This is a genomic window from Sphingomonas jatrophae, assembly GCF_900113315.1.
In the GTDB taxonomy this organism is placed as follows: domain Bacteria; phylum Pseudomonadota; class Alphaproteobacteria; order Sphingomonadales; family Sphingomonadaceae; genus Sphingomonas_P; species Sphingomonas_P jatrophae.
Window position 1 is genome coordinate 1,355,704 of sequence record NZ_FOZG01000001.1, and the last position, 55,740, is coordinate 1,411,443.

Here is a 55,740-nt window from a genome sequence, read left to right on the forward strand (position 1 = left end):
CGAAATCGCGGCGATCCAGTTCCGCGACGAGGAGCATCTGTTTCAGATCGCGCAGCGCATCGTCAGCAAGGTCGGCCGCCGCGTCGACCAGACGACGCCGCTGGCCGACGCACGTCTCTCCGACGGCAGCCGCGTCAACGTCATCGTGCCGCCCTTGTCGCTGCGCGGCACCGCCATCTCGATCCGTAAGTTCTCGGCCAAGCCGATCACGCTCGACATCATGGCGGGCTATGGCTCGATGAGCCCCAAGATGGCGACGGCGCTGAAGATCGCCGGGGCCAGCCGCTTCAACATCGTCATTTCGGGCGGCACCGGCTCGGGCAAGACGACGATGCTGAACGCCCTGTCCAAGATGATCGACCCGGGCGAGCGCGTCATCACCATCGAGGACGCGGCCGAGCTTCGCCTCCAGCAGCCGCACTGGCTGCCGCTGGAAACGCGCCCGCCGAACCTTGAGGGTCAGGGCGCGATCACCATCCGCGATCTCGTCGTCAACGCGCTGCGTATGCGTCCGGATCGCATCATCCTGGGCGAGATCCGCGGGCCCGAATGTTTCGACATGCTGGCCGCCATGAACACCGGCCACGACGGCTCCATGTGTACGCTCCACTCCAACAGCCCGCGCGAGGCGCTGGCGCGTATGGAGAACATGGTGATGATGTCGGACATCAAGGTGCCCAAGGAGGCGATCAGCCGCCAGATCGCCGACTCGGTCGATCTCATCATCCAGGTGAAGCGCCTGCGCGACGGTTCGCGCCGCGTCACCAACATCACCGAGGTGATCGGGATGGAGGGGCCGGTGATCGTCACGCAGGAGCTCTTCAAGTTCGAATATCTCGACGAGGATGCCGACGGCCGCATCAAGGGCGAATATCGCGCCATGGGCCTGCGCCCCTACACGCTGGAAAAGGCCAAGCAGTTCGGCTTCGACCAGCCGTTCCTCGAGGCGTGCCTCTGAGCGCCTCGTCAGGCGCCCGGACATGACCTTCCACCGTCGTCCTGAACTCGTTTCAGGATCCGCCGTGCGGCATGCACCGGCGGCCGCGGGTAACGCCCCACACCGTCATCCCGAACTTGTTTCGGGATCCACCGTGCGGCGAGAGCCGGCGGCCGAAGGTCAGGCCGCCCGGTGGATGCTGAAACAAGTTCAGCATGACGAGGCTGGAACAGAAGTGCTTGCGCTATCCACCCGCCCGCTGCTCACCCTCGGCCTCATCCTCCTCGCACTTCCGCAGCTTCTCCTCCTCCGCTTCCTCGGCTTCGGCCTACCCGCGCAGGCGTTCGCCGCCGCCGCGCTGACCCTCGTCACCGCGGGCAGCGTCCGCGCGCTTGCGCCAGCCGCCATTCCGCTCCGCCGTCTCGCGCTGCTCGGCGCCGTCGCGCTCACGCTCTGCCTGCTCGGCGGCGAGGGGCGGCTCTTCTACGCCAACCCCGATTGGCAGGTGCGCGATGCGGTGCTGCGCGATCTCGTCACCTATCCATGGCCATGGGCCTATGCGGGGCCGGAGCCGCTCGTCCTGCGCCTGCCCTCCGCCATGTATCTGCTGCCCGCCCTCGTCGGAAAGGCGGGCGGGTTCCACGCGGCGGAGATCGCGCTGCTGATCCAGAATGCGGCTCTGCTCACCGCTTTGCTCGCGCTCGGCTCCACCCTGTTCGCCACCCGCCGCGCGCGCGAACTGGCCGCGGTGATCGCGATCGGCCTGTCGGGGATGGACCTGATCGGTGCCGCGATCGCCGGCGTGCGCCTGTCGGGCCACCTCGAATGGTGGACGATCACGCAATATTCGTCGCACCTGACGATGCTCTTCTGGGTGCCCCAGCATGGGCTGGCGGGCTGGACCGCCGCCTTGCTCTATCTGCTCTGGCATCAGCGGCGGATCGCGCTGGTCGGGGCGCTCGCGCCGCTGCCGCTGCTGGCGTTGTGGTCACCGCTGGCGCTGATCGGCGTGCTGCCCTTCGCCGCCCATGCCGGGATCGCCACGCTGGCCCGGCGTGGGCTGCGGCCGATCGACATCGCCCTCCCCGCGCTCGCCTGCGCGGTCGCGTTGCCGGGCCTGCTCTATCTCGCCGCGGGCAGCAGCAGCGTCGGCTCGCGACCCGCCCCCCTGCCCTTCGCCGTGTGGGCGCTGTTCGTCGGACTCGAGGTGTTGCCCTTCCTGCTCGCGCTCGGCGCGACGCGCGCGGGCATGCGCTTCGGCGGCATCACCCTCGCGCTCGTCGCCGCCACCTTGCTCGTCGTGCCCTTCATCCAGATCGGCCAGTCCGCCGACTTCGCGATGCGCGCCTCGATGCCCGCACTGGCGATCCTGGCGGTGATGCTGGCCGATCTGCTCGCCCGTAACGGCGCCACCCGCGAGTATCGCCTGTGGCAGGGCATCGCCGCCTTCGCATTGGCGATCGGCTTCGTCACACCGCTCAACGAGCTTCGCCGCGCACTCACCTTCCCCACCGCGCCGCCGCCCTTGTGCAGCTATCTCGGCGTCGTGCCGGGGGGTGCCGACACCTATGTCGCGCCGCTCGCCCGCCTGCCCGACTGGATCCGCCCCACAGCACCCGCGATGATCGTGCCGCACGATCCGCCGCGCTGCTGGGCGCGCGACTGGCCGACGCCCTAGCTCTTCAGGCCGACACCCAGCGCCGTCAGCGCGACGAAGCAGGCCGCCACCACGATCCCCGACCACGGCATCCAGCCGACGCCGTGCGTCTCGCGCCGGCGCATCCGGCGGCGCTCCGCCAGGCTCGCGGCCAGCGCCACAGCGCCGCCCGCCGCCGCCACCGTCAGCCAGCCTGCTTGCAAGCGCCTCACTCCCCCGTCATCGTCGCGCGCGAACCAGATGGAGAGGACAGACGCGATGCGCCACCCCCTGATCGCCGCCTTGGCCGCGACGCTGATTACCGCGACAGCCCCCGCCCCTGCCCGCACCGCCGATCCGCTCGTCACGACGCTGAGCGACGGCCGCCGTGCCGAGGCGAACCGCACGCGCGATCGCTATCGCCATCCGATGGAGACGCTCCGCTTCTTCGGGGTCAAGCCTGGCCAGACGGTGGTCGAGTTCCAGCCCGGCGGCGGCTGGTATTCGGAGATCCTGGCTCCGCTGCAGAAGGGCCGCGGCCGCTATATCCCGCTCGTCTCCGCGGCAGGGGCGGACAAGGCCCGGACCTATTTCGCCGGCAAGGCCGACTGGTTCGGCCCGGTCGAGGTCGCCACGCTCGACGCCGCGGCAGGCACGTCGTCGCTGGCGCCCAACTCGGCCGATGTGATCCTCACCTTCCGCAACGTCCACAATCTGCTGATGGCGAACGATGCCGCCGCGGCCGGTGCCTTCCGCGCCTTCTTCGCTGCGCTGAAGCCGGGCGGCACGCTCGGCGTCGTCGACCATCGCCTGCCCGAGGAGATGGACACCGCGCGCGAGAAATCGAGCGGCTACGTCAAGCGCTCCACCATCCTCCGCCTCGCCACGGCGGCGGGGTTCAAGCTGGCCGGCGAGTCCCGCGTCAATGCCAACCCCAAGGACACGCACGATCATCCCCAAGGCGTCTGGACGCTGCCGCCCGTCCTGCGGCTGGGTGACAAGGACCGCGCCAAATATGTCGCGATCGGCGAAAGCGACCGCCTGACGCTCAGGTTCGTCAAGCCGCGCTGAGCCCCCACGCCTTGCGGGCTCAAGGCTCCACTGCTAGCCGCGCGCCACTCCCAGCAAAGGACTGTTCTTTATGGCCGATGAGCCCGCCTTCGCCCCCGATCAGGGCTTTCCGGCCAATGGCGAGGATACCAGCCCCGCCGTCGGCCTGATCACGCAATATGTGAAGGATCTGTCGTTCGAGAATCCGAACGCGCCGATGATCTTCCAGAGCCAGGCGCAGCCGCGCATCGATGTGCAGTTCAACATCGGTTCGTCGGTGATCGGCGACGGCGTCTACGAGGTAGTGCTGAAGATCGACGCCAAGGCGAGCGTCGACGATCAGGTCGCCTTCGTGGTGGACCTGTCCTACGCCGGGCTGTTCGGCGTGCGCAACGTGCCCGAGGATCAGCTCCAGCCCTTCCTGCTGGCCGAAGCGCCGCGGCTCATCTTCCCCTTCGCCCGCCGGGTCGTCGCCGACGTGACGCGCGACGGCAATTATCCGCCGCTCATGCTGGAGCCGATCGATTTCGGCGCGCTCTACATGGCGCAGGCGCAGGACCAGTTCGGCGCGCTCCAGGGTGAGCCGGCCGGCCAGGCCTGATCCTGTCCCGTTCGCGCTGAGCGTGTCGAAGGTCTGTCCTTCTCCGTGATCCAGAAGAAGACCAGTGTCGCGACACGCTCAGCACGAACCTCGTCCTAGGCGGATGACGGCATGAACCTCGTCCGCTCGCTCGGCTCGGTCGGCGGCCTGACACTCGTCAGCCGCGTCCTCGCGCTGCTGCGCGATTCGCTCCAGGCCACCTATGTCGGCGCGGGCTTCGCATCGGACGCGTTCCTCGTCGCCTTCCGCCTGCCGAACATGTTCCGCGCGCTGTTTGCGGAAGGCGCCTTCTCCGCCGCGTTCATCCCGATGTTCAACCGGAAGTCCGCGGAAGGCGGCGGCACGCCCGCGGGCCTCGCCTTTGCCGAACAGGCACTGTCGGTGCTGTTCCCGGTGCTGGTGATCTTCACCGCCCTGCTGATGATCGCCGCCTGGCCGGTCACCTGGGCGCTGTCGGGCGGCTTCAACGATCCCAGCCCGCAGCAATTCGCCTTCGCGGTGCTGCTGTCGCGCATCACCCTGCCCTATCTGTTCCTCATCTCGCTGGTCTCGCTGCTCGGCGGCATCCTCAACTCGCTCGATCGCTACTGGGTGAATGCCGCCGCGCCGATCCTGCTCAACATCGCGATGATCGTCGGCCTGTGGCTGTTCCATGGCTCGGACCCGTATGAGACGGCGCGCGTGCAGGCGATCGCCGTCACCGTCGGCGGCGCGCTCCAGCTCGGCTGGCTGGTGATCGCCTGCCGCAAGGCGGGGGTGGTGCTGCGCTTGCGCCTGCCGCGCATCGACGATGACGTGCGCCAGCTGCTCCGCCTGATCGTCCCCGCCGCAGCAGGTGCGGGCGCGGTGCAGGTCAACCTGCTCGTCTCGACCGCGCTGGCCGGCCGGCTGCTCGATCCCGGCGCCATCTCCTACATCTATTACGCGGATCGGCTGAACCAGCTGCCGCTCGGCCTGATCGGCATCGGCCTCGGCACGATTCTCCTGCCCACCATCTCGCGCCTGCTCGCCCGCGGTGAGGAGCGCCAGGCGATGGAGACGCAGAACAGGGGCATCGAGCTGGCGCTCCTGCTCACTTTGCCTGCCACCGTCGCCTTCATCGTCGCGGCGGAGCCGATCGTCCGCGGCCTGTTCCAGCACGGCGCCTTTACCGCGGAGGACAGCATCCGCTGCGGCTGGGCGCTGTCCGCCTTCTCGCTCGGCCTACCCGCCTACGTGCTGGTCAAGGTGCTGACGCCCGGCTTCTACGCGCGCGAGGATACAAAGACGCCGGTCCGCTATGCGACGATGTCGATCGGCGTGAACTTCGTCGGCAATCTCATCCTGATCCCGCTGATCGGCCATGTCGGTCCGCCGCTGGCGACCGCGGTGGCCAGCCTCGTCAATGTCGCCCTGCTCTATCGCACGCTCGGCAAGCGCGGCCACTTCACCGCCGATGCCAAGCTCCGCCACCGCCTGCCCCGCCTTGCGCTTGCCGCGCTGGCGATGGGGGTCGTGCTGTGGCTGCTCGATCCGCTGGCCGATCCTTATCTCACCGGATCGCTGCCCGTCCGCTTCGCCGCACTGGCCGTGCTGGTCGGCGGCGGCGTCGCCGTCTATGTCGCTGCCTGCTTCGCCATCGGCGCGTTCCGCCTGAGCGAACTGAAGGCATTGGTGGCACGTCGCCGCGCTTGACCGCGCCGCGCCCGTCCGCAACACGCGCGGGCATGACCCGCATCGTCTCCGGCATCCAGCCCACCGGCCAGCTCCACCTCGGCAATTATCTCGGCGCGATCCGCAACTGGGTGCGGATGCAGGATCAGTTCGATGGCGAGAAGCTGTTCTTCCTCGCCGATCTGCACGCCATCACCGTCCACAACGATCCCGCCGCGCTGAAGGCGAACATCCGCGAGATCGCCGCCGCGCTGTTCGCCGCGGGTGTTGATCCGGCGAAGGCGACCTTGTTCCGCCAGGCCGCCGTCCCTGCCCATGCCGAGCTGTGCTGGCTGCTCAACGGCACCGCCCGCATCGGCTGGCTGAACCGCATGACGCAGTTCAAGGAGAAATCCGGCAAGAACCGCGAGGGCGCGTCCGTCGGCTTGTTCGCCTATCCCGTCCTCCAGGCGGCCGACGTCCTGCTCTACCGCGCTACCCATGTGCCCGTGGGCGAGGATCAGAAGCAGCATCTGGAGCTGGCGCGCGACATCGCGACCAAGTTCAACACCGATTTCGCGACCGAGCTGTTCACCCTGCCCGAGCCGATCATCCCGCCCGCTGCCGCGCGCATCATGTCCCTGCGCGACGGATCGGCGAAGATGAGCAAGTCCGATCCCTCGGACATGAGCCGCGTCAACCTGTCCGACGATCCCGACGCGATCGCCGCCAAGCTGCGCAAGGCCAAGACCGATCCCGAGCCGCTGCCCGACGATCCTGCGCAGCTGGAGGGCCGGCCCGAGGCTCGCAACCTCGTCGCCATCTATGCCGCGCTGTCGGACGAGACGCAGGCGCAGGTGCTCGCCCGCTTTGCCGGCCAGGGCTTCGGTGCGTTCAAGCCCGCGCTGGCGGAGCTTGTGGTGGAGACGCTCCGCCCGATCGGCACGCGCCTGGCTGAGCTCCGCCGCGATCCCGCCGAGCTCGATCGCCTGCTCGCGCATGGCGCCGCCCGCGCGCGGGAGATCGCCGCACCGACGCTCGCCGGCGCCTACGCGGCCCTCGGCCTGGACTGAGATTTTGCGAGCGATTCCGTACAGTTGATCCCGCCGCGGGGTCATTGAAGCGGGCGGGCGCGCATCCCACATCGGGATCAGCCCGGCGCCCCCAATCGGGTGCGTCTTCAACCGCTTGGATAGATTGGCGGCCCGCTGCAACCGGCAGCGTTCGTCATCCGTTCAACGCCCGTTCAGTGCACTTGGCCGATAAGCCCTTCCGGGCTTACCATCCGGTGTCGCCCGCATGAGGTCCGCTTCCATGTCGCTTAGTCGCACGATCTTCACGCTCGCCGCGCCAGCGGCGCTGCTCGCGCTGTCCGCCTGCGCCACGCCCTTCAAGGCGGATGTCGCGCGCTTCCAGCAGATGCCGCCGCCTGCCGGGCAGAGCTTCACCGTCCAGGCGGTCAACCCGCGCAACCAGGGCGGGCTCGAGTTCCAGCAATATGCCGGCATCATCAGCCAGGCGCTCGTCGCGCAGGGCTATCAGCCCGCGGCCAATCCGCGTTCGGCCACCTTCGTCGTGAACGTCGATTACGGCGTCGATAACGGCAACGAGAAGGTCGTCTCCACGCCGGGCTTCGGCGGCTATGGCGGTCCGTGGGGTTATGGCGGTTTCGGCGGCTGGGGCGGGTATCGCCGCGGCGGCTTCGGCGGCTGGGGCTGGGGCTGGAATGACCCCTTCTTCTACGGCCCGCAGGTCGACAGCTATACCTACTATACCAGCTATCTCGACATGACGATCAACCGCACCGCGGATGGGCAGCGTCTGTTCGAGGGCAAAGCCAAGGCCCGCTCGCGCACCAACAGCCTGCCGACGCTCGTGCCGAACCTGGTCGAGGCGCTGTTCACCGGCTTCCCCGGCCGCAATGGCGAAGAGGTCCGCATCACCGTGGCGCCCCCGCCCCGCGGCTGAGACGACCCCGTCCGAACACAGCAACGCCGCCCGGTCCCGCGACCGGGCGGCGTTCTGCTTTGCCCGCCATGCCGGCGGGAGCCTTATCCCTCCAGCTGCCGGATCAGCAGCCGCACGTCCGCATCCAGTTCCGCATCGGCCGCGCGCAGCTTCTCGATCTGCTTCACCGCGTGGATCACCGTCGTATGATCGCGCCCGCCGAAACGACGGCCGATCTCGGGCAGCGAGCGCGGCGTCAGCTGCTTGGCCAGATACATCGCGATCTGCCGCGGCCGCGCCACCTCGCGCGCACGCCGCGCCGAGCTCATCTCCGCCTGGCGGATGCGATAATGGTCGGAAACCTTGCGCTGGATCTCGTCGATCGTGATCCGCCGCTGCGTCGCGCGCAGCAGGTCCGCCAGCACCTCGGCGGCGAAATCGGTATCGACGATCCGGTTCTGCAGCGTGGCATAAGCGACGACGCGGTTGAGCGCGCCTTCCAGCTCGCGCACGTTCGCGCTGATCCGGCGGGCGAGGAACATCGCCACCTCGTCGGGCACGCGCGCGTCGGGCATCTGCTCCAGCTTCTTGCAGATGATGTTGTAGCGCAGCTCGAAGTCGGCCGGGTTCACGTCCGCGACGAGGCCCCACGACAGGCGCGAGAGGATGCGCGACTCGATCCCCTCCAGCGATTGCGGGCTGCGATCCGCGGTGATGACGAGACGGCGGCCCGCGCCGATGATCTCGTTCATCGTGTGGAAGAATTCTTCCTGCGTGCTGTCCTTGCCGGCGATGAACTGCACATCGTCGATCATCAGCAGGTCGGCCGCGCGCAGCCGCGCCTTGAAGCTGTACGTATCCTTCGCGCGCATTGCCGCGACGAACTCGAACATGAACTTCTCGGCCGACATGTAGATCACCCGCGCGCCCGGCCGGGCGGCGAGGAAATCATGGCCGATGGCGTGCATCAGGTGCGTCTTGCCGAGCCCCGTGCCGCCATGGAGGAAGAGCGGGTTGAAGCCGATCGGCCCGTCCGCTGCCATCGCCTTGGCGGCGTTATAGGCCATCTCATTGGCCTTGCCGACGACGAAGCTGTCGAACCGGTAACGCGGATCGAGCGCGGGCGGCGCTTCCGCCGGTTCCTCCGCCACCACGGCCGCGGCCGGTGGCGCGACGGGCGCAGTCTCGAACAGTGCAGGCGCCAGCGGCGCCGTACCCGCTTCCACCGCGATGCTGCGCACCGCCGGCCAGGTTGCGCGCCACGCGGCGGCGAGGTGATCCTGATAATGGTTGGCGACCCAGCCCGCCATGAACGGCGATGCGGCCAGCAGCGTCAGCCGCCCGCTCGCCGGATCGAAGCCGCCGAGCGCCAGCGGCTTCAGCCAATGCTCGAACGGCCGTGCGCCGATCGAGCGGCGCAGCGAATCGCACACCGCGCCCCACGCGGCCGCCAGCGCCGCCGCATCCTCGCACGGCGCCATGCCGGAGGCCGGCCCCCGGGCATCACCATCGATCTCGCCCGTTCGCGCCACGCAAATTCCCTCGTTCGCGGGTGAGCCCTCTCACCCCCGTTGACGACATGACTATCCGGTGCGCGGCGGCCCCCCGCCTGCGCCACTTGCTGCCCTGTTCCGCTAAGCCAGCCGGGAGATTCGCCCGGCGGCTGGGAGGCCGAATAAAGAGGCAGCCGCGGGTTCGATCAAGCCCCGGTCGGGTCACAAAAGCTAAATATACCGCCTTGACACCCGAACCGCCCGGAAATCCGGCACCGGCCGAATTCTAATCGCAATTACAATGGCTTGGCCCCGACCTCAGACACGAATCGCGCGATTCCCGCAGCTTCGCCGCATCGGTTCAAGACAGGCTCCGGACAAAGCAAAGCCCGCCGCGGAGCGATCCGCGGCGGGCTTTCCGAATGCTCGACCGGCAGGCGTTATGCCAGCGCGGAGACCGCCTTGGTCAGGCGCGCGAACTTCCGCGAGGCGGTGTTCTTGTGCATCACGCCCTTGGACACGCCGCGCTGGATCTCCGGCTGCGCCGCTGCCAGCGCCGCGACTGCCGCCGCCTTGTCGCCCGCGCCGATCGCCGACTCGACCTTCTTCACGAAGGTCCGGACGCGGCTGACGCGCGCCCCGTTGATCTCGGCCCGGCGGCCGTTGCGGCGGATGCGCTTCTTGGCTTGCGGCGTGTTCGCCATGCGACTGCTGGTCCCTCGACTGATCTCAAAATGAAAACGGCGCGGAGCACGCGTGGAAAGCGTGCCGCACCGGACAGACGGGCCCCCTAGCGCAAGGCAGCGCTCGGGTCAACGCTGGCAGGCACGGCACCAGAAGGTCGATCGCCCGCCATCCACGCGCCGCTCGACGATGCCGCGCCCGCATGGACAGGGCTCGCCCTCGCGGCCATAGACCCGGAACTGCTTGGAGAAATAGCCGAGCTGCCCATCGGGTGCGGCATAGTCGCGCAGCGTCGATCCGCCCGCATCGATCGCCGCGAGCAGCACCTGCCGCACCGCCGCCGCCAGCCGGTCGAGCGCCGCGCGCGCAATCTGCCCGGCGGGCTTGGTCGGTGCGATTCGCGCAAGGTTCAGCGCCTCGCACACATAGATGTTGCCGAGCCCGGCGACGATCCGCTGGTCGAGCAGCAGCGGCTTGACCGGCGCCACCCGCCCCTCGAACGCCCGCGCCAGATGCGCGCCGGTGAAGCTCTTGCCCAGCGGCTCAGGCCCCAGCGCCGCAAAGGGCGGCCACGCCGCAACGTCCGCCGTCGCCACCAGATCGAGCGATCCGAATCGGCGCGGGTCGTTGAGCGCCAGCCGCCGTCCGCCATCCGTCTCGATCACCAGATGGTCGTGCGCCCCGATCTCCGCCGGATCGATCCGCCACCGGCCCGACATGCCGAGATGGAAGATCAGCGTGTCGCCGCGATCCGTGTCGATCAGCCCATATTTCGCCCGGCGCCCCAGCCCCGTCACCGCGGCGCCGGTCAGCCGCTGGCGCAGGTCCGGCGGGATGGCGCGACGGATGTCGGCGCGCCGCGGCTCGACCAGCGTCAGCCGCGCGCCGTCCAGCACGGGCCGCAGCCCGCGCACGGTGGTCTCGACTTCGGGTAGCTCAGGCACTGGGGCGAACTAGGCCAGCGCGGCGCTCCACGCAAACGCCTCTACTCCTCCAGCGCTGCCAGGATCATCCGCTCCCACACGGCCGGGTCGCCCGCCGCCGCCATCCGCCGGTCGGGCTCCCGCAGCGTCTTCAACACCGCGATTGCGTCCGCGCGATAGTCGCGCCACGCCGCGTCCACCGCCGGCCCGGCCGATTCCTGGTCGCCGCCCGCATTGGCGCTCAGCCGCTGCCCGGCGAGCACGCGCGCCACCCGCTCGATCACGGGGCCGGTCGAAATGTCCATGGCGTTTCCTCCCTCTTCCTCTGCCCCCATCAACCGCCGAGGCGCGTCCCGGCTCCGCCTCCGAAACAAGCTCTTCGCTTGCAGCCCGCGCGGCCCTAAGGGGTGGAGCATGAGCGACACCGTCTCCTTCGGCTATACCGACGTCACCCCTTCCGAGAAGACCGCGCGCGTCGGCGACGTGTTCCGCTCGGTCGCGGCCCGCTACGATCTGATGAACGATGCCATGTCGGGTGGCATGCACCGGCTGTGGAAGGATCATTTCGTCCGCCGCGTCGCGCCCCGTCCCGGCGAGCAGATCCTCGACATGGCCGGCGGGACGGGCGACATCGCCTTCCGCCTCGCCGCCCGCGGCACGCGCGTGACGGTGGCGGACATCAACGCCGCGATGCTCGAGGTCGGCATGCAGCGCGCGACCAAGCGCGGCATCAACGGCCTCGTCTGGACGGAAGCGAATGCGGAGGTGCTCGCCTTCCCCGATCGCCAGTTCGATGCCTACACCATCGCCTTCGGCATCCGGAACGTCACCGATATTCCCGCAGCGCTCCGCGAGGCGCGGCGCGTGCTGAAGCGTGGCGGCCGCTTCTTCTGCCTCGAATTCTCGACGACGACATGGCCCGGCTTCGCCGACGTCTACGATGCCTATTCGCACCGCCTCGTGCCGAAGCTCGGCAAGCTGCTCGCCAATGACGAGGCCAGCTACCGCTACCTGATCGAGTCGATCCGCCGCTTCCCCGACATGCCCGCCTTCAAGGCGATGATCGAGGAGGCCGGCTTCGTGCAGGTGAAGGCGGAGCCGATCCTCGGCGGCCTCGTCGCGATCCACAGCGGCTGGAAGATCTGACCGTCGCGTGACGCAGCCCATCGTTCACGCCTGGCGCCTCGCCAAATGGGGCCGCACGCTCGCCCGCCACGGCGCGCTGCGCGGGATCGAGCGCGATCCGCTCGCCCCGCCGCTGGTCCGCCGCGCCGCGCGCATCCTCCGCATCGGCGCGCGCCTGCCGGCCGAGCCCGCTTATGCCGATGCGCTGGAGGCGATCGGCCCCGCCGCGATCAAGCTCGGCCAGACGCTCGCCACCCGGCCCGACCTCGTCGGCGAGGCGGCGGCGCGCGATCTCACGCGCCTGCAGGACAATCTGCCGCCCGTCCCCTTCGCCGCGATCCGCGCGGAGATCGAGGGCAGCTTCCTCCGTCCGCTCGACACCCTGTTCGCCGAGATCGAGGAGCGGCCGGTCGGCGCCGCCTCGATCGCGCAGGTCCACCGCGCCGTCACGCATGATGGCCGCCGCGTTGCCGTGAAGGTGCTGCGGCCGGGCGTCGATGCCGAGTTCGCCCGCGCCATCGACACCTACGAATGGGCCGCCGCGCAACTCGAAGCCCGCGGCGGCGACGAGGCGGCCCGGCTCCGCCCGCGCATGGTGATCGCCACCTTCCGCCGCTGGACCGCGCGCGAGCTGGACCTGCGGCGCGAAGCCGCCTCCGCCTCCGAACTGGCCGAGCGGATGGCGGCGGAGCCGGGCTTCGCCGTTCCCGCGATCGACTGGCAGCGCACCTCCGGCCGCGTGCTGACGCTGGAATGGATCGACGGCACCAAGCTGTCGAACCGCGCCGGCCTGATCGCCGCCGGCCACGATCTGCCGGCACTCGCCCGCACGCTGATCCGCTCCTTCCTGCGCCAGGCGATCGCCGAAGGCTTCTTCCATGCGGACATGCACCAGGGCAATCTGTTCGCCCGCGCCGATGGCACGCTGGTGGCGATCGATTTCGGCATCATGGGCCGGATCGATCGGCGCGCCCGCGTCTGGCTGGCGGAGATCCTCTACGGCCTGATCACCGGCAATTACCGCCGCGTCGCCGAAATCCACTTCGAGGCGCAATACGTCCCCGCCCACCACGATGTCGGCGAGTTCGCCACCGCTCTGCGCGCCGTCGGGGAGCCGATGCGCGGCCTGCCGGTCAAGGAGATGTCGATCGGCCGGATGCTCGACGGCCTGTTCGCCATTACCCGCGATTTCGACATGCAGGTCCAGCCGCATCTGCTGCTGCTGCAGAAGACGATGGTGATGGTGGAGGGCGTCGCCACCTCGCTCGATCCCGACATCAACCTGTGGGACGCCGCCGCCCCGTACGTCCGCGAATGGATCCGGAGCGAGCTCGGCCCCGAGGCGTGGCTGGCCGACCGCATCGTCGAGGACGTGCAGACGCTCGCCCGCCTGCCCGATCTCGTCCGCCGCATCGAGGCGCGCTACCCCGCCCCCGGCGGCGCTCCCCCTGCCCCGCCCTTGCCCGAGGTGCGTGTGGTGCGCCTCGGCGGCGGCTGGCGCTATACGGCCGTCGCGATCGCCGCAGCCTTGGCGGGCGCCGCGGCGACATGGCTGTTCGGCTGAGCGGCGCCCGGCGATGCGCCGTGCTTCCATTTTAAAAGACGTTCGATGAGGATGCTGGCCGGCGTGGCGCTGGGGCTCGTCACGGGTTTTATCCTCGCACTCAGGCCGTGGCAGCAGCCCCGCTCCGATTATACGGCGCTGCGCGAGGATTTCGTGCGCTCCAATCTCGAACTGGCCATGCCTGCGGACACGCTGGTGCTGGGTGACAGCGTTAGCGAATCGGTCAACTTCGAGCAGGTCTGCGGCACCACGTTCAATGCCGGTATCGGTGGCGCGAAGGTGCCCGATGCTGCGCGTCTGGCGCCGCTGGCCCTGGCACGCATCCGCCCGCGTACGGTCATCCTCGCCATCGGCACCAACCATTTCTGGGACGGGCCGGCGCTCACCGACGCGTTCAGGCGGGACTATCTCGCGCTCGCGCGCAGTCTGCCGGGTCGCAAGATAATCGTCGGCGTCCCGAACAGCGCACCGGCCTCGGCCTTCATGCGGCAGGTCGCGGCGGAGCTTGGCGCCTCTTACGTGGCTCCCCTGACCGGCAAGCTCACCAGGGATGGCGTGCATCTCACCATAGCAGGGGCTCGTCTCTACCGTGACCGCATCGCCGCGGCCTGCGCGATGACGAGGGCGGGTGCAGGCTCAACCTCTTCGTAAGGCTGCATCGCTAGGCAGCCCGCATGCCCATTCGCGACAGACTGGCCTGCCTCGATGCGCTTCGTGCGATCGCGGCGGCCATCGTCGTGGTCCATCATGCCGGTCCGATGCTGTTCGGCAGCATGCTGCTTCCCCGCGGCTATCTGGCGGTCGATTTCTTCTTCATGCTGTCCGGCTTCGTCATGGCGCACGCTTATGACGATCGCCTGCGCGAGGGCCTCAGCGGCACCGCGATGCTTCGCGCGCGCATCGTGCGGCTCTATCCGACGATCGCGATCGGCATCCTCGCTGCCGCCGCCGTGATGCTGGCGACGGGATCGGATCCGGTGCAGACCCTGTTCCTGCTCACGACCTGCCTGCTGTTCATCCCCGTCGCCACCGCGCCGGACAACGCCATCTTCCTGCTGGACGGGGTGCAATGGTCGTTGCTGTTCGAACTGGTGGCGAATGGCGCCCACACCCGTCTTTACCGTCTGTCGGACCGGAGCCTGGCCCTGCTCACCGGCATCGCTGCGCTCGCGACGGTCGCCGCCTGCCGCGCTCACGGCTCTCTCGGGATCGGCGATGTCGCCGCCACCTTTGCCGGTGGGCTCGTCCGTGTCGCTTTCCCCTATCTGAGCGGCATGCTGCTCCACCGCCTCTATCGATCCGGCGCGCTTACAGTCACCCGGATCGACGCGCGGGGCTGCGCCGTGGTGCTGTGCGCGCTGCTGAGCCTGCCCGCCGCCACCCTGTGGTGGGCCGATGCCGCGGTGGTGATCCTCGCCTTCCCGATGCTGCTGGCCAACGCCGTCAGGGCGCGGACGGAGGGGATGGTGCTTACGCTGAGCGAGGTGGGCGGCCGCCTGTCCTATCCGCTCTACGCGCTGCACCTGCCCGCACTCTCGGCGACGGTCGCGCTCGCCACCGCCTCCGGGCTTAAGACAGGCGCGCTGCCGATGTTCGCGGGGTGTGCGGCCGCCCTGCTGCTCGCCATCGCGACGCACGCCTTGCTTCACCGCCGCCCGTGGCGCGCCTCGCCTTGGCGGTCGCGGGCAAAGCAATCGCTGTTGCACGGCTGGCGCACGATCATCCGGGCGGACGGCGCACTCCGCTAGACGATCGGCAGAGCGTCTCGACCATCCGCGCCCTGATCAGCGCCGCTGGCCGGACTGCTCCCACATCCATCCGCCCAGTCGCGCGGCGATCCTGCCCAGGCGCCCGCGCAACAGCAGCACGTCGACGATCTCCGGCCCCGCCTTGGCGCCGATGGTGCTCTTGTAGCCGCTGTCGCCCGCCCCCCAGTCGATCATGCGGATGCCGCGCGACTGCCCGTCGACGATGTTGCGATAATAAAGGCACTTGCCCGGCGAGTGCTTCGCCACGGCCGGGTCATAGCTGTTGGCGATGGCATAGCGCACCGACCCGCTGTCGATGTCGAAGCTGTAGGCGGTCGGCCGCCCGTCGATCCGCAGCAGCGCCACGTTCATCCGCGCCGCCTGCGCCGGATCGGCGGCCAGCGCCTCCCACAGCGCCCGGTGCGACGAGTTCAGGAACTTCGCGTCGAGGCTGTCCGAATGCCAGCTGCGCGCCTCGATCTCGGCCAGCGCATCGAACAGCGCCGGGCTCCAGTCGCGCCCGCAATGGAACGCCCAGTCGGGCTCGCCATGGCTGGCCAGATGTTTCTCGTGGAAGCGGTTCTTCTTGAGGGTCGAGGTTCGCGGGAAGCCGCCCCCCGGCGCGGGCAGGTCGAGCCGGTAGCTCGTCGCGATGCGGCGGACGATGGCGGTCCACCCCGCCTCCGGGGCCGCCGCCATCAGCGCGCGATAGGCAGGGTCGTCGGCATAGACCGGCCCCAGCCGCCACGCCGGCCCCAAAGCGCGCCGCGCGATAGGCGATTGCAGCAGCACGCGCATGTCCGCGCGCCGCTGCCCCTCGGCCACGGGAAAGCTGCGGAACGGCCAATAGGCACCCGGCACCGCCGAAAGCCCCGGCCGCAGCCGCACCAGCGGCAGCGCGATGGTCGCCACGCCGTCGCGCCAGAAGGCGATGGTGCGCATCGGCCGGTTGCCTGCCGCGGCGGCGAACCAGCTGCGCGTCAGGAAGCGGCGCGATGGGGCGGCGATGCCGGCCACCGCATCGATCGCCGCACTGCCCCCTTCCACCACGGTCACTTCCGGCCCGCGGCCGGGTGCTGTCAGGATGGGCGACATTTCCATCAGCGGCCTGCGCCCCCTTGCCACGCGACGTTTCCACATCGCCGCTAGCGCTTGAGGCTTGCGATGGGGTTAAGGCCTTGCGCGCACCCTCCCGATCCGGCCAACACCTGCACGATCATGAATCCGTTGCCCGTCATTGCCGTCAGCCAGATGGCCCATACGCTCCAGTCCGCTCTGCCGCCTGTGTTCCTGATCGCAGGGATCGCAGGATTGCTGAACGTGATGACCGGCCGGCTCGGCCGCGCAGTGGATCGCGCCCGCCGGCTGGCGAGCGAGTTCACGCCCGCTGATCATCCCGATCATGCCCGGCAGGTGTGGGAGCTGCGCATCCTCGATCGCCGCATCATGCTGGCGAACGTCGCGATCCAGATGTGCGCCGCCTCAGCCGCTCTGATCTGCGCGGTGGTCGCCGGCATGTTCGTCGCGACGCTGGCGAAGCTCGGCTTCGCGCGGACGATGGCGGTGGCGTTCATCGTCGCGATGCTGCTGCTGATCCTCGGCCTCGCCCTCTTCATCATCGAGGTGCGCACTGCCGCCGCGGCGCTGCGCGTCGAGGACGAATATCTCGAACGAAGGGGACGGCGATGAGCCCGCAAACGGAGCAGCGCTTGTGGCAGGCGGTGGCGGGCCTCGCCTGCCTCGTGCCGCTGCTGGCGGGTGGCGACGGCGTGCTGCGCGGCGTCCGGATGGTGCACGGCCCCCTGCTGCCCGATCTGGACAGCCACTTCCGCTATCTGTCGGGCATCTTTCTCGGCGTTGGCGTCGCCTTCGCCTGTGCGGTCGTTCGGATCGACCGGCCACGCGCCGGAAACCTGTTTCGCCTGCTGTGTGGGCTCGTCATCTGCGGCGGCCTCGCCCGGCTCGCCTCGCTCATCGCGGTCGGCCCGCCCGGCCCCGGCCACCTGTTCGGCCTCGGCATGGAGCTCGGTGTCGTGCCGCTGCTGGCGCTCTGGCAGGCGCGGGTCGAGCGTCGCACAAAAGGTTAGGACCGCCGAAGCCCCCGAAAAGGCTCCGACGGTCCCGAACATGGTCAGCGGCCGGAGTTCCGGCCCGGGAGACCATCAAGCGCTGCGAACCCGATCGTCTGCGCAGCAGGTGGATCAGGTTCGAGTCCGGAGACTCAGCGCGCCATCTCCCGAACGGACTGAACCGACCTCAACACTGAACCATGAGACATCGGATCACCTCCTTTCGCAACGTTGCCGGGATCGGCAGTGTGCGCAGATGACGGGCGCTGCGCAAGAGGGCGTGCGCGCCGTTCATCCGTCCGTCTGATCGCCCCGGCCGAAGGCGCGGCGCAGCTCCGCCTTGGCCGCTTCCAGCACCTCGCGCCGGCTGGGCGGCAGGTCGGTGCCCGCACGATTGATGTGGAAGGTCAGCATCGCCATCGCGGATCGGAGCGGGCTGACCCGCGTCGCCGGATTGGCCTCGGCGCTGCGTTTCAACGCGTCGGCGATGGCACGCGGATCGTCCGCCGCGAAGATGGCGGGATCGAGCGCGGCGCCCCGTGGCGGCTCTGGGGCCCGCGGCTGATGGCGGAGCACCATCGAACCTCCGGACGTTAACCTGACCCGCCTGAAATCAACGAGTTGGCCGACAGGTTCCGAATTATACATACTTTATCGAACCAGCCGGTTCAGCCGCGGCAATCCTCCACCACGCGGCCGATCTCCGCCCACGCCGGCAGCACCAGCCGCGCCGTGCCTGTCATCGCAATCACGATCCGCCCGCGGCTGAACGCCATCTTGTCGAGGAACGGATCGCGCCCGTTGAGGCTGGCCCGCGCAAAGCCGCCCGCGGCCGTCGTCGCCAGCGCCCGCACCTCCTGGGAGGTCGTTACCGACATCGTCCCCGCCGCCGGTGCCGCCCGCGCCAGCTCCACCGTGCGCGTCGCCGGATCGCAGCGCATCTGGAACTCCGCGCCGAAGGCCGCGACGCTCGGGCTGCCCGCACGGTAGCGCCACGTACCCGGCGTCAGCGGCCAATCCCGCCAGTCATTGCCGACCGGCACAGGGCGCGGCGCCGCGATCACGGGCGGCGGCGGCGGTGCGGCGACCGGCACCGCCTTGGGCGGCGCGGCACAGCTGGCGGGTGCGAACAGGAGCAAAGGCCCGTATCGCCGAAGCATATTGCGACGCGGCATGACCTCCTGATGGCGGATCGCGCGCCGGAAGGAAACCCCTACCGCCCCCGCGCCCGCTTCTCCGCCCGCACCTGCTTGGCCTTGCCGTAGCGGGTCTGCCGCGTGCCGGGCTTGCCCAGCGTCGAATTGCCGCGGATCGGCGCGACCTGCTGGTCGACCGGCATGCCCAGCTCCTCCTGCTCCAGCTTGCGGATTTCGTCGCGCAGGCGGCCCGCCTCCTCGAACTCCAGGTCCGCGGCGGCCTTGCGCATCCGGCTCTCCAGCTCCTCGATGTAACCGCGCAGATTGTGGCCGACCATATGGGGGCGGTCCTCGATGCCGGTCTCCACCGTCACCTGATCCTTGGACGAGAGATGCGCGACGATGTCCGTCACGTTGCGCTTCACCGTCTCGGGCGTGATGCCATGCTCCGCATTATAAGCCATCTGCTTCTCGCGGCGGCGCGCGGTCTCCGCCATCGCGCGCTCCATCGATCCGGTGATCGTGTCGGCATAGAGGATCACGCGCCCTTCCACGTTGCGCGCCGCACGGCCGATCGTCTGGATCAGCGAGGTCTCCGAGCGGAGGAATCCCTCCTTGTCCGCATCGAGGATCGCGACCAGCCCGCATTCGGGAATGTCGAGCCCCTCGCGCAGCAGGTTGATGCCTACCAGCACGTCATAGACGCCGAGCCTGAGATCCCGGATCAGCTCGATACGCTCCAGCGTCTCGACGTCCGAGTGCATGTAGCGGACCTTCAGCCCCGCCTCGTGCATATATTCGGTCAGATCCTCCGCCATCCGCTTGGTCAGCGTGGTGACGAGCGCGCGATAGCCGTTCTTCGCCGTCGCCTTGCACTCGTTGACCAGATCGTCGACCTGATCCTCGACCGGCCGCACCTCGACCGGCGGGTCGATCAGCCCGGTCGGGCGGATCACCTGCTCGGTGAAGACGCCGCCTGTCCGCTCCATCTCCCAAGGGCCGGGCGTCGCCGAGACATAGGTGGTCTGCGGCCGCATCGCGTCCCACTCGTTGAAGCGGAGCGGCCGGTTGTCGATGGCGGACGGCAGGCGGAAGCCATATTCGGCCAGCGTGATCTTGCGGCGGTGGTCGCCGCGCGACATGCCGTTGATCTGGCCGATCGTCTGGTGGCTCTCGTCGACGAACAGCAGCGCATTTTCGGGCAGATATTCGAACAGGGTCGGCGGCGGCTCTCCGGGCAGGCGCCCGGTCAGGAAGCGGCTGTAATTCTCGATGCCCGAGCAGCTTCCCGTCGCCGCGATCATCTCCAGGTCGAAGTTCGTGCGCTGCTCCAGCCGCTGCGCCTCCAGCAGCTTGCCCTCCGCCACCAGCTCCTTCAGCCGCTCGCCCAGCTCATGCCGGATCGCGTCGGCGGCCTGTTTCATCGTCGGCCCGGGCGTCACATAGTGCGAATTGGCGTAGACGCGCACGCTGTTCATCGCCGCCGCCTTCTTGCCGGTCAGCGGATCGAACTCGACGATCTCCTCGATCTCGTCACCGAAAAAGGTGATGCGCCACGCCGCATCCTCGAGGTGGCTGGGGAACAGCTCCAGCGTATCGCCGCGCACGCGAAAATTGCCGCGCGCGAAGGCGGCGTCGTTGCGCTTATATTGCAGCGCGACGAGCTTGCGGACGATCTCGCTCTGGTCGGCCGACTGACCCTTCTTCAGGTCGAAGATCATCGCCGAATAGGTCTCGACCGAGCCGATACCGTAGAGGCAGGAGACCGAGGCGACGATCAGCACGTCGTCCCGCTCCAGGAGCGACCGGGTGGCAGAATGCCGCATCCGGTCAATCGCCTCGTTGATCGAGCTTTCCTTCTCGATATAGGTGTCCGTCCGCGGCACATAGGCTTCCGGCTGGTAGTAATCGTAATAGCTGACGAAGAACTCGACGGCATTGTCAGGGAAGAATCCCTTGAACTCGCCGTAAAGCTGCGCCGCAAGGATCTTGTTCGGCGCCAGCACCAGAGCCGGTCGCTGCAAGGACTCCACCACCTTTGCCATGGTGAAGGTCTTGCCTGATCCGGTCACGCCCAGCAGCACCTGGTCGCGCTCGCCGCCCTCCGCCGCCTCGACCAGCTCGGCGATCGCCCGAGGCTGATCACCCGAGGGCGAATAATCCGATTTCAGCACGAACGGCCGCCCGCCCTCCGCCTTGGGCGGGCGCTGCGGGCGATGGGGGATGAACTCCTCGCCGGTCTCGGGCTCGGCCAAATTGGTGCGGATCTGGATCGCCATGCCGCGAATATGGGCGCGCCCGCACGCCCCGGCAATGCGGCCGCCGCCTGTGATCCGCCGCACTCCGGGCCCACCCCTGCCCTGCTAGGCAGACGACGAACTCTGGGGGAGATTGCACCATGCGGACGCTCATCCTGACCTTCGCGGCGCTCGCCGCCCCCGCCGCGGCACAGGTCACGCCGGGCCAGTGGAAGATCACCGCGGCGGTCACCGAGGCCGAGATGCCGGGCGTGCCGGCCATGGTCATGGGCATGATCAAGAAACCGCGCACCATCACCCAGTGCGTCACGCCCGAGCAGGCCAAACAGGGCCCACAGGAGATGATGAAGCGCGACAAGAGCTGCCGCTTCACCCGCTATTCGATGACCGGCGGCAAGCTGGATGCCGAGATGGTCTGCACCCAGCCCGGCGGCGGCACGCTGACGGCGGTCAGCCGCGGCACCTACACCGCCGACAGCTTCCAGTCGGTCGCCGACATGGTCGGCACCGGCGCGCACCCGATGAAGATGACGGTGGCGACCTCGGGCAAGCTGGCGGGGGAGTGCAAATAGGGCGAGCGGCTCGGCTGGCGCTGTAGGCTTTCACCGTCTACGAACCGGACAGGTTCTTTCTCATCACCGATCCGAACAGCCGCACCCTGTTCCCCCGCCTCGTCATGCCGGACATGTTCCGGCATCCACCGCGCTGCTCCTCCCGCACCCGCAGGATCAAGCCTGCCGGTGGACTCCGGAACAAGTCCGGGGTGACGATGGCACTGGCGTCCGCTCTTGCAGGGTAGCGGTCGCTCCTTCCACATGTTGCCACTGTTTGCGAACGAGGCGCGCAATATGTCACCGCTACCCCTCTCTGCCACAGAGCAAGCGTTTGCTGCATTCGCAGCGTCGACGCTGCCGGCTGCTCAGATCGAGCGCAACGATCACGGCATCCTGACCTATAAGTGGGCTTCGCCATGTCCGGAATTAGAAGCGCTCTATGTTTGGATTGACGATCTATATATAACGCTCGCGACTAAGATCTCGCATTTGCATGTAGACAGGAACAGCTTTGCGAGAGACACTATCCGTGAGGAGCGTTTAGCGCATATCATCGCTGAAGAAGCAGCTTCGGGGGCTCGCGGTATTTTGGATGGAAGAGTGGTTTTCATCCAGTATTATGACGAAACGTCCGGAAAGGTGCTCGGTCAAAGCGGTGTTTGGAACCGTGATGATTGGGTCGAAGAAAATCGCCGCGGAACGCGCGAGGCGCAACGCGCTTGGAGCTGGAGCGGGGAAGTTCAACCTTAGGCTTCTCGAAGGTTGAGGCCAAACACCCGCTTTCGCACCACGCCCCGCTACATCGGACGGCCCAGCATGTCGGAAAAGGGCGTCTGAGTGTCACCTTTGTCAACTTAAGCCGCCGCTCGCACGCCGCTTGGCCATTCCGCGCCCCATCCGCTAGACCGCGCGCCATGCTCGATCTCCCCGCCTATCTCGCCCGCATCGCGCTCCCGCTCGCGCCCGAACCCGATGCCGAGGGCCTCGCCACGCTCCAGCGCGCGCACCGGCTCGCCATTCCGTTCGAAAATCTCGACATCCCGCTCGGCCGCGGCATCAGCCTCGATCCCGACGCCGTGTTCGACAAGCTCGTGACGCGCAGCCGCGGCGGCTATTGCTTCGAGCAGAACAGCCTCTTCCTGCGTGCCCTCCACGCCATCGGCTTCGACGCCCGCCCGCTCCTCGCCCGCGTCTGGCTCGGCCAGAGCGAGGTGCCGCCCAAGACGCACACGCTCAGCCTCGTAACACTGGATGGGCAGGAGTGGATCGCCGATGCAGGGTTCGGCGGCAGCTACACGCCCCCCATGCCACTCATCGACGGCACCGAGGCGGCGACGCCCGACGGCGCGCGCCATCGCCTGCGCCGCGATGCCGATCACGGCTGGATGCTGGAGCGCCACGGCCATGCCGAGACAACCGACGGCCGCGGCAGCCATGACGGCTGGGTGCCACAATACAGCTTCACCGAGGAGCGCGTCTGGCCCGCCGATCTCGCCATGGCGAACCACTTTGCCGCGACCGTGCCGGGTGGCCGCTTCACCACGCATCGCATCGTCTCCATCGTGCTGCCCAGCGGCTTCGCCAGCCTCACCGACCGCCATTACACCCGCCGCAACGGCGAGCGCGGCTCCGCCGGTGAGATCACCGACGCACGCACCTATCGCATGCGCCTGTCGCTGATGTTCGGCCTCCACCTCACCGTCGAAGAGGTGGACGGGCTCGGCCTGTTCTGATCGGAGCACCCCGATGCTGCTCGCCCTCGCGCTCGCCACCGCCACGCCCGACGCGGCCGCCGATGTGGTCCGCCGCTATTATGCCCTCCTTGCCGCACGGAACTACGCGCAGGCGTGGCGGCTGTGGGGCGACGATGGCCGCGCCAGCGGCAAACCGGAGGCCGCTTTCGCCCGCGGCTTCGCCCGCACTGCCACCACTTCGGTCAACATCGGCCGCCCCGGCCGGGTCGAGGGTGCCGCGGGCTCGCTCTACGTCACCGTGCCCGTCACCGTCTCGGCACGGCTGCTCGACGGCACGCGCCAGCATTTCACCGGCAGCTACACGCTTCGCCGGGTGAACGACGTGCCCGGCAGCACTGCCCGTCAGCGCCGCTGGCACATCGCCTCGGCCCACCTGCGCCCGCACGCTTGACGCAGACCCGATCCGACCCGCAGGGCGGCGCGATGCAGCTTTCCCCCTCCGAGGCGCGGCTGGGCGTCGCCCAGGGCGCGAGCGCCTATGTGGTCTGGGGGCTGCTGCCCCTGTTCCTCCACCTGCTGGCGGGCGTGCCGGCGCTGGAGATCCTGGCGCACCGCGTCGTCTGGTCGCTGCTGCTGCTGCTCATCGTCGTGACGGTCGCCCGCGCCTGGGGTCCGATCGCGCGCGCCCTGTCGGTCGGGCGGACGCTGGCGCTGCTGGTCGCCAGCGCGAGCCTGATCGGCATCAACTGGCTGGTCTATATCTGGGCGGTGAACAACCATTACACGCTGGAGGCGAGCCTCGGCTACTTCATCATCCCGCTGGTCAACGTCGCGCTCGGCGTGACCCTGCTGGGCGAGCGGCTGCGCCGCATCCAGGCGATCGCGGTCGCTCTCGCCGCCATCGGCGTCGCGGGCGCGGTGGCGGCAGGCGGTGGCAGCATCTGGATCTCGCTCGCGCTGGCGCTCACCTTCGGCACCTACGGGCTGGTCCGCAAGGTTGTGGCGATCGACGCGCTGGGCGGCCTGCTGGTTGAAACCGCGCTGCTCGCGCCGCCCAGCCTGATACTGCTCGTCCTGCGGGGCGGCGGCGCCTTTGGTCAGGACGGCGTGCAGGACATGCTGCTCATCTCCGCCGGGGCGATCACCGCGACGCCGCTGCTGCTGTTCGCTGCGGCCGCTCGCAAGCTGCGCCTGTCGACGATGGGGCTGCTCCAGTTCATCGCTCCGACGCTCCAGTTCGCCTGCGCGACGCTCGTCTTCCACGAGCCGCTGCGCCCCTCGCTGCTCGCAGCCTTTGTCGGCATCTGGGCAGGCTGCCTGCTCTACGCGGCGGACAGCCTGCGCGCCGCCCGCCTGCCCGCGCCCGAGCCCGCCGCCTAAAGGATCAGCCCGCCGGCCGGCCGAGCCCCGCCGCTTCGATCGCGGCCAGCGCGCCGGCCAGCCGCGTCTCCGCCGCCGGCCCGCTGATCAGCGCCCAGCGCACGCCCCGCCGCTCCAGCTCGGCGCGTGACAGCTCGAAGAAGCGGGATCGCTCCGCCGGTGCGCCGAACATGCGCGTGCCGTCGTCCACCCACGGTATGTCGATGTCTAGCAGCAGATAGAGGTCGGCCGTTCCGGTCCACGCATCGAACCAGGGATCACGCTCGCCGAACAGCATGTCGGCCCACACCGCGGTCATCAGCGGATCGGTATCGAGGATCAGGTGGCTGCCGCCCCTCGACTTGGCCGCGACCGTCATCGCATCATGCGTCTCCGCAATGTCGACAAGGTCGTCCATCGTCAGTTCGGTGCCATAGGTCTCGCAGAAGCTGCGACCATATTCAGTGACCAGCTCCGCCCCGAACCGCGTGGCCAGCAAGGCGCACAGCGTCGACTTGCCCGTGCTCTCCGGCCCGTGCAGGCAGATGGTGGCCGGCCCGCTCACGCCGCGGCGCCCCTGCCCTGCACGCGCTCGGCGCGACGCCACTCGATCCACCCCCAGGCGGAGAGCGCGAGAAAGAGGGTGTAGAGCATCATCGTCGGGTGCAGCCCCTTCAGCGCATAAAGCAGGATCGACGCGATATCGACGCCGATCCAGACGAGCCAATTCTCGATATAGCGGCGCGCCAGCAGGATCTGCGCGATCACGCTGGCAATCGCAACGCCGGCATCCAGCCACGGATAAGCGGCGTCCGTCAGCCGCGCCTCCAGCAGCCCCCAGATGAAGATCGCCGCCGTCCCGCAGACCGCAGAGCCAGCGATCAGGCGCGGAGACATGCTGCGGACGATGATATCCCCCACCGCCTCACGGTTGCGGCTCCACAAGGCCCAGCCCCACGCATTCACGACGATGAAGAACAGCTGCAACAGCGCATCGGAATAGAGCTGCGCTTGCCAGAAGATCATCGCATAGAGCGCGACCATCGCGATGCCGAACGGGAAGTTCCAGACGGACCGGCGCACCAGCAACAGGATGTTGCCGAGGCCGAGCGCCACCGCGACGAGTTCGAGCACGGACATGGCTTGCCCCGCTAGAGGCTGATCGCATCTGATGGAACCCCGCACCCGGCCGCGCCGCAGAGCATGACGTCGGACGCGAAAATGTCCGCTTGAACCACCCGAAACCCGCCGCTATAGGCGCGCCTCCAAGCTAGACCGGTCCGCCTCCGAGGGCGTGAAGGACCGGGCTCCGTCGGGGAGTAGCTCAGCCTGGTAGAGCACTGTCTTCGGGAGGCAGGGGCCGGAGGTTCGAATCCTCTCTCCCCGACCATTTCATCCATGCCGTATGACGGCCGCGCGCTCTGGCCGCGGCCGGAGTGAACGGTCCGGCGCGCCATTGGTAGTTCGCGGGTTCGGCGATCAGGTCTGGCCGTTCTCCCAGGCAAGTGCACCGTTGCCGCCCTTCCCGCGGGCAAGCGCGCCGTTGACCAACCGATGTAGACTGTGCCATCGACTGCGGATCGAGCAGGTCTTGTTGGGCCGCCTTATTCAGGCAGGCACCGGCAGCGAACCTGACGCTCGATATGCGGGTGTAGCTCAATGGCAGAGCAGAAGCTTCCCAAGCTGTCACCGCGGTAGCGTTTACAACAACTTAGATCGGCACATCATTCCCACGATCGCGTAACTCGTGGCGAGCGTTGGAATGGCTCAGCTGTCCTCTCCGACGTTGACGTCACCCGTTCGCGTGGTCGCGATCGGCGCACCCTTCGGGCGAAATGTGCCGATCACTCCGATGAGCCCCGTGGTCGCACCGCCCAGAAAAGCCAGCGCAGCGATCACCTTGGCGAGCTGCGCTTCGCTGCCGTCGAAGCTCATGCAGATGACCACCGCGCCGACCGTCAGAGCGACGATCGAGGCCAACGTAGCGAGGTAGGCGATCAGCGCCTGCCGCTCCTGGTTCATGCCGCACGCTCGAAATGGACGGCGTCCGTCTCACCCTTCTCGAATAGCTTGCCGTCCTGGTCCCAATCACCGCCGTAGCGCAGCCGCACGCCGACCTCCCGCCCCGCGGCCATGATCGCCTCGTAGAGCGCGCGAAACAACGGCAGGTGATCCCGTGTGTTGGCCAGCTGGCCCCGCACCAGCGGATAGACGTCGACCGCGCGACCGTCCGCATGATTGCTGGCTAGCGGGTTGGATAGCCACGTCACCTTCGCTACGCCCGGCATCGCATACTTCTCAGGCACGCCCTTGGCCCGACACTCGGCTGCGGTCCGGCCCTTGCCGTAGTTGATCCACATCTGCTCTTTCGAACGCACGCCCTCCGCGACCGTGCAGTCGAACGTCAGCCGGCTAACGCCCGTCCGGATCGCCGCCGCCAGCTTGAGGTCAACGCCCTCCAGCCGCTCATAACGCTTCAGCATGCCCATTCTTCAGCTCCTGTCTGCGACGTCGATGGCGCCGAGCTCGGCGGCCATCGTCGGGGGGATGATCGGGTCGAGCGGGAATGCCGTGGCGAGCAGCTGCTCGGCGCGCTTCAGCGCACTGTTCATCGGGTCACGCTCACGCAGCGCGCCGGCGACGAGCTCGAAGGCGAGCCGCAGCGCCTGGTTCTCCGCCGATCGCTGATCGAGCTGCTGCTGGAACGACTGCATCGCGCGCTCGACCTTCGCGAGATAGCCGTCTTCCTTGCCCTCGATCCGGCGATCGCGCTCCTCCAGCTCGCTGTGCCACCGCGCCAGCTTGGCCTCGCGAACGCTGGCGGTCCGCTCCGCTCGCCGCTCGCCCCATTGCAGCAGCCACTGGACGCCCTTGCCGACCGCAGCCGCCAGCGCGATCGCGCCCGCCAGCAGCCCGCCGGCTTCGCCGAGCGACGGTTCGCTCATCCCGTCACCCCTTCGAGCACGTTGCCCGCTGCCTGGAACGCCGCGTTTCCGCGCGCATCCGCGCCGTTGAACCGCACCTTGAACGCCGCGTCGCCGCTCGCCAGCACGCCCGGATCGATGCCGCCGCCATGGATCGAGTTGAACCCGCAGTTCGCGTCCAGCTCGATGCCGACCGTGAACCGAGCGCCGATGCCGCGGATCACGGGCTTCAGGATGTTGCGGTTCGAGTTGATGAGCACGATCGCGGCCGGCTTCACGCTGCCGCTGATCTGCCAGATCTCCGGCTCGATCCTCGCACCGATCGCCCCGTTGAGGCGCACCGGCACCGCGAAGCCGCGCAGCAGCGTGCCCCACATCGAGAAGATGCCGCTGCCATAGACGTCCAGCCCGCCCTGCATGTCGGTGCTCGCCAGCGCCTCACCCAGCAGCACGCTCCATCGTCCCTGAAACTGGCTGTTCGCAAAGGCCGTGCCGCACGACGCCACATAGGGGTTGAGCATGTTGATGGAGGCGAACTGGTTGAGGTGGTGGCAGAAGAATGCCACGCCGGCGAAGCCGTCGACCCGGCAGTTGCCGATCGTCTGATCCTGTGACGAACCCGCATCAGGCAGCAGCTCGTAGGGACCGGGTGCGCCCGTGAAGAACGCGATGCTGCTGTTCTTCGTCATGCCCTGGACGACTATGCCGTGCCCGCCGGAGACCGCCCCCTCCAACTTTTCCTGCCACACGTCGGCGGTCAGCCCGTAGTTGAGCGACAGCGCCGACCAACCCGCGGCCGGGAACTCGAAGGCGGTATTGCCCTCGGCACGGAGCGAGCCGTTGTTGCCGACGAACTTGTTCGGCAGCCAATACTGATAGGGCAGATAGCCGCCATACATGAAGGCGATCGAGAACTGCGCCGTCTCGTCCGTCGCGGGCTGGGCATTGCAGTCGATCAGATTGCATGTCGCGGTCAGCTGGACGTGGAAGCCGACCGGGGAGTTGAACACCCGGCAGCGACGGATCTCACTGTTGGTGGTGAACCGCGCCAGCACGCCCTTCACCGCATCCTCGGCGTCGCCCGTTTGCGACGGCGCCGTCGTGCCGGTCCGCATGAACACGACGTCGCTGCAATATTGGCCCCGCACCAGCGTCTCGGGGCTATTCCCCCCCATTTGGAAGATCGTGGCCGTCCGCGCCTTGGTGCCCGTCAGGCAGATCTGCGAGAAACGGGTGAACCCGTATGACATGCCGCGGCCGATCAGCCGCCGATCGCCGATCCGCCATTCCAGCGTGTCCGAAATATAATAGATCCCGGTGTCGAGCAGCGTGTCCTGGCAGAGCGCGTGGCAGGCTTCGAGCGCGTCCAGCGTGTCCGCCGCCTTGCTCGCATCACCGGGCACCGCACCGAACCATTCGGGCCGGCCATAATCGCCATCGCGGATCCGCTCGTAATACCAGCCCGGATAGGCCGAGAGCACGAACACGCCTTCCAGCGGATCGGACGGGGGAAGGCCCTGCCGCGTGACGAAATGGCCCTCGCGACGTGCTTCCGCGAGGAACACGATCTGGCCCGCGATCGGCGCGATCAGCGCCGCCAGATGCGCGCGGAGCGCACAGACGATCGCCGCACCGGGCAGCGCCGGCACCGGCGCCGGCACGCCAACCAGCCGTCCCGCCGCCCAGCCGGCATAGCCGGCCCGCTCCGCCACCGGCGGCAGCGTGAACCCGCTTTCCCCAGGCGGTGACAGGATCGCCCGGCCGCCCAGCATGTCCAGCCCGTCGCCGAGCTCCTGGAGCACCATCGTTTGCCGATCGAGCGCTTCTTCATGGCTGCGTGCCGGAAAGCGATCGTTCGTAGTGTAGCGCATCACCTGCGCCCGCGGCGTCCAGCGACGGATCGTGAGCGTCGCCCCGGCGAACGACACCGCCAGCTCCAGCGTGCCGCCCGCGTCCGTCTCGCCCCCGGTTGCGGTGAAATCCACCCCCGGCACCAGCGGCGTCACGATCGTTCCGATCCGCCGCTCGGCCGTGAGCACACCGTCGAGGAACCGGAACGGCACGGCGAAACTCAACGTGTCGCCATTCTCCAGATAGGAGACGGTGGACGGCAGCGCGGCGACGGTCATGGATTGCCTCCCAGCAAAGGATCGAAGTCGGGGGCGCGGTCCGGTGCCGTCTCACCGGGACGCCAGAAATAGGCTTGGCCGTAATCCTTGCGCAGCCGCTGCTGCTGGCGCCGCCAGCTCGCATGCGCCTGCGGATCCGCCGCCTCGCGCATCCGGTCGAGCCACAGCCGGCGAGCTGCGAGGCGGGCATACCAGAGCGTGGATCCGGGCAGGTTGTTCTCGAACAGCCGCTCCGCCTCCCGGCCGAGGTTCGACCGCTCGTCGCCACCGATCGCCCCGGGCACGCCGAACGCCAGTCGCTGCGCCGGGTCGATTACGTTGGCGATCGTCGGGCCCGCCAGATAGCCCGCAAACCCGCCGCCTGTGCGCGACTGCCCCTGAACGCCGCTGTTGACGAAGTCGCCTAGGATGCCGGCGCCGCCACCCTGGATGAAGGCGCGCGCCATCGTCTTCTCGTCGAGCGGCGGCGGATCCTTGCCGTCAGCGATCGCCTTGAACACCAGCGACGCGAGGCCGCCGATCGTCAGCAAGCTGACAAGGCCACTCGCATAATAGCTGCGGCTACGGGCCGGCGCGTCGCCGAAGAAGATGCGCTGCCACTGCGTCATCATCGCGATGATCGAATAGCTCTTATACTGCGTCATGGAGTGCAGCAGCTCGCCCGGCACCGTGCCGCGCTCGCCGAACGTGCCCCGCCCGCCCATCGCCAGCATCGTGCCCGCCCGCAGGCTCTCGCCCGGCGTGGCGAAGCGCGTCTCGCTGTCGATCATCTCGAGGAACAGCGTCGCGAGGCGATCGTCCGCCATCTCGTCCGGCCGCAGCAGCCGCACGCCCGCCTGCTCGAACAGCGGTGTTGCCCGCGCCTTGTCCCAGCCGGCCGCGCCGATGCCGTAGCGCGTCAGCGCTCGCTGGAACGGCTCGTCCAGCTGGTCGAACGATCGGCCCGCCCGCTTCGCCATGCCCATCATGAAGTTGAGGCCGGTCGCCTGCTTCATCGCCTCGGTATGGCTGGCGAGGCCGGACAGGCGCATCGTGCTGTCCGCCAGCCGGCGGCTCAACTCGTGCATGTTGAACGGGACGGCATTGCCCTCCCGCCACATCCGCTCGGCCCGGCTGGTCATGTCGTTGACCACCAGCCCCGCCTCCAGCGCGATCCGCCGGTGCGTGCGGTCCGCCGGGTTGAGCAGCTTCGCATAGGTCATCAGCCCGCGCGTCGCGGACAGGCCGTTATAGGCGGCGGTGATGGACAGGAACGTCGGGTCCGTCGTGATCGCCGACAAGAACGCGCCGCCGAGGTTCGCCGTCACGTTCCAGTTGCGGATGCCGGAGAAGACGCGCGCCGTCGTGCCGTTGTGCGGCCGCGTCAGCTCGCCCGAATACATCCGCCACATCCGGTCCGTCTCGCGCGCCGCGTCTGCTGCCCGCATCATCGCCCGCGCGTTCGGTGCCAGCTCACGCGACGGCGCCACCTGCTGCCGCAGCACGTCGCCCAGCCAGCGCACCGTCAGCCCCGGATTGGGGCCGAGGATCTCCATCGACGCGATGTCGCGCGCCATGCCGTCGATATGGCCGACGATCGCGTTCCACGGATCTCCCGTCCCGAACCGCTCCGCATAGGCCAGCCACGCATCCGCATCACGGAAGTGCAGGAAGCGGCTGTCCGCGCGACGGTTCGCGACCTTGGCGCCGACCATCTGCCCGGGCTTGGCCTTGTTCAGCCCGTCGCTGACGATCGTGTCATAGACCTCGGCCAGCACGTCGCCGAGCTCGGCATCGCTGAACGGCTTGCCCGTGATCCCATCCACCGTCCGCTCGCGATCCAGCAGCGGCGCGATAAAGGCCCGCCACGCGTCAAGCGGGACGCCGCGCACCGCGAGGCTGTCATGCGCCTGCGGCAAGCCCCAGCGGTCGAGTTTGCCGATATGGCCGCCCGCCGCGTTGAACCGGCGCCGCAGATACTCGCTCGTCGTGCCCCACGCGCCCGCCAGCTCGCGCGCGCCGGCATCGTCGATCGTCTCGCCAAAGGCAGATCGGACGAGGTTTTCGAGATCAGCGGGGTTGCGCGCGCGGCCGAGCAGGTCGCGCTCGAACCGGCGCAGAAAGGCGCCCATCTTCGACCAGGCCAGCATCCGCACCGCCGCCCGCCGATTGTCGAGCGACGAGACGCCGCGCACGCGCTCGTGATGGTCGAACAGCGCGATCGCATACTGATCGGCCCGGCCGCCCTCGGCAACGTGCTTGGTTAGCCCTTCGAGGATCGCCCGCTGCTGGCCGATCTGAAGGAACTTGGTCCGCCGTGCCTCGGCCGCTTCCTTCTCCAGCCGCTCGACGACGTCGCGGCTCGCCAGCGCTGCGGCGGTCGTGGTACCATATTGCTTGGCATAGGCCGCCTCCTGCTCGTCGAGCATCTTCAGGAAGCGCTTTGCCCGCGCATTGTCGATCTTGCCCTGCGCCTGCAGGTCCACGATGCACGCCCGCGCACTCACAGACACCCCCTCAGCTCGGCGATCGCCGCATCTTCCGCGTCGAGCTCGTCCCAGATCGAGGACAGCTCCTCATAGGTCGGCGTGGCGCCGCCCTCCCCTTCGATGCCGGCGACGGCGAAGCGCGCGTCGCTCTCGGCGTCGTCACGCAAAGGTGCGAGATCGTGACCGATGCTCTCCACCTGGACGAGCGAGCCGGGACCGTGCGGATCGTCGAAGTCGGCGAACGGCACGTAATCGTTCGGGGCATAGCCGCCTTCGATCGCCTCGGGCGTTGCCAGCGCCAGATCCTCGTCGGCCAGCGCTGAGCGGGCGTTGAGGATTGCCAGCGCCGCATCGTCGGGGCTCTCTCCCGCCAGCGTCGCATCCAGCAGCGCCGCGGCTTCGTCGTCGCTGAAGCGCGTGCCCCATGCCGCTTCCATCGTCTCGGCCAGCTGATCGCGCTGCGCGGTATATTCGGGATCGGCCGCGCGATCGGCGAAGGAGACGCGGTCCGCCTCGCGCACCAGCTCGCGCTCGGCCGGGTGATAGACCTTACCGAAGCTCGCCTGCTCCAGCAGCTCCAGCACCTCGCGCTCGGTCGGCCGGCGATCGCCGAACCACTTCTGCTCCCACAGCCACTCGCCAAGGTCGTCGACGCTCTGCCCCGCCTTGCGCAGCAGCGGACCGGCACCGGGAATCATCCGGCGCAGGTTCATGCCCTTGGCGAGCGCGTGCCCCTCATCGTCACGCAGGCCGCCCCGGTCCGCGATCTGCGTCAGCAGGTCGACAGGCCCCTGCCGCTCGACCTTGCGGCGGGCGCGCGGCCGTCCTAGATCCTGTCCAGCTGCGAGCGCCCCGGGCGTACGGGAAGGCGCATCTGCGATTTCTCCTCGCGCCCCCCGCCAGGCGTTGACGAAGGCCGCACCATCCGGGGTTAGATCGCCGGCGCCCGCGGCGCGCTCGACCGGCAGACCCTCTGCCCTGAGTGCATCGTAAAGCTTGGTTGCGATCCCCTGCCTGCGGAAGTCCGGTCGAACGTAGGTCAAAATCGCTTCGTGGATCTCGCGCGCCTCGGCGCTGAGCGCGAGTTGGACAGCCCCCTGCGCTTGACCGCTCTCGTCTCGCCACACAGCGGTAGCAAGATCCTCGCCTTCACGAACGATGCTGACGCCCGGCTCTCCGGTCTTGGCCTGGAACATCAGCACGGATGAAGGGCCCAAACCGTCATCGGCGGCCGCCGATTGAGGCACCGTAGCGATGACTGGCTCTCGTGCCTCTGCCAGCAGCTCGGTGCGCACTCGTGGCGCTGGCAGCGGCTCGGCCGCCGCGGCTGCCTCGCCCGCACCGCCCATCTTGCGGTCGGCCCACCGCACCAGATCGCGTGTCGTCTTGCCGGAAAGCAGGCCGCGGTTTGCCGCCACCGCCTTCTCACCCACGATCCGCTCGATCGGGGTGTCCGGCGCGCTCGTCACCGAGCGAATGACCCGGATCGCCTTCTCCGGCCCGAAGAAGTGGGCGAGGTAGCGATTGCCGTCGGTCGACTGCACGCCGGCGGACGCGAAGGCGCGGTCGTAATCTTCGCCGACGAGCTGCACCATCCGCCTCGCGGTCCGCGCGTCCGTCTTCAGCGCGAGGATCTGCGCGTCGCTGCGGCCACCCGCCCCGAAGTGCTGCTTGAAGCTGGCAAGCCACGTGCTGTCCGTGAACTGGCCAAGGCCCGAAGCGCTCGACGTCTTCGCCCGCGCATTGGGGTTGCCGCCGCTCTCGACGGTGATGACCTTCTCGGCCCAGCCCTCGATCGCGCTGCTCAGCTTCGCCGCGATCGGCAGCTCGGCCGCCTTCGGCTCGGGCAGCAGCTGGGCGACGTCGCCGGCGCCGTCCAGGATCTCCTCCATCGCCTCGATCCGCGAGGCGTGAAGCGCGGCCCCGTCGGGCGTGTCGTCGAATGGACTGCTCTCGCGCAGCTCGACATCGTCGCGCAGCACCGCCGCCGCTTCCAGCTCGGACGGGGTCAGCGTCGGATTGTCGCTGTCCGGGCGGAAAGCACGGTCCACCTCCGCCAGCACTGCGCGATCGTCGATCGTGCCAGCCTCGATCGACCGGCGCAGCGCCTTGCCGAACGAAGCTGCATCGCGCGACCGGGCCCGCTCGGGGAACGCCGCGCGGACCTGCGCGTCGAATGCGGCCAGAGCCTTGCTGCCCAGCTGAGGCGCGCGCCTTGCCGCCGCGCCCGCCAGCTCGCCGCCGCCCTGGATCAGCCCGCCGGCGACGAAGTTGAGCGCGGTGCGGCCGACGTCATACTCGTCCGTGACGCCGGCGCCGAGATCCAGCCCCTGCGCCGCCGCATCGGTGCCCGCGTTGATCGCTGCCTGTGCCGCCATCCGGCCGATCAGCGTCTCGCCGGGCCCGAGCGCGTAGGTCGGGTTCGCATCGCCGACGATCGCGCCGAGCAGATCCGCGGCCGAGCGCGCGAGATTGCCCGCCAGCGATCCGTCCGCCTTCCACGCAGGATCCGCCGCGTCGAGCGCGTCGACCTGCGCGCGCCGCTCGCGTTCCTCCGCGGCCAGTCGCTCGCGCTTCAGCTGGATGCGCTGATCCAGCGTCAGCTTGCCGGAAGGATCGTAAGCCGGGCTGAGTGACGGCGCGACGGCGCGGCCGATCGACATGCCGAGCGAGCGACCATCCCACAGATCGCGAAAGCGGTCGGTGAACCGCTCCGCCAGCCCACGCTCGGGCGCGTGGAACCCCGGTTGCGCCGCCAGCACGTCCGCCGGCACCTGCGCCGCAGGGCCGGGAACGTCGACGTCGTCGATCATGTCGAGCGGTCCGCCGAGCATCAGGGCAGCTTCCGCCAGTCCAGCCGGAACTCTCCACCCCCGAGCTTCTGGACGTATCCGCCCTGCGGCGTCGCGAACGCATAGCTGCCGTCCGCCAGCGCCACGGGTGTCAGCGCCTTCAGCTGCCCGGGCGTCATCCGCACGAAGCCCGCCCCGTTCGACCAGGCCGGCGCGATCCCGCCAGCCGCCGCGACGATCGCCTCGCCGCTCGCACGCGCCATCTTCCGCTCGAACTCGGCCTGGCTCATCATCGACGGCAGCACGACGTGAGCGCCGTTCCACACGCCCATGCCGCCGCGCCGCTCGCCATTGACTACGACGCCGCCCAACGCAGCGTTCAGGGCAGTGCGGTAGCTGGTAGGATCACCGACGACGCGCGCGTTCCGCGCCATGCGGGCCTTGTAGATGTTCCTCGCTGCAGCCTGCAGGCCGCCGATGTAGTTACCGCCAAGCCGGCGAAGCGCGCCCGACAGAAACCCGCTAGCAACTGCTGCCGTGTTCAGATCAACGAGCTTGTCGGGATCATCAGGTGACGGCGTTTTGAATAGCTGGCCGTCCGGCACGTCCACGCCGAGCAGCGCATCTCGCGCGGTAGCGGGATCGCCCGACGTGGCAAGCCGCGAGGCGAGCTCAAAGGTGCGATCTCCACCCGCGACCTGCCGCACTACGGCGGGCACGTCCCCGCCCCATTGGCGAACTGCCTGCAGCGCTTCGTAACGCTGCGCCGGCGTGCCCGTGCGGATCTGCTCCGCCAGCGGTGCGGCCTCGGCTGGCGTCAGCCGCGGCACGAACGCCTCGCCCGTCGCTCCCTCGATTGCGCGCGCCCAGCTCGTCCGCGCCTGCGGCCCCGCCTCCAGCGACGGCGGCGGCGCGCCCGCCCCCGCCGCCCACTTGCCCGGATCCGCGTTGAACTCGCCCGTCCGCTTGGGTGCGATCGCCTCGATCTGCTTGAGCCGGACGTCATCGGCGGGCGAGCGCCGATCGCCCAGGCCGCGCAGCCGCGCCGTCTCCCGCTCGAAATCCGCCGGCGTCCACGCCTGCGTTTCGCGATTGACCCCCGCGCGTTGCCGCTCGACCGCCAGCTGGTAGGCACCGCTCGCATCGCCGAGCGCCGTGGCAAGGCCAGCACCGGCGACGAGTTCGCCATCCGGCACTTCCTCGCCCGCGTCGAGCCGCGCCTTCAGCAACGCCAGCGTCTCGCGCGCCTGCCCCTTGGCGACGGCATCGCGCGCCTGTGTCGCCGCCTCTGCACGTCGCACCTCGACCTGCGCGCCGTTCCGTGCCTGCTCGATCTGCTCCGGAGACAGGATGTCGCCGAAAACCCCACTGTCGAGCATTGCGACGGCACCCGCGGGGTTGGTGTCGTTCAGCCCGTTGAGGTAGCCGATCGTCACCGTCTGATCGTGGTAGCGGACCAGCTTCTCGCGGACGTCGGCCGGAACGCCCGTCATCGCCTCGATCGCCTGCCGCCCGAGGCTCAGTTCCTCGCCGTAGCTTTTCGGATCATGCGCCAGCCGCGCGCGGTTCGCACCGAAGTCGGATGCCCGCTGCTGATCCTCCGCAACCTTCTTGATCCGGGTGCCGCTTTCCCACTGATACTCGGCCGCGTCGAACCGCGAGCCGAACTCGGCCAGCTGCTCGGTCGCCGAGTTGCGCACGCGATCTTCGGTGATGCCGTCGAGCAGCTTGGCCCGCCGATCCTCCCACCATTTCGCCATTGCCTGCGCATGGCCGGCGCCACCCGGCGCGGCGTTCGCGCGCGCATCGATCGACGCTCGGTCCGCCTCGGCCCGCGCCGCCGCGAAGCGCGCGCCAAAGTCCGCCGCCTCCGCGTCGGCCCGCTGTTGCCGCTCGACGCGGAACGCGCGGACCTCCGCCTCGTGCAGCGTGCCGCCGAGCTCGGCCACGGCCTGACCGATCCCGGCGCCGAACGCGTCCGCTCCAGCGCTCGGCAGACCGGCCGTCCCGCCCGGTGCCACCTGCCGCTCATAGCCCCGCTCGACGGCCATCAGCGCGGCCCCGGCGCAGCTGCAGCGGGCGAGCCGCCATAGGATCGCGCCGCGCTGCTGCCTGCCCGCGCCGCCGCCCAGTCCGACTGGCTACCAGCAACCGACGAGGCCGCGCCGAGCAGCCCGGCGACCAGCGCATTTTCCCCGCTCGCCTTAGCGATCTTCCCCTGCGTGCGCGCTGCTCGCGCCTTCGCCGCCGCCTGCCGCCGCAACGTCATCGCATCGAGCACCGCATTAACCTGGCTCTGCGTCAGCGCCTCCAGCGCAGATCCGGTGCCCGGCTGGAAGCCGCTGCCCGCCTGCGCCGCAACCTGCTCGCCGATCGCCAGCCGCGCCGCCTCGCGGACCCGCGCTTCCTCGACGACGCCGTCGCGCTCGGCCTCGATCGCCTCCGTCTTCGCGACCTGGTTGTTGTAGCGGCCCGCCTCGTAGCTCGCGACGCCGCCGACGATCTTGCCCGCCGCCTGGACGAACTCGGCCATTAGCGGATCCTCTCGAACAGGATGTGATCTTCGGACGCCGCGCCGAACTTTCGCAGCACGTGCGCCGCGGTCAGGCCGACCAGCCGCGCCCAAATGACCTCTGCGTCCACGTCGGCGCGCACGATCGCCTCGATCCGGGCAAGCGGGCTACGCATCACCAGCCGCCGCGCCGCGCGCGTGACTGCGAGATGCGCGCCGCCCAGCCCTTCGGCGAGAAGGGCCCATGCGACGCCCTGCGCGCCCGGAAACGTCTCGCGGATGCCGAAGCAGGCGACGATCCGCGCACCGACGAAAGCGGTCAGCGCCGCCCCTTCGTCGACGAGCTCTGCGGCCTCGGCCAGCGTCATGTCGCGGCTCAGGCCCATCTGCACCCGCTGCGACGCCTGCCGGCGGATCTCGACCGCATCTTCCGGGCGCATCGGGCGGATCTCGACCGTCACGATCCCACCGCCACTTTCGGCATCGCCGCGACGATCACTGCCGGCAGCGGATCCGAGCTGACGAACGTCGCCTGACCGTGGCGATCCCATCCGCCCGAGACCGACCGCTCGCTGTCCGCCGATAGCGGCGGCACCGGCTCGTCCATCCGATCGCTTCCGGTGCGATCGATCAGCTCGTCCAGCTTGCCGCCCTTCGCGCCGACGCGGATGCCAACCGTGTCGAGCAGGCGCAGCACGATGCCGACGAGCCGTTGCCGCTTGCCCTGGCTCGTCTCGCCGTTCGTGCGGAGCTCGGGGCGGAGCGTCGTCAGTGTCGCGTCGTAGCGAAGCCCGATCGTGATCCTGAACGGCCGCTCGTCCGGCACCGCATTCTCGGGCAGGTCGATGCTCCCGTCCGGATTGACGGTAATGTTCTGCACGACGCCGCCCGCCGCCAGCACGGCGACCGGCTTGCCCGCCAGATGCGCCAGCCCGGCAAAGTGTGTCTGGCCCGACGCTGCAATCCCCGACACGCCGGCATCCACGAAGAAGGCATTCTCCAGCGGATCGCCCTCGTCTCGCCATGGCGCCATCTTCTCGACACTGCGCACGCCCTCACGCTCGATCAGGCACCACAGCTCATCGGTCAGCCCATCGGCGCCGACGATCGTCACGGCGCTGAGGATCCGGCCGCCGCCGCCGGGCACGATCCGCGCGAAGCCCTTGATCTCCTGCTCGGGGGCGTGCGGATGCACCGCGATCTGCCCGTCGGCGCGCACCGCCAGCAGCAGCTCCTCCGGCTCGGCCTGGAAGGCGAACTGGCGAATGCCGCTCCGGGTGACGTGGCGGCACCATACGGTCATGTTCGCCGCAACGTAGCGATCGTTCGCGAACGCATATTGCGCCTCGCGCAGCTTGCGTCCGCCACGCTGCACGAAGATCGTCGAGGTGCCGATCTGCGCCGGCCATACCCGCTCGCTGCCGTAGAAGCTCTGCGGATCTGCCGCGATATTGTCCCCCGACACGGCCGCGCCGCTGTTGATCGCACCGACCGCCAGCTCCTTCGAGGCAGTGCCGACGATCAGCTTGCGATCGCCCGCCACCCACAGCACCGGATCCTCGGTCGCCAATGTGCGGCGGAAGCCGAGATCCGCGGCGATCAGCCCCGCGCTCGTCGTGGTCGCGAAGTTGACCCGGCCGCCGCCATAATCCCCCGCAACCGACCCGACGACGTCGAAGCCCTTGAAGAACAGCAGCCGGCCGAACGCCACCTTCACCACGCTCGGCCAGCCGGCTGCGGCGGAGAAGATGCTCTTGGCCCAGCGATGCGTCGCCACCGTCTTGACGCTGTCTGCCAGTCGCCGCGTCACCTCGACCGTGGCCGACATGCCGTCGGAAGCGACGGCGGTGATCCGGCCTTGGCCGAAGCGATCGTGCAGGTAGCGCCAGCGGACGCCGAACGGACCCTTCTCGTTGATGTCCTCGCCCTGGTTCGACCCGTCCCACTCACTGCCGGACGTGTGGATCGGCTGGATCGTGCCGGTCCGCCCGGGTGTCTCGGCCACATAGACCTTGCCCTCCGACCGCCGCCGCTGCCCGACCGTCACGCCGTCCATCCCGGCATCCCATGCCGTGACGTCGGAGAAGTCTCGCGCCTCGATCCGGATCGACGCGCCGACGTCTCCGGCGGCGAAGATCGGCTTCGTTGCCGTCACGGTCACGGTGCCGGTCGTGTCGCTCACGGCGACGGTCGCCGCCTCGTCGCCATTCGGATCGGCGAACGGTCCGTTCAGCAGCTCCAGCACCTCGTAGGTGAAGCTCGTCGCGCCCGTCCGCACGATCGCCGCCGGTGGGTGATCCGGGTGCGCCAGATAGAGCCGGTCGAAGCTCTGCTGCATCGAGATGAACGGCGCTTCGGCCGCGCTGTAGGGCACCGCCAGCTCAAGCGGCACATTCGGCGACGTCTCGATCCGCTCGCCGTTCGTGAAGAACCGGACGATCCCGTCGCTAAACTCCAGCAGATACTGCTGCGTCAGGTTGAACCGGAAGGCCGCGAGCCATCCCGCTGTCACGCGTGACGGGCGGATATATTCGAAGCCCGGCCGCTTCACCGCGGCGCCTTCCACCGTGGGCACGAAATTCTCGCACGTCTCCACGCCGACCGGGTAGATCGCCGTGTCGACGCGGCCGCCCATGCGCGGGCTCAGCTCGCCCCCGTTGAAGCTCGTCGCGATCGGCCGCGCCAGCGTCACGTCACCGGATCCCCGTTGGGCGAGAAGCGCGTCGGCTCACCGCTCCAGCCACGCGCCAGCTCCCATCCGGTCGGCTCGGGTCGCAGCGGCGGGTTCTCGCGCGCGTCCGCGCGGATCGCACGGCCCAGCGCCTGCTGATAATCAGCCCAGCAGTCGTTCCTGATGCCGCGGTCGCCCGTAATCCGCATCGCGATCTGGAAGGCGAGCCGGCAGGCGAACACCTCTACGAAGGCATCGTCCCACAGCGCCGTTTCTCGCACGTCGGTAAGGAAGCGGATGTGGAGGGGCGCCGCCATGTGCGTCAGGATGTCGCGCCCTTCCAGCTGCCAGTCCGATCGTCGGCGGCAGTTCAGCACTTCCACCAGGCGCAGCGACGTTGCCGGCAACGGATAGGCGAAGGACCACGGGTGCGGCGGCGCGCCGGCGCGTGCCGCCAGGCCCTGACGTTGCACGGCGAAGTTCCACGTGTGATCGCGGATCGCGGCGCGCCGGACGGTGTCCCACACGGCTTTCACCGATCGGCCGACATGCGTGTCGTCGTCGGGCGAGCGCAGCTGATCGTCCGCGCCCAGCTTGGACGCAGCCAGATTGGCGATTTCGACGTAGCTGCTCACCCGCGGCCGCTCAGATCATCGGCCATTTCGAGGCGATGATCTTCTGCTGGATCGCCTCCAGCATCGTCAGCACGTCGCCGCGTGTCGCCTTGGTGAAGTCTATGTTCAGCTCCATCGCGTCCGAGCCGGCGATCGTCGTGCCGGCGCTGACCGCGACATCCTTCAGGTTGGGCTTGCCCCGAACCGTCGTGAGTTTGACCGTCGCCATTGCCTGTCTCCGGAGAGGAAGGGGATGCCGGGGCGGCGGAGATCGGCTCGCCGCCCCGGCGCCCGGCCGGAGCGCCCCTCAGCGCATCGGCCGGACTGGTCGCCGCCGCGGTCAGACGCGGCGGATCGGTGGATCAGGTCGAGATCGTATATTCGAGGTCGAAACCGGCGATGGAGCCGGCATTCAGCGTCGCCGTGCCGAACGTCACCCAGATGTCCTCGTCCGCCGTCAGCGGCGGCTGGAAGAAGGTCGCCGCGTTCGGGCCGAGCGCCGTCGGCGTATCCGAGGCCGTCAGCGTCTTCGTGTTGACATACTTGGTCGGGTTTGCGGTCGTGCCGATCGAGACGGTGGTGGTGCCGAATGACGTATTGGTGATGCCCGTGAAGCCGCGCACCGACGCGCCCTGCGGGATCTTGCCGATGTAGAGACGATCGCCCGCGGCGAACGCCTGCGCTGTCGGCTTCTGTGCCCGCGTGCGGCGCTTTTTGGCGCCGACGAGGCGGCCGTCCAGCTTCTTGGGCGGGTTCTGCGTGCCGTCGGGCCCACCGACAAACTCGTTTGCGTAGAAATCAGCCATGTGTCGTCTCCCGCGCGAGGGAGCAGGGCGGCGCGATCGGCCGCCCCGCCGCCCTTACGCCGCTTCGCTGTTGAGGATGATGCCGACCTTGCCGGCCTGCGTGCGCGTGGCGGCGCCGGTCATGCCGGCGAAGACGGACTTGGTGTCCACCTTGCTCGGCTGATCCTTGATCGCCGTGCGCAGCCGCCGCCAATAGTTGAGCCGCACGCCCGACTTGACCCAGAAGGGGTTCTTGGTGTAGCCGTTCGCGTCGACCGTCAGCCCCTGCTGGAAGGTCAACAGCATCGGGTTGCGCAGCTCCATGTGGATGAAATTCCACCCGAGCAGCCGCTTGATCTTGCCGTTGACGAACTCGCCGCCGAACGCGCCCTTGAAGTCGGACGACGTCGCCGGCACCTCGCTCAGCAGATCGTCATTCTGCTCGGCGTCGATTACCATGAACTTTTCTTCGTTCACGTCGACGAAGCCCTGCGTCAGCAGCTTGTCGGCCGCGCGCAGCTTGGCGACATTGAACCGCTGCGGCACGCCGCCGGCGCCGCCCACCGTCACCGGTACGATCTGCCCGGCCGGGAACGGCGTGACGATCGTCGCGTCCTTGCCGCTGATGATCGGGCGGTAGATGCCTTCGAGGATGCGGTGATCGCGCGCACGATTGATCGTGCCGACCGCGGCCATCGTATATTCGCCTTCGAGGCTGATCTTGGTAGCCATCTCGTCGGCGCCATCGACATATTCGAGGAAGTAGAGCTCGTTCGGCTTGTTCAGCCAGACGCCGTCATGCGGGACGTTCGTCTGCTTGAGGTCGCCGTGCCGCTCGTCCGCCTCCTGGGGCAGCGTGTTGCCGACCAGATCCTTGACCTTGATCCGCTCGGTGCCGCTGTCATCCGTAACCTGGACGGCCCATTCGAGCTGGGACTGCTGCTGCTGCAGCACCATCTCGACGTTGTTGTTGTACTGAACCTGTGCGGTAGTGTTGACGTTGTCGGACATGACTGTCCCCATCGAAAAAGGTGGCTGACCGATTTCGAAGGGCTAGGGGGCGAAATCGCCCGGCCGCTCTATCGTTTAACGCCCGCGATCGGCGGCGCATTCCAGCGCGGGGACCGGGGCGTATCGAGGCTAGGCCGGCACTAAGCGGCTGTGAAATCCCACTTCGCGACTCGCTCGTCAATGGGCATGAGAAGGGTTGAGGGGGCCTAGCTGCATGAAAATCGAATACTCCGGTGCTGCCGCAATGGCGGCGCTTCTTATCTGCGGGATGGCCGCACCGCGGGGCAGCGTTCCCAAGGCGCAAGAACTGACGTCCGCTCAAGCATCGACAACCAAGCCCATGCTGACCCGCCCCGAAACAAGAGACGACAGGCTCGCGTTTGCGTGTCGACCGGGCGAGGACATCCGGTGGTCGGACCTGTGCGCCCAATGGAAGGCAGCAGATGCTGCAGATCGATCCGCTTACTGGACAATGGTGCAAGCGGTACTGTCGCTTCTCGGTATCGGCGGCCTCATCTACAACTTGCTCCTTACACGCGCGGCGGTGAAGTCCGCGGAGGAAGCAGGCACATATTCGATCGCTGCTGTCGAGGCGGGCAACCGTTCTGCAGAGGCAGCTGTGAGGAGTGTGGAACTTGCTGAGTTGAACTCGAAACGGGAACTTCGGCCATATCTTTCCGCGTCTGATCCGATCGTGTCGGCACATGGCCCGGACTTCACTGCCGTGGCATTAACCATTACCAATGATGGAAAGACCCCCGCCTTCATCCGGTCAGTGAAACGAGCGGTGTTCCCGCACCGCTTTCCGGTTCTTCTGGCAGATGTAGATTTGTCCGTGCTGAAACCGTTCTTCAATTTCCAGACACTTCTTGTTCCAGGAGGCAAGCTTAGGATATCGACAAGCATAACCGGAGAGCCGGACTCTCTAGACGAAGCGCTTGCCGACACCATGAACACTTCTCTGTTCACCTTCTGCGAAGTAGAGTTCGCAGATGTGTTCGGCGATAAACATGTTCATCAATCATCTTTTAGAAGCGGCGGTGTCTGGTTCGGAACAGGAACAGACTTCGTAGCCTGTTCATTCTTTAATCGTCAGGCTTCGCTGAAGAACCCTGCCTAATCGCTCGCCTAGTGTCAGGAATCCCGCCTATTGTTCCACACGTGCTTCGACAACTCTTCGCCGCGTTCAACTTTAGAACTTATCAACTTGCGCGCCGTGTCCATCGGAATTTTGGCAGTATCAACAACGTTCTTAATTAGCCACGTGCGATCAGATACATACTGCCCCTCTGAAGCTATGCCATCTATGTCACTGATTTCAGCAACAACCGCCGGGACCACGTCGTCTGCAAGCTGCGCCTCGAAGGTTACTCTCTGATTCCGATCACTAAAGACGTTCAATTCATCATTGATCGTAGGCCCCGAGAACGTACGAACTAGACGCGGCGCCGTAAAAGAAGTCTTTCGCTGTGACCGCTCCAGCCGACTAACAGCAGTGGTAAGAGCCTCTATCTTCTCCAACAAAAACTCGTTAGCTGTCACTTCGACACTTTGAGGCGATACTGTCTCAAATCGAAAATTTTCTACAAACGAGGTATATGTTCCTTTTTGCGCGGCTTCCTGAACCTCTCGAATGCGATCTTCGAGACGCCTCATGAAGTCTTCAATGGCATTGAATTCAAGATCCCTTTGGTAGTCGATGTAACGGACGTTTCCGATATCGAACGGAGGCTTGTGCACCTTGTCGGTCACGATGATCGTTGGCTTTTTTGTTGATAGGCGCAGACCTGCTTCCAACATCACGTTGGAGTTCAATCCGCTTACGTCGCAAATTACTACGTCATTTTCATATAAATTTTGCAGGATGGCGGATTGTATAACATCTACCTCAGGGTTTTCCCAAACAAGCTGTGCGCGCATGCCAGCATTCTCAATCGTCTTCTGGAGGATTCGTCGAACCCGAACCCAATGCGCTTCAGAGTACTCCTCGCCCATGGCCGCAATGGGCATGACGATGCCGCACACCTTCTGTGCGTCTGAGTTGATAGCCTTTCCGCTGCCCGCCGATCCGAGAGCTTGACCCGAATTTTCCTTCTGCGGCGGCATCCGACTCTCCTGCTCAGCTAAACGTCTCGGCGGAAGGACGGGTCAGGTGATCGCTTCGCTTTGTCAAGCAGCGGCAGCTGCTGCCTCATTCAGCCGATCCCACCGGATCCGCTCCGGCGATCCCTTCACCATCACCTTTTTCTGGAACTCCGGATCCGTCTTCAGCCGGTCCATCTCTGCCCGCGCTTCGGTGCTGGTGATCCCGAACCGCCCCTTCCCGCCGTTGATCAGCGTGTCTTCGGCCATGCCGTTGCCGAGCTTCGCCAACAGATCGAGAGCGCGATCGGCGCCGAGTGCGTTACGCAACCCGCCGAGATCCGCCTTGGTGAAGCCGAGCGCCCGAGACGCCGCCTCCACCTGCGCCAGCTTCTCGTCGCGGCCGGCGCCCCACTCCTTCAGCTTGGCCGCCGCCAGCCCATCCTGCCGCTGCGTCTCGGCCGCCGTCTCGTCCAGCTGCGCCTGGATGTAATCGCCCACCAGTCCCTCGAACGCGCCCTTTGGCACACCATGCTTCAGCGCCGAGGCGCGCAGCGCATCGTTCAACGGCTCGTTCAGCTTCACGCCGTCGGGCGCCTTGATTTCATAGGCCGTCGCTTCCTTGGGCACGCCGATCGCCTCGCGGAACGTGGCGATTTCCTCCGGCTTCGCGCCCTCCCCCGGCACGCTGATACGCCCGCTGCCGCGCAGCGCCTTCTCCGTCTCGCGATAGCTCCTGGCGACGTCGTCGAGCGACTTGAACCCCTTAGAGGCCAGCCAATCCCGGTGCGACGGCGCATTCTCGTCACCCGGATCGGCCGAGAAGGATTGCAGCCAGTCCGCCGCCGGCCTACCACCGTCGCCGCTCGCCCCGCCATCGCCGCCGCCGCCAGCGCCGCCGCCGGCGCCGCCATCCCCGGCCGCCGCCCCGCCCAGCAGCGCGTCCAGGTCGCCACCCTCGCCGCCATCCCCGCCGTCAAATGCCATCGTCGATCTCCATGAGCTGCCGGACGACGCTCTCGTCCAGGTTGAGGTAATTGGTGATCCGCAGGAACACGTCCCGCCGCCCCTCGCGCCGCGCCATCACCAGCGCATCGCTGTCGAACGTGGGCCGGTCCGCGAAACAGAAGTCGCGCAGGTCCGCGAGCACGATCTGCCCGTCGCGCCGCAGCTCGCCGTCCACATGGAACAGCCAGCGGTAGAACCGGCTGACCGGCACCCCGCCCTTGAACAACGCTTTAAATGCGCGGCTGATCTTCACCGATCGCACGCGCAGCGCATTGATCTGTGCCGCGCTCACAACCCTGTCCTCGCAACCGCAATCAGCCGACGAAGTGCCTCTGGCGCCACCATGATGTAGCCGCGAGCCTGTTGGTAATCGCTCAACAGCACTCGTTCGGCCCACGCGACTGTGCTCGCGGGGTCAGGTTCAGGCACCGCCGAGAAGCGCACGCAGCCACTGTGCGGGCATGTATCGACCTGCAGATCCATCAAGCCGCCTCGCTGATCTGGTTGGCCTTGGCGAGATCCGCATAGGCCGATGCCGCGCCCTGCAGCTGCTCGACGCCGGCCGTCGCCGCCTTCGCGTCCTCGCGCGCCTGCCGCTTCGCCGCGACCTTGTCGGGCGTCGCCACCCAGCGCGGATCCACGCCGAGCACGTCGGCCAGCCCGGGCGCCGCCTCGTCCGTGTCGATATGGTCGAATACCGCCCCGTCATCGACCTGGGCGAGCGGCGCCATCGCCTCGATCCACCGCGCAAGGCCGGCAGCCCGCTCCGCCCGCGCCATGCGTGTCAGCGGGTTTTCATATTCGGTCTGCGGCCACGCCCCCGCCTCGCGCGCCTCCTCTGGCAGCGGCTCGACCTGCCCCCGCAGCATGGCGAGCTCCAGATCGCGCTGCGTCACCGGGTTCTGCTTCTCGGTTTCGTATCGCCCGGCATAAGGCGCGACGAGCACGCCCTGCTTGCCGATCATCTCGATCACCTGCGTCGCCGTCATTCGGTCGCTCGGGTCCGTCAGGATCTTGAAGAAATCCTCGAGGAAGGCGGTGCGCACCACGCGGCGCTCGCCTTCCATCATCTCCAGCCCGATCGGCAGGTCGCTCCCCTCCGGCCCGGGCACGCGCGCCATCAGCGTCTGCCCACGTTCGTTCACCAGCCCGGGCGTGATGCCGCCCGGCCGCGTTATGATGCTGCTGATCCCGTCATCGTCATAGAAGGCGAGCGCCGGATCGACGATCTTGTGCGCCGCCCGCAGCAGCGTGTGCGCCACCGTGTTCAGCGTCCGGATCGACGGCAGCACCTTCATCGCCGGCGATTGCCCATATTTGTCGCCGGGCCCGGTCACGTGCCGGCTGACGCTGATCGGCATCGAGTGGAAGCCCTTGCGCCGCAGCACCACCTTGTCCGCGATCGCGACGTGGATGCTTGCGACCGGCAGGCGCCGCCAGTCCAGCGCCTCCCGCTCGATCTCGCGGTTCGGCCGCACGACGTGCAAGATTTCGAACTTGGCGTCCGGATTGCCACCCGGCCGCAGCGCATCGCGCATCCGGCCTGTCAGCGCATCCTCGCCGAACTGCTGCGCGCATTGCCGCGCCGTCAGCTCATATTTGCGGTGGACGGTATCGACCCGGCCGGAGAAATCCTCGTCGATCCAGATCTCGCTCAGGTGGATCGTCTTGTAGAACAGGCCGAGGCCCGGCCGCTCGCCCGTCCACAGCGCGCCCGTGCCGTAGGTGCCGAGCTGGCGGAAATCCTCGTCGCCCTGCACCTGGAAGCCGGCGTGCGGGGCATAACGCATCGCGTGCAGCCGGTCCGCCGTCTGCGCGCACCAGCGCCGCACGTTCGGCAGCTTGTCGAGGTCGGCATCGCCGAACTTCAGGCGGATATATTGGGTGTTCCGCGGGATCGTGATCGCCGCCATCGCCGCCGCGAACCGGTCCAGTCCCTCTACGGCCGTGACGTCGTAATTCGCCGCGCCGCGCACGCTGCCCGGGGTTTTCCCGCCGGTGAAGGCGCCGGCGCCGAGCGGGTTCACCCGTTCGTCAATCTCGCGCCACACACTCTCCCACGGCATGCGCTCGGCTTCCATGCGCGCCTGATCGCGCATGATCCCCTGCACCAGCGCATCGTCCTGCAGCTTGTCGTCGGCCATCTCGGTTGTTGCCTTGTGTTAAGCGGAGAGGCGCGCCGATCTCGCGCCCGCCCTGGCCTAGAAGTGGATGTCGTTTTCGAGCTTCACCGTCTGACCCGGCGCGATCATCAGCGGTTCGGACCGCATCGTGCGCGCCACCGGCTTGCCGTCGACGATCAGCGCATAGCCTGCGACCTGATAGGCGGCGCCGCCCTGCGCGGGGCCGTGCAGCGTCACCGGCTGGTCGAGCATCAGCCCGCGCGGGTGATCCTTCCACACCTCGCCCTCGATCGCCTGCGGCTGGCTCCCCGCCACCTCGCGATCCCCCTTGCCGACGAAGGCGATCTCGACCGTCTCGGCGCCGGCGATCGCCGCCTTCAGCGCGTCGCGATCGAGCGCCTTGTCATCGTCGATCGCCTTCAGCGTGCGCGGCTTCTTCTCGGCCGGCAGCTCCGCCACCTTGGCCTTCGCTTTTTTCCCGCCAGCCTCGGCCTTCTCCGCGCGCGCGATCGCCGCGTCCCGCTCCGCCATCAGGTCTGCGACCTGCTGCTGCAGCGCCGCGACATTCGCCGCCGTCTGGCTGCTCCCATCGGCCCCGGCGTCGAACGCCCTTCGCGCCTGCTCCATGGCGTCGCCGCCCGTCTGTTCCGTTCCCATCATGCGTCCTTTCAGCCGAGGATCAGTTTTCCACCCGTCAGCGGCGCCTCGGCACCCGTCGCTCCGGTGATGATGTCGGCCGCGCCGCCCTTGCGCCGCCGCAGCTCGTCGTCCGCCGCCACCTGGGCGACCGCATCGTCGCGCGTCACCGACGGCAGCGGCGACGGCGCCTTGCCGGGGGTCGAGACGATGCCGAGCGCCTTGAGCGGCGCGGCGATGATCTTCCCGAGAATGGCCATGGTCACATGCTCCTGTGCCGGGGGCTCATCAGCGCACCCCCTGGTGGACGTCGAAGTCGCTGTCGTTGCGCACTGCGCGCGTGCGCGGGCTTTTGCCGCGCAGGCCGGAGACGACATGCTCGCCCTCCAGCGCCGCATATTGCTCGGCATCGGCAACGTGCGTGTAGATCGTGTCGGCGATCTCCAGATGGCCGCGCGTCTCGCCCGTCTGCAGCGTCGCTTTCTGGTAGCGGTATCCGCCGAGGTGCGCTTTGATCAGATGCTTGCAGCTCTCGTCGATCGAATAGCCGCCGCGCGCGTCCAGTGCCCGCCAGATCGCCTCGTTGCGCAGCGCCGCCCGGTTCGATTTCGCACGATGCACGCGCACGCCGATCGCCGCCTGGAAGGCCAGCAGCCAGTCATGCTCATTGTCTTCGCGATCGTCGGCCGCGAACGCTGCCGGATCCGCCACCACCCGCAGATCCTCCGGCGCGAGATCCGGGAAGCGGTTGGACAGCACCGCCTTGCACCGCTGCCCGAACGCTGTCGGGCCGACCTTCTTCAGCGCCTTGCCGCGTTCGTCGAGGTTCACCACCTCCACCAGTGTGCGGATCGCATTGTCGAAGTCGCGCTGCAGCCCGGCCGCTGCGGCGAACAGTCCCTGATCCACCCCGAGGATCAGCTTGCGCCGTGGGATGAAGATCAGCGGCCGGACATGCTCGGTAAACGTGAAGCTGGCATTCACCGGCAGGCCGTGCTGCATCGGCACCGGCTTGTTGTCGACCATGCGCGCGACGTAGCCCGGCTTGTGCTTGTTCGCCGCGACCTGCAGCACGTAATAGCCGCGGCCGTTCGGCAGGTTGTGCAAATTCTCGGCATCCGGCTCGCGCCCGCCCGGCTGCACGAACCTCTCGATCAGCGGCCGTCCCTGCAGCGCGGTCGCGAGATCCGCCCGATCCTGCTCGCTCATGCCGCCCAGCTCACCGTCGAACGCCAGCCGGTAGATGTGGTTTTCGATGTCCGGCATGTTGAGCGAGCAGATGATCTGCGGATCCACGACGCTTTCAGGAGAAAGGTCCGAGAAGCGGCCGACGCGCCCCGTCAGGAACGGCACCAGGTCCTCGGGCTGGAGATCCGCTTCGTCGATGATGACCGCGTTGACCTCCCAGCCGCGGCACGCCTCCTCGACCGACTGGTCGCCGATCGCGCGGAACTCGAACTCGATGTCCAGCACGTCAATCGGGCGGCCGTCGCGGACATTGCCCTCGCGCCGCAGCACGCGCCGGAAGCTGTGCGTGTAAGGCGGCTTCCACTGGAAGTTGCCCTCCGCCTCGGGCACGATGTTGAACCAGCTCTTGAGCGTGGTGGATTGCAGCGACGGGTAGCTCTCGCGGATCACGCCGATGCGTGCCTTACGCCACGTCACACCCTTCGCGTCCACCGTCCCCTTCTGCAGCGCACCGACCCGCAGGCCCTTCTGCAGCGCCGCCATCGTCTTGCCCGAGCCGACCGGCCCGATGATGATCGAGATGAACGCCCGGCTGCGCATGAACGCATCCGCCACCGGCCCCGGCGAGACGAGGCGTCGGCGCGGCGTCATGCCCCTGCTCCCGGCAGCAGGCCGCCGATGCGATCCGCCAGCTGCGTCGCCCGCTCGGCCGCGGCGCGCACGGCCGTCCGCGCGGCGACAAGCTCGGCATCGCTGATCGGCCGCTCGGCCGCAATCTTCGCCCGCAGCGCCCGCGTGCCGATGCCGATCGCCGCCGCCAGCGCCGGTTGCCCGCCGACGATCTCGGCCGCGCTCTCCAGCGCCTTCATGCGCCGCACGTCGCGAGTTGAGCCGTTTTTGCGGCTCAAGTTCCGGAAGACGCCGTTGGCGATCACGCCTCGTCCTCCGGATCGGCCGGCGCGAACTCCGCATCGTCGGCGAGGATGTCGACCTCGGTATAGTCGGCGAGCTCGGCCGCGGTATGCGTCACGCCCTCGATCACGAGATCCGCCACGCCGCTGAACGTCATGTCCACCGCCGTCGGCATCTTGCTTTCGAGATAGGGCAGCAGCCCCTCGGCGCATCGCACGCGGAGCGCCTGCGCCGCCTCATAGGACATCGTCTCCTCGTAGGAGACGAGCTTGCCCTCCTTGTTGACGCTGAACACCTTGTCCCGCTTCGATGCCTCCATCAGCACCTCGGGCGGCGTCGCCTGGATCTGCATCAGCGTCAGCGCCGGATGCTGGCCGAAGCCGAGGATGTAGCGCTTGAACTCGTCCGTGCGCTTGTTGCGCGATCCGGCCGGCCGGCCGCGCTTCGTCTCGCGCGCCTGGCGCAACACCGCCAGCCGGCCGGCAGCGGGGCCCAGCTGCTCGCGCGCGTCCAGCATCTCTTCCGGCGTCACCGGATCGAGCATGTCCAGCTGCTCGGCCGGCTGCGCCTGCGCGACGAGCGCCTTGGCCTCCGCCACGAACTCGTCGACGATCGCGGCGTCTCCCGTCGGCTTAGTTGACATGGGGGTGCCCTCCGCCCATCGTCGGCGCATCGCCCCTCAGCGAACCGGACCAATCTTGATCCCTGACCCGCTCCGCCAGCGCGCGTGCCGCCGTCTCTCCGACGCGGCCCGCTGAGCGAGCAGAGGCACGATCCCCCGACCCGTTATCGAGCCACCAAGATCCGCGCTCCGTCAGCGCTGGCACGAAGCCGCGAAGAAGGGGGGAGCCGGCCCACGGCCAAAAAACGGCTGCTGCCGCCCCCTGATGACTGGCGCGCGCGGCGCTGGGGGGGGCCGGGGGGGCCTCGGCCGGATCGCCCAGGCCGCCCCCGAGACGCTGCGGCGACAACCCGCCAAGCTTCTGCGTCATGCCAGAAAGGCGAGGCATAGCAGGCACTTGGCCGAGCCATTCCAACGCCGCCATTCCAACGCCTGCCGCGCCACCCGTGTAAGTGCCTGAAATCGCACGATCCGCTCGGCCCGCCTGGACGAGCTCGCCCGCCGCCCGGCCGAGGCACCCCCCCGCCCGAAACCCGCGCCGAGCGCCCGCCCTATCCAGCCCCTGATCCGGCCCGATCGAGACCGGCGAGGCATATCCGCCCCTTAAACAATCCCGGTTCCGGCCGGTCGCGAGGGCGGAACCGCGTGCGGAACCGCCAAGCTGCTGATCCCCCTCACTCTTTCCCTTCTGGTTCCAGAGTTCCAAGGTTCCAGAGAGACAGAGCCTTACGCGCACAGGCACCCACGCAGCCGCACGCATCACGCGCAAGGCCGCCGCGCCGGAACTCCGGAACCGGGCGCAACTCTCCTGTCGGATCAGGCACTTAGGCGTTCCGCGCTCGGTTCCACCCCCCGGAACCGTGGAACCGCCTCCCCCTGACCCGCCGCAGGCCGACGAATGGCCGCCGCGCCAATTCCTCTCCGAAAGCAACGGGCCGGGGGCACGGGCAAAGGAAGACGAGCGCAAGTATTCGCGCGCGGCAGGCAAGTCATCGCCCTCCCCGCCCGGAGTGGTCGAGCGGAGCGGGGCCGCACCGCGCCGGCGCGCCTCCGGCGCCCCGACGCTGGCCCCGCGCGTCATCTGATGCCCGCGCCTCATGCCGGATCGCCTGCTGCATCGTCGACGATCGCGCCGACCGGCACGCACACCGCGCGCAGCGATCGCCCGTCGAACTTCACCTTCACGCCCGTCATCGCGCCTGGAACGCGGCCGAGCGCCTGGCTCCACGCGCCCGCCCGCCAGCGCGAGGTCGAGAAGATCGCTGCGAGGCTCAGATGCTCGCCGCAGACGGCCAGCATTGCCTCGCCGTCACCGCGATACGCCTTGGCGCCACGCACGCCGGCTTCCGTACGGGTCGGGGTGACGAGCTTGAGCCCCTGATGCTCCAGCCGCCGCGCGAACTTCGTCTCGCGCGCACCGCCCATGTCCGGCGTGCGCGCTTCGTTCAGGGCCTCGTTGATCCAAGCCGCTACCGTCTCGCGCTCGTCACCGCCGCGCGCCTGCACCGCGCTCGTGGCGAGGTGCGTCAGGCAGGCGTCATGCTCCTCGTCCGCGTCGCGGATCTCGATCATGCTCTCCGGCGCACACCGCACCGCCCATTCGTCGACCAGCTCGCGCTCGGGGGCATGGTCGTAGAGCAGCAGGTCCGCGCAGGCGAGCAGCGTGCCATATTGGTCTTGGCCCCGCGGCACGTGGCCGACGCGCTCCAGCGCCTTGCGGTAGAGCCGCAGCGTCTCGGCAAAGCGCGGCCAGCCGTCGATCATGCGCCGCTGCAGCTGGCGGCCGAGCTCGGGCAGCTTCAGCGCGTCGAGGTCGATCCCGCTCTCCGCCTCGTCGCCGGCATCGGCCGGGTCGGGGGCCGGGAACGGCATCAGCTCGAGCACGGCGAAGCGTGAGCGATCCGCCGGCAGCATCTCCGGCATCAGGATGGCCGAGAACTGGAACGCGCTCAGCAGCGTGAAATCGTGCGCCTGGTGGTCGGCGCCGCCCTTGCTCATGTCGTCGCCCGAGGATGCGACGCGCGCCAGCTCGATGATCGCGCGCGTCTTCTGCGCGTTGAACTCGCTCTGCTCGAACTCGTCGAAGATAACGGGCACCGTCTGCTGCCGCAGCTTCTGCCGGATCGCCGCCTCGCTGGCGGAGCCGGTGCGGATCGCGGATCCGCTCAGCAGCCGGTCGAGCAGCTTGTTCTTGCCATTGAGCGTCGACTTGCCGGTGCCCTTCCCGCCGGTCACGAAGATATGGCTCCGCCAGTCGACCGCGCCGCAGATGTAAGCCTGCCCGATCCAGCCGAGCGCCAGCATCGCGTCCAGCCCGGGGCGCTTCCATTGCCACGTCGACAGGATGTGCAGCAGCCGCTCGCCCGCCTCCACCGGCACCGGGTCCGGGTGCGGCCGCGGGATCGGCGCGTCGGCCGGATAGACGAAGCCGTCGATCACGCCCGGATCGAACCAGCGCGCCGCCTTAGCCGCGCCGTCCACCCGCCGCTGCGTCACCATCACCTTGTCACCGGTGTGGATGACCAGCGCACCATTCTTGCCCGGATGCGCGCCACGCCCCCGCACGCGGCCGAGGGGGTCGAAGATCCCCGCCTCGCCACATGCCGCAATCAGCGCCTCGCTCGCCTCGTCCTGAGCAAACCCGACGATCTCGCTCGGCTTGGTGATCTCGCCCGTCTTGTGATTGACCCTTGGAGCGCTCCACCGCGGCCAGAACTTCGTCGGCAGATGCGTCAGCGGCGCGAACAGCATCAGCAGGTTGTTCTTGCCGTGATCGCGCGGATTGAGCGCGATCAGCTGCCCCTGAACGTCGAGATAATAGCAGGTCTGCTGCTTCATCCCCAACGCGCGCACCGGGCAGTCCTTTGGGATGCGCGGCCGATCGAGACCGTCATCCTCGTCGCGCCCACCGAACGGCGCCTGATCCCCCTCGTCCGCCAGCCGCGGCGCGTCGATCGGCGCATCCAGCGCCGCCCCGATCGCCACCACGTTGTCAGGACGCCCCCCGCCGGCCATCAGGCGCCCACCGGCTCGATGCCGCGGTAGCGCAGCCGCTCGGCGACCATGTCATAGTCGTCGGCCGCCTGGCGCTTGGCGACCGCACGCTTTGCCGCCTCAAGCTTGGCGATCTGCCCACGCGCCGGGGGCTGGAGCCGCAGGCTGGTGGGCTGAAGCTTGCCCTCGTTGCGATCCCACGGATTGCTCACGCCGCCGCACTCCCACGCTCGGCCAGCGCGGCCTGCCACCAAGCATTCATGTCCTTGAACCCCACTGGCGGCATGACGAGCTGCACGTGCTTGCCGCGCGCCTGCTGCTTGGCGATCGCGCGCTCCAGCGCCTCGACCGCGCGGATCTTGTCGTCGCGGTCCGCCACGATCACGATCCGCTCGATCAGCGGCGGAAACTCGATCGCGCCGATGTTGCCGACCGAATAGGCCGCACCCACGCGCGCCTCGGGCTTGGCGCAGGCGACGGTCAGCGCGTCCTCAATCCCTTCGGTCAGGTAGATCGTATCCGGCCGCTTCAGCGCGCCCAGGCTGACGCCGCTCGCCCCCTTGGCGATCGGCACGAACGCGCCGCCCGATCGGCCGAGGATCTTCTTCGCATTGCCCCGCGGCACGCCGAGCTCCGCGCCATCTGCTTTCACCCAGCCGCGGGTCCGGGGATCGCGGCCAAGCCACGTGCGATGCGTCGCCACCTGCGCGCCGTCCGGCGTGACGAGGCATGCCACCATGCACGGCAGCTTGACGCCCGCATCCACATTCCACACCTCGGCATGGTAGCGGAGCGACCCCGGCCAGCGCTTCTCCGGCAGCAGCTCCGCGCGGATCCCGCGACCTTCGAGATAGCGCGCCGCCGGCGTCCCCTCGAACGCTTCCGGCGCATTCAGCCACAGCGCCCGCGCGCCGCGGATCTTCGCCTCGCGTTCCTTCGCCGCGGCCTGGGCATCGCGCTCGGCCGCCTGCGCCGCCTGATACCGCACCCGCTCGATCCGCGCCGGGTCCATCGTGTCCAGGCCGAGATAGGACTTCGCCCACGCGATCGCCGCGCCCTTGTCGCCGCCATGGTTCCGCAGCGCGACGAGGTCGATCATGTCGCCGCTCTCCGCCATGTTGGCATAATCGCGCCATTGCCCCTGGTGCGCGCCCTGCAGCTCCACCTTGAGCGAGCGGCCGCCGTCCGAGGTCGGCGTGTCGGACAGGTTGTTCGTCTCCCACCACCGCCGGCACGCCGATCGGCGGCCGTTCGGCAGCAGCCACGTCGCCAGCTCGGCCGCGCGCGCATTCAGCCCGCGGGCGATCGTCGCGACGTCGATAGCGGGCGCATGGCTCGCAGCACGGTTCATTGCCGGCCGACCACCATCACGGTGATCCCGGCCGGCGCCGCAGGCGCCGTCGGCAACGTCAGGCCGAGCAGGTTCGTCGCGAGGCTCGGCAGCGTCAGCGACTGCGCCTGCTTCCAGCACTTGCCGGCAAAGCCTGTCGTCGTCGCCGTGCCCACCTGACAGGTGAACGGGTCCGCCGTCGTCTTCGCGCTGGCGAATGCCGTCGTCGGCGCCGACGTGAACGTGCCCGGCCACGCGCCCGAGAAGGTGCAGTCCGCCAGCGTCGTCGCCGTCGCCGGCATCACGACGGTGGCGCTCGCCGCATCCTGCCGGTGGACGCACGGTACGCCGGCGCCGGCCGTGCCGCCTACCGTGTCCGTCGCCGGCGCTGTCACGCACGTCGGTGGCACCGCCGCCGCCACCTGCGCCGCCACGTCCGCCGAGGTCATCGGAGCGGGTGCGACGACGCCCTGCAGCGCGAGAGCAAGCAAGGCGATCATGCCGCCATCTGCTTCGCACCGACGCCATT

At 68.4% G+C, this 55,740-nt stretch carries 58 protein-coding genes and 1 tRNA gene (2 of these 59 cut by a window edge); 20 read left to right on the top strand and 39 right to left on the bottom strand.

Annotated elements, in window-relative coordinates:
• Together BM360_RS06390 and BM360_RS06395 are read left to right on the top strand one after the other, a co-directional pair.
• A protein-coding gene (locus tag BM360_RS06390) for a TadA family conjugal transfer-associated ATPase (RefSeq protein ID WP_093312497.1) crosses the window boundary here: on the top strand, positions 1-958 show its 3' portion. The gene continues 545 nt to the left of window position 1, outside the view; the window shows 958 of its 1,503 coding nt (coding positions 546-1,503); the start codon falls outside the window, past its left edge; its stop codon occupies positions 956-958.
• Positions 959-1,172: 214 nt separating this feature from the next.
• Positions 1,173-2,615, top strand: coding sequence for a hypothetical protein (locus BM360_RS06395; RefSeq protein ID WP_093312504.1), 1,443 nt, complete (start codon positions 1,173-1,175; stop codon positions 2,613-2,615).
• Here BM360_RS06395 and BM360_RS06400 read toward each other — a convergent pair.
• The gene (locus BM360_RS06400; RefSeq protein WP_242653341.1) at positions 2,612-2,806 is read right to left on the bottom strand and encodes a hypothetical protein; all 195 of its coding nucleotides are present in this window, start codon (positions 2,804-2,806) and stop codon (positions 2,612-2,614) included. The genes BM360_RS06395 and BM360_RS06400 overlap by 4 nt on opposite strands.
• A 46-nt stretch (positions 2,807-2,852) precedes the next feature.
• Between BM360_RS06400 and BM360_RS06405 the strand changes: the two genes are divergently transcribed.
• From BM360_RS06405 to BM360_RS06425, 5 genes are all read left to right on the top strand, one after another.
• A complete protein-coding gene (locus BM360_RS06405) occupies positions 2,853-3,644 on the top strand; it encodes a class I SAM-dependent methyltransferase (RefSeq protein ID WP_093312511.1) in 792 nt (263 codons plus the stop codon).
• A 70-nt stretch (positions 3,645-3,714) separates the two neighbouring features.
• On the top strand, positions 3,715-4,224 hold the full coding sequence (gene secB, locus BM360_RS06410) for a protein-export chaperone SecB (RefSeq protein ID WP_093312514.1): 510 nt from the start codon (positions 3,715-3,717) through the stop codon (positions 4,222-4,224).
• A 111-nt stretch (positions 4,225-4,335) separates the two neighbouring features.
• On the top strand, positions 4,336-5,898 hold the full coding sequence (gene murJ / locus BM360_RS06415) for a murein biosynthesis integral membrane protein MurJ (protein ID WP_093312518.1): 1,563 nt from the start codon (positions 4,336-4,338) through the stop codon (positions 5,896-5,898).
• A gap of 32 nt (positions 5,899-5,930) precedes the next feature.
• Positions 5,931-6,929: a tryptophan--tRNA ligase gene (gene trpS, locus BM360_RS06420; protein WP_093312521.1), complete on the top strand. Its 999-nt coding sequence runs from the start codon at positions 5,931-5,933 to the stop codon at positions 6,927-6,929.
• Positions 6,930-7,170: 241 nt separating this feature from the next.
• A complete protein-coding gene (locus BM360_RS06425; protein ID WP_093312525.1) occupies positions 7,171-7,824 on the top strand; it encodes a DUF4136 domain-containing protein in 654 nt (217 codons plus the stop codon).
• A gap of 83 nt (positions 7,825-7,907) precedes the next feature.
• On the opposite strand, the gene dnaA is transcribed toward BM360_RS06425, so the two are convergent.
• From dnaA to BM360_RS06445, 4 genes are all read right to left on the bottom strand, one after another.
• Positions 7,908-9,284 carry a chromosomal replication initiator protein DnaA gene (gene dnaA, locus BM360_RS06430; protein ID WP_093312528.1) on the bottom strand — a complete coding sequence of 459 codons (1,377 nt, stop codon included), beginning with the start codon at positions 9,282-9,284 and terminating at the stop codon, positions 7,908-7,910.
• A gap of 452 nt (positions 9,285-9,736) precedes the next feature.
• Positions 9,737-10,000, bottom strand: a complete 264-nt coding sequence (rpsT, locus tag BM360_RS06435) for a 30S ribosomal protein S20 (protein WP_093312530.1) — start codon at positions 9,998-10,000, stop codon at positions 9,737-9,739.
• Between the two features lie 108 nt (positions 10,001-10,108).
• Complete coding sequence (mutM, locus tag BM360_RS06440; RefSeq protein WP_093312533.1) at positions 10,109-10,924, bottom strand: bifunctional DNA-formamidopyrimidine glycosylase/DNA-(apurinic or apyrimidinic site) lyase; 816 nt, start codon at positions 10,922-10,924, stop codon at positions 10,109-10,111.
• Between the two features lie 41 nt (positions 10,925-10,965).
• Positions 10,966-11,208 carry a hypothetical protein gene (locus BM360_RS06445; RefSeq protein ID WP_093312536.1) on the bottom strand — a complete coding sequence of 81 codons (243 nt, stop codon included), beginning with the start codon at positions 11,206-11,208 and terminating at the stop codon, positions 10,966-10,968.
• A 109-nt stretch (positions 11,209-11,317) separates the two neighbouring features.
• Here BM360_RS06445 and BM360_RS06450 point away from each other — a divergent pair, with 109 nt between their 5' ends.
• Genes BM360_RS06450 through BM360_RS06465 form a run of 4 tightly spaced genes read left to right on the top strand, consistent with a single transcriptional unit; the run spans position 11,318 to position 15,340 of the window.
• Positions 11,318-12,049: a class I SAM-dependent methyltransferase gene (locus BM360_RS06450; RefSeq protein ID WP_093312539.1), complete on the top strand. Its 732-nt coding sequence runs from the start codon at positions 11,318-11,320 to the stop codon at positions 12,047-12,049.
• Between the two features lie 7 nt (positions 12,050-12,056).
• Positions 12,057-13,592 (top strand): 2-polyprenylphenol 6-hydroxylase, encoded by a 1,536-nt coding sequence (gene ubiB / locus BM360_RS06455; protein ID WP_093312542.1) that lies wholly within the window; start codon positions 12,057-12,059, stop codon positions 13,590-13,592.
• A gap of 51 nt (positions 13,593-13,643) precedes the next feature.
• A complete protein-coding gene (locus BM360_RS06460) occupies positions 13,644-14,243 on the top strand; it encodes an SGNH/GDSL hydrolase family protein (protein WP_093312545.1) in 600 nt (199 codons plus the stop codon).
• Between the two features lie 23 nt (positions 14,244-14,266).
• Positions 14,267-15,340, top strand: a complete 1,074-nt coding sequence (locus tag BM360_RS06465) for an acyltransferase family protein (RefSeq protein WP_093312547.1) — start codon at positions 14,267-14,269, stop codon at positions 15,338-15,340.
• 36 nt (positions 15,341-15,376) lie between these two features.
• On the opposite strand, the gene BM360_RS06470 is transcribed toward BM360_RS06465, so the two are convergent.
• Positions 15,377-16,441 (bottom strand): GNAT family N-acetyltransferase, encoded by a 1,065-nt coding sequence (locus BM360_RS06470; protein WP_242653342.1) that lies wholly within the window; start codon positions 16,439-16,441, stop codon positions 15,377-15,379.
• A 117-nt stretch (positions 16,442-16,558) separates the two neighbouring features.
• On the opposite strand from BM360_RS06470, the gene BM360_RS06475 reads away from it, so the two are divergent.
• The gene (locus BM360_RS06475) at positions 16,559-17,029 is read left to right on the top strand and encodes a DUF2721 domain-containing protein (protein ID WP_093312558.1); all 471 of its coding nucleotides are present in this window, start codon (positions 16,559-16,561) and stop codon (positions 17,027-17,029) included.
• Positions 17,026-17,427 (top strand): DUF4345 domain-containing protein, encoded by a 402-nt coding sequence (locus tag BM360_RS06480; RefSeq protein ID WP_093312564.1) that lies wholly within the window; start codon positions 17,026-17,028, stop codon positions 17,425-17,427. The genes BM360_RS06475 and BM360_RS06480 overlap by 4 nt, the downstream gene beginning before the upstream one ends.
• Positions 17,428-17,700: 273 nt before the next feature.
• On the opposite strand, the gene BM360_RS06485 is transcribed toward BM360_RS06480, so the two are convergent.
• The 3 genes from BM360_RS06485 to uvrB all read right to left on the bottom strand — a co-directional run bounded on the left by BM360_RS06485 (position 17,701) and on the right by uvrB (position 20,824).
• The gene (locus BM360_RS06485) at positions 17,701-17,988 is read right to left on the bottom strand and encodes a DUF3175 domain-containing protein (RefSeq protein ID WP_093312568.1); all 288 of its coding nucleotides are present in this window, start codon (positions 17,986-17,988) and stop codon (positions 17,701-17,703) included.
• An 89-nt stretch (positions 17,989-18,077) separates the two neighbouring features.
• Positions 18,078-18,569 (bottom strand): hypothetical protein, encoded by a 492-nt coding sequence (locus BM360_RS06490; RefSeq protein WP_131819193.1) that lies wholly within the window; start codon positions 18,567-18,569, stop codon positions 18,078-18,080.
• A 53-nt stretch (positions 18,570-18,622) separates the two neighbouring features.
• Positions 18,623-20,824, bottom strand: coding sequence for an excinuclease ABC subunit UvrB (uvrB, locus tag BM360_RS06495; protein WP_093312574.1), 2,202 nt, complete (start codon positions 20,822-20,824; stop codon positions 18,623-18,625).
• Between the two features lie 119 nt (positions 20,825-20,943).
• Here uvrB and BM360_RS06500 point away from each other — a divergent pair, with 119 nt between their 5' ends.
• The 5 genes from BM360_RS06500 (at position 20,944) to rarD (ending at position 24,431) form a co-directional block, all read left to right on the top strand.
• Positions 20,944-21,375, top strand: a complete 432-nt coding sequence (locus BM360_RS06500; protein WP_093312577.1) for a DUF3617 domain-containing protein — start codon at positions 20,944-20,946, stop codon at positions 21,373-21,375.
• A 276-nt stretch (positions 21,376-21,651) separates the two neighbouring features.
• Positions 21,652-22,107, top strand: coding sequence for a hypothetical protein (locus tag BM360_RS19270; RefSeq protein WP_131819194.1), 456 nt, complete (start codon positions 21,652-21,654; stop codon positions 22,105-22,107).
• A gap of 164 nt (positions 22,108-22,271) precedes the next feature.
• Positions 22,272-23,090, top strand: a complete 819-nt coding sequence (locus tag BM360_RS06505; protein WP_093312579.1) for an arylamine N-acetyltransferase family protein — start codon at positions 22,272-22,274, stop codon at positions 23,088-23,090.
• A 13-nt stretch (positions 23,091-23,103) separates the two neighbouring features.
• Positions 23,104-23,502 (top strand): hypothetical protein, encoded by a 399-nt coding sequence (locus BM360_RS06510; RefSeq protein WP_093312582.1) that lies wholly within the window; start codon positions 23,104-23,106, stop codon positions 23,500-23,502.
• 32 nt (positions 23,503-23,534) lie between these two features.
• On the top strand, positions 23,535-24,431 hold the full coding sequence (rarD, locus tag BM360_RS06515; RefSeq protein ID WP_093312584.1) for an EamA family transporter RarD: 897 nt from the start codon (positions 23,535-23,537) through the stop codon (positions 24,429-24,431).
• Between the two features lie 4 nt (positions 24,432-24,435).
• Here rarD and BM360_RS06520 read toward each other — a convergent pair whose 3' ends face one another.
• Entirely contained in the window at positions 24,436-24,975 is a 540-nt protein-coding gene (locus tag BM360_RS06520; RefSeq protein ID WP_093313832.1) for an AAA family ATPase, read from the bottom strand.
• A complete protein-coding gene (pnuC, locus tag BM360_RS06525; RefSeq protein WP_093312587.1) occupies positions 24,972-25,550 on the bottom strand; it encodes a nicotinamide riboside transporter PnuC in 579 nt (192 codons plus the stop codon). The genes BM360_RS06520 and pnuC overlap by 4 nt, the downstream gene beginning before the upstream one ends.
• Positions 25,551-25,723: 173 nt before the next feature.
• Between pnuC and BM360_RS06530 the strand changes: the two genes are divergently transcribed.
• A tRNA-Pro gene (locus BM360_RS06530) sits at positions 25,724-25,800 on the top strand.
• A 377-nt stretch (positions 25,801-26,177) separates the two neighbouring features.
• Here the strand turns inward: BM360_RS06530 and BM360_RS06535 are convergent.
• The 14 genes from BM360_RS06535 to BM360_RS06600 all read right to left on the bottom strand — a co-directional run bounded on the left by BM360_RS06535 (position 26,178) and on the right by BM360_RS06600 (position 42,316).
• Positions 26,178-26,432, bottom strand: coding sequence for a hypothetical protein (locus BM360_RS06535; protein ID WP_093312589.1), 255 nt, complete (start codon positions 26,430-26,432; stop codon positions 26,178-26,180).
• Positions 26,429-26,899 carry a M15 family metallopeptidase domain-containing protein gene (locus BM360_RS06540; protein WP_093312591.1) on the bottom strand — a complete coding sequence of 157 codons (471 nt, stop codon included), beginning with the start codon at positions 26,897-26,899 and terminating at the stop codon, positions 26,429-26,431. The genes BM360_RS06535 and BM360_RS06540 overlap by 4 nt, the downstream gene beginning before the upstream one ends.
• Before the next feature lie 3 nt (positions 26,900-26,902).
• Positions 26,903-27,355: a hypothetical protein gene (locus BM360_RS06545; protein ID WP_093312594.1), complete on the bottom strand. Its 453-nt coding sequence runs from the start codon at positions 27,353-27,355 to the stop codon at positions 26,903-26,905.
• Entirely contained in the window at positions 27,352-29,463 is a 2,112-nt protein-coding gene (locus tag BM360_RS06550; protein ID WP_093312595.1) for a hypothetical protein, read from the bottom strand. The genes BM360_RS06545 and BM360_RS06550 overlap by 4 nt, the downstream gene beginning before the upstream one ends.
• Positions 29,460-31,928 carry a hypothetical protein gene (locus BM360_RS06555; protein WP_131819195.1) on the bottom strand — a complete coding sequence of 823 codons (2,469 nt, stop codon included), beginning with the start codon at positions 31,926-31,928 and terminating at the stop codon, positions 29,460-29,462. Before BM360_RS06555 ends, BM360_RS06550 begins: the two co-directional genes overlap by 4 nt.
• Positions 31,929-31,945: 17 nt before the next feature.
• Entirely contained in the window at positions 31,946-34,765 is a 2,820-nt protein-coding gene (locus BM360_RS06560) for a GNAT family N-acetyltransferase (protein ID WP_093312600.1), read from the bottom strand.
• Entirely contained in the window at positions 34,765-36,774 is a 2,010-nt protein-coding gene (locus tag BM360_RS06565; protein WP_093312604.1) for a hypothetical protein, read from the bottom strand. The genes BM360_RS06560 and BM360_RS06565 overlap by 1 nt, the downstream gene beginning before the upstream one ends.
• Positions 36,774-37,256, bottom strand: a complete 483-nt coding sequence (locus BM360_RS06570; RefSeq protein WP_093312607.1) for a hypothetical protein — start codon at positions 37,254-37,256, stop codon at positions 36,774-36,776. The genes BM360_RS06565 and BM360_RS06570 overlap by 1 nt, the downstream gene beginning before the upstream one ends.
• Positions 37,256-37,696, bottom strand: coding sequence for a hypothetical protein (locus BM360_RS06575; RefSeq protein WP_093312609.1), 441 nt, complete (start codon positions 37,694-37,696; stop codon positions 37,256-37,258). Before BM360_RS06575 ends, BM360_RS06570 begins: the two co-directional genes overlap by 1 nt.
• Entirely contained in the window at positions 37,693-39,927 is a 2,235-nt protein-coding gene (locus tag BM360_RS06580; protein WP_093312612.1) for a phage tail protein, read from the bottom strand. Before BM360_RS06580 ends, BM360_RS06575 begins: the two co-directional genes overlap by 4 nt.
• Positions 39,924-40,541, bottom strand: a complete 618-nt coding sequence (locus BM360_RS06585) for a phage connector family protein (RefSeq protein ID WP_093312615.1) — start codon at positions 40,539-40,541, stop codon at positions 39,924-39,926. Before BM360_RS06585 ends, BM360_RS06580 begins: the two co-directional genes overlap by 4 nt.
• A 10-nt stretch (positions 40,542-40,551) precedes the next feature.
• On the bottom strand, positions 40,552-40,749 hold the full coding sequence (locus BM360_RS06590; RefSeq protein WP_093312617.1) for a hypothetical protein: 198 nt from the start codon (positions 40,747-40,749) through the stop codon (positions 40,552-40,554).
• Between the two features lie 133 nt (positions 40,750-40,882).
• Positions 40,883-41,326: a hypothetical protein gene (locus BM360_RS06595; protein WP_093312621.1), complete on the bottom strand. Its 444-nt coding sequence runs from the start codon at positions 41,324-41,326 to the stop codon at positions 40,883-40,885.
• Positions 41,327-41,380: 54 nt separating this feature from the next.
• Positions 41,381-42,316, bottom strand: a complete 936-nt coding sequence (locus tag BM360_RS06600; RefSeq protein ID WP_093312624.1) for a phage capsid protein — start codon at positions 42,314-42,316, stop codon at positions 41,381-41,383.
• Positions 42,317-42,530: 214 nt separating this feature from the next.
• On the opposite strand from BM360_RS06600, the gene BM360_RS19275 reads away from it, so the two are divergent.
• Positions 42,531-43,436, top strand: coding sequence for a hypothetical protein (locus BM360_RS19275; RefSeq protein WP_131819196.1), 906 nt, complete (start codon positions 42,531-42,533; stop codon positions 43,434-43,436).
• Between the two features lie 14 nt (positions 43,437-43,450).
• Here BM360_RS19275 and BM360_RS19280 read toward each other — a convergent pair whose 3' ends face one another.
• The 14 genes from BM360_RS19280 to BM360_RS06665 form a co-directional block, all read right to left on the bottom strand.
• The gene (locus BM360_RS19280; protein ID WP_131819197.1) at positions 43,451-44,422 is read right to left on the bottom strand and encodes a hypothetical protein; all 972 of its coding nucleotides are present in this window, start codon (positions 44,420-44,422) and stop codon (positions 43,451-43,453) included.
• A 63-nt stretch (positions 44,423-44,485) separates the two neighbouring features.
• Positions 44,486-45,385 (bottom strand): hypothetical protein, encoded by a 900-nt coding sequence (locus tag BM360_RS06605; RefSeq protein ID WP_131819198.1) that lies wholly within the window; start codon positions 45,383-45,385, stop codon positions 44,486-44,488.
• The gene (locus BM360_RS19285; protein WP_131819199.1) at positions 45,375-45,698 is read right to left on the bottom strand and encodes a Bbp19 family protein; all 324 of its coding nucleotides are present in this window, start codon (positions 45,696-45,698) and stop codon (positions 45,375-45,377) included. Before BM360_RS19285 ends, BM360_RS06605 begins: the two co-directional genes overlap by 11 nt.
• Before the next feature lie 190 nt (positions 45,699-45,888).
• Positions 45,889-47,550: a portal protein gene (locus BM360_RS06615; protein ID WP_093312631.1), complete on the bottom strand. Its 1,662-nt coding sequence runs from the start codon at positions 47,548-47,550 to the stop codon at positions 45,889-45,891.
• A gap of 57 nt (positions 47,551-47,607) precedes the next feature.
• Positions 47,608-48,189, bottom strand: a complete 582-nt coding sequence (locus BM360_RS06620; protein ID WP_093312633.1) for a hypothetical protein — start codon at positions 48,187-48,189, stop codon at positions 47,608-47,610.
• Positions 48,190-48,197: 8 nt separating this feature from the next.
• Entirely contained in the window at positions 48,198-48,425 is a 228-nt protein-coding gene (locus tag BM360_RS06625; protein ID WP_093312635.1) for a hypothetical protein, read from the bottom strand.
• 28 nt (positions 48,426-48,453) lie between these two features.
• Positions 48,454-50,004, bottom strand: coding sequence for a hypothetical protein (locus tag BM360_RS06630; RefSeq protein ID WP_093312637.1), 1,551 nt, complete (start codon positions 50,002-50,004; stop codon positions 48,454-48,456).
• The gene (locus tag BM360_RS06635) at positions 50,001-50,261 is read right to left on the bottom strand and encodes a helix-turn-helix domain-containing protein (RefSeq protein ID WP_131819200.1); all 261 of its coding nucleotides are present in this window, start codon (positions 50,259-50,261) and stop codon (positions 50,001-50,003) included. Before BM360_RS06635 ends, BM360_RS06630 begins: the two co-directional genes overlap by 4 nt.
• Positions 50,262-50,284: 23 nt before the next feature.
• Complete coding sequence (locus tag BM360_RS06640) at positions 50,285-50,908, bottom strand: hypothetical protein (protein ID WP_093312641.1); 624 nt, start codon at positions 50,906-50,908, stop codon at positions 50,285-50,287.
• Positions 50,909-51,982: 1,074 nt separating this feature from the next.
• Positions 51,983-53,902: a hypothetical protein gene (locus BM360_RS06645; protein WP_093312643.1), complete on the bottom strand. Its 1,920-nt coding sequence runs from the start codon at positions 53,900-53,902 to the stop codon at positions 51,983-51,985.
• Positions 53,902-54,093 (bottom strand): hypothetical protein, encoded by a 192-nt coding sequence (locus tag BM360_RS06650; protein WP_131819201.1) that lies wholly within the window; start codon positions 54,091-54,093, stop codon positions 53,902-53,904. The genes BM360_RS06645 and BM360_RS06650 overlap by 1 nt, the downstream gene beginning before the upstream one ends.
• Entirely contained in the window at positions 54,090-55,232 is a 1,143-nt protein-coding gene (locus BM360_RS06655) for a DUF7146 domain-containing protein (protein WP_093312647.1), read from the bottom strand. The genes BM360_RS06650 and BM360_RS06655 overlap by 4 nt, the downstream gene beginning before the upstream one ends.
• Positions 55,229-55,711: a hypothetical protein gene (locus tag BM360_RS06660; protein WP_093312649.1), complete on the bottom strand. Its 483-nt coding sequence runs from the start codon at positions 55,709-55,711 to the stop codon at positions 55,229-55,231. The genes BM360_RS06655 and BM360_RS06660 overlap by 4 nt, the downstream gene beginning before the upstream one ends.
• Positions 55,708-55,740 carry the final stretch of an SGNH/GDSL hydrolase family protein gene (locus BM360_RS06665; protein ID WP_093312651.1) on the bottom strand. 1,407 nt of this gene lie beyond the right edge of the window, so 33 of the gene's 1,440 nt are visible here — the last part of the coding sequence; the start codon falls outside the window, past its right edge; its stop codon occupies positions 55,708-55,710. The genes BM360_RS06660 and BM360_RS06665 overlap by 4 nt, the downstream gene beginning before the upstream one ends.

Bases quoted from the DNA above. Each gene is read 5' to 3' on its own strand.
- secB (WP_093312514.1), top strand. From the start codon at position 3,715: ATGGCCGATGAGCCCGCCTTCGCCCCCGATCAGGGCTTTCCGGCCAAT.
- BM360_RS06565 (WP_093312604.1), bottom strand. From the start codon at position 36,774: ATGGCCGTCGAGCGGGGCTATGAGCGGCAGGTGGCACCGGGCGGGACG.
- BM360_RS06485 (WP_093312568.1), bottom strand. From the start codon at position 17,988: ATGGTGCTCCGCCATCAGCCGCGGGCCCCAGAGCCGCCACGGGGCGCC.
- BM360_RS06500 (WP_093312577.1), top strand. From the start codon at position 20,944: ATGCGGACGCTCATCCTGACCTTCGCGGCGCTCGCCGCCCCCGCCGCG.
- BM360_RS06640 (WP_093312641.1), bottom strand. From the start codon at position 50,908: ATGTCAACTAAGCCGACGGGAGACGCCGCGATCGTCGACGAGTTCGTG.
- BM360_RS06615 (WP_093312631.1), bottom strand. From the start codon at position 47,550: ATGGCCGACGACAAGCTGCAGGACGATGCGCTGGTGCAGGGGATCATG.
- BM360_RS06540 (WP_093312591.1), bottom strand. From the start codon at position 26,899: ATGGGCATGCTGAAGCGTTATGAGCGGCTGGAGGGCGTTGACCTCAAG.
- BM360_RS06445 (WP_093312536.1), bottom strand. From the start codon at position 11,208: ATGGACATTTCGACCGGCCCCGTGATCGAGCGGGTGGCGCGCGTGCTC.
- BM360_RS06660 (WP_093312649.1), bottom strand. From the start codon at position 55,711: ATGATCGCCTTGCTTGCTCTCGCGCTGCAGGGCGTCGTCGCACCCGCT.
- BM360_RS06645 (WP_093312643.1), bottom strand. From the start codon at position 53,902: ATGGCCGGCGGGGGGCGTCCTGACAACGTGGTGGCGATCGGGGCGGCG.
- BM360_RS06620 (WP_093312633.1), bottom strand. From the start codon at position 48,189: ATGATGGGAACGGAACAGACGGGCGGCGACGCCATGGAGCAGGCGCGA.
- rarD (WP_093312584.1), top strand. From the start codon at position 23,535: ATGCAGCTTTCCCCCTCCGAGGCGCGGCTGGGCGTCGCCCAGGGCGCG.
- BM360_RS06470 (WP_242653342.1), bottom strand. From the start codon at position 16,441: ATGGAAATGTCGCCCATCCTGACAGCACCCGGCCGCGGGCCGGAAGTG.
- BM360_RS06510 (WP_093312582.1), top strand. From the start codon at position 23,104: ATGCTGCTCGCCCTCGCGCTCGCCACCGCCACGCCCGACGCGGCCGCC.
- BM360_RS06460 (WP_093312545.1), top strand. From the start codon at position 13,644: ATGCTGGCCGGCGTGGCGCTGGGGCTCGTCACGGGTTTTATCCTCGCA.
- BM360_RS06625 (WP_093312635.1), bottom strand. From the start codon at position 48,425: ATGGCCATTCTCGGGAAGATCATCGCCGCGCCGCTCAAGGCGCTCGGC.
- BM360_RS06480 (WP_093312564.1), top strand. From the start codon at position 17,026: ATGAGCCCGCAAACGGAGCAGCGCTTGTGGCAGGCGGTGGCGGGCCTC.
- BM360_RS06475 (WP_093312558.1), top strand. From the start codon at position 16,559: ATGAATCCGTTGCCCGTCATTGCCGTCAGCCAGATGGCCCATACGCTC.
- BM360_RS06550 (WP_093312595.1), bottom strand. From the start codon at position 29,463: ATGACCGTCGCCGCGCTGCCGTCCACCGTCTCCTATCTGGAGAATGGC.
- BM360_RS06465 (WP_093312547.1), top strand. From the start codon at position 14,267: ATGCCCATTCGCGACAGACTGGCCTGCCTCGATGCGCTTCGTGCGATC.
- BM360_RS06630 (WP_093312637.1), bottom strand. From the start codon at position 50,004: ATGACGCCGCGCCGACGCCTCGTCTCGCCGGGGCCGGTGGCGGATGCG.
- BM360_RS06595 (WP_093312621.1), bottom strand. From the start codon at position 41,326: ATGGCTGATTTCTACGCAAACGAGTTTGTCGGTGGGCCCGACGGCACG.
- BM360_RS19275 (WP_131819196.1), top strand. From the start codon at position 42,531: ATGAAAATCGAATACTCCGGTGCTGCCGCAATGGCGGCGCTTCTTATC.
- BM360_RS06425 (WP_093312525.1), top strand. From the start codon at position 7,171: ATGTCGCTTAGTCGCACGATCTTCACGCTCGCCGCGCCAGCGGCGCTG.
- BM360_RS19270 (WP_131819194.1), top strand. From the start codon at position 21,652: ATGTCACCGCTACCCCTCTCTGCCACAGAGCAAGCGTTTGCTGCATTC.
- pnuC (WP_093312587.1), bottom strand. From the start codon at position 25,550: ATGTCCGTGCTCGAACTCGTCGCGGTGGCGCTCGGCCTCGGCAACATC.
- BM360_RS06570 (WP_093312607.1), bottom strand. From the start codon at position 37,256: ATGGCCGAGTTCGTCCAGGCGGCGGGCAAGATCGTCGGCGGCGTCGCG.
- BM360_RS06490 (WP_131819193.1), bottom strand. From the start codon at position 18,569: ATGCTTCGGCGATACGGGCCTTTGCTCCTGTTCGCACCCGCCAGCTGT.
- BM360_RS06605 (WP_131819198.1), bottom strand. From the start codon at position 45,385: ATGGCATTTGACGGCGGGGATGGCGGCGAGGGTGGCGACCTGGACGCG.
- murJ (WP_093312518.1), top strand. From the start codon at position 4,336: ATGAACCTCGTCCGCTCGCTCGGCTCGGTCGGCGGCCTGACACTCGTC.
- BM360_RS06590 (WP_093312617.1), bottom strand. From the start codon at position 40,749: ATGGCGACGGTCAAACTCACGACGGTTCGGGGCAAGCCCAACCTGAAG.
- BM360_RS06505 (WP_093312579.1), top strand. From the start codon at position 22,272: ATGCTCGATCTCCCCGCCTATCTCGCCCGCATCGCGCTCCCGCTCGCG.
- BM360_RS06405 (WP_093312511.1), top strand. From the start codon at position 2,853: ATGCGCCACCCCCTGATCGCCGCCTTGGCCGCGACGCTGATTACCGCG.
- BM360_RS06535 (WP_093312589.1), bottom strand. From the start codon at position 26,432: ATGAACCAGGAGCGGCAGGCGCTGATCGCCTACCTCGCTACGTTGGCC.
- BM360_RS06560 (WP_093312600.1), bottom strand. From the start codon at position 34,765: ATGCTCGGCGGACCGCTCGACATGATCGACGACGTCGACGTTCCCGGC.
- rpsT (WP_093312530.1), bottom strand. From the start codon at position 10,000: ATGGCGAACACGCCGCAAGCCAAGAAGCGCATCCGCCGCAACGGCCGC.
- BM360_RS06450 (WP_093312539.1), top strand. From the start codon at position 11,318: ATGAGCGACACCGTCTCCTTCGGCTATACCGACGTCACCCCTTCCGAG.
- trpS (WP_093312521.1), top strand. From the start codon at position 5,931: ATGACCCGCATCGTCTCCGGCATCCAGCCCACCGGCCAGCTCCACCTC.
- dnaA (WP_093312528.1), bottom strand. From the start codon at position 9,284: ATGGCGCCGTGCGAGGATGCGGCGGCGCTGGCGGCCGCGTGGGGCGCG.
- BM360_RS06655 (WP_093312647.1), bottom strand. From the start codon at position 55,232: ATGAACCGTGCTGCGAGCCATGCGCCCGCTATCGACGTCGCGACGATC.
- BM360_RS19280 (WP_131819197.1), bottom strand. From the start codon at position 44,422: ATGCCGCCGCAGAAGGAAAATTCGGGTCAAGCTCTCGGATCGGCGGGC.
- uvrB (WP_093312574.1), bottom strand. From the start codon at position 20,824: ATGGCGATCCAGATCCGCACCAATTTGGCCGAGCCCGAGACCGGCGAG.
- BM360_RS06600 (WP_093312624.1), bottom strand. From the start codon at position 42,316: ATGTCCGACAACGTCAACACTACCGCACAGGTTCAGTACAACAACAAC.
- BM360_RS06545 (WP_093312594.1), bottom strand. From the start codon at position 27,355: ATGAGCGAACCGTCGCTCGGCGAAGCCGGCGGGCTGCTGGCGGGCGCG.